A 57,671-nucleotide genomic window follows, 5' to 3' on the forward strand; every position below is an offset into this window, starting at 1 on the left:
TGCCGCGGCGTATGCCACCGACGCTGCACGGATGCCGACCGTTGATGCCGAGGGGGGTATCAGTCGTTCACGTCTGGCTCGCGATCAGAGCCCGACAGGCGAGGGTGGTACCTACTCTACCGTGCGTAATCTGGGTGTGAATTTCAATTACACCTTCGACCTGTGGGGCGGCCAACGCGCCACGTGGGAAGCTGCACTTGGCCAGGCACGTGCCGCCGAAGTCGATCAGCAAGCCGCGCAACTGACCCTCGCGGCCGACGTTGCCCGCGCCTACAGCGACCTTGGTCAGGCCCATGTGGTTCATGATCTGGCGGCTGACGACTTGAAACGCACCCAGCAAATGCTTGAACTGGGTGACCGTCGTCTGAAGTCCGGGATCGACAGTCGCTATCAGTTCCAGCAGACCCAAAGTCTCGAAGCCAGTTCTGAAGAACAACTGATCAATGCCGCAAAACGTCTGCGTAGCGCGAAAATAGCCTTGGCGGTGTTGCTGGGCAAAGGGCCGGACCGGGGTGAAGAGATCGCCCGTCCTAAGGTTCTCCAGCCCAGTGCAGTTGCCTTGCCGTCGGCGCTGCCGGCTGAGCTGCTCGGGCGTCGTCCCGATCTGGTGGCCGCGCGTTGGCGGGTGGAAGCCGCGAGCAAAAGTATTGTCGCTGGCAAAACCCGCTTTTACCCAAACCTGAACCTGAGTGCTGCCGCAGGCACCGAGTCTTTGCTGGGTGACGCGCTGTTCGGTTCGGCCAGCCGTTTCTTCAATATCGCGCCTGCCGTGTCCTTGCCGTTGTTCGATGGCGGACGCCTGCGCGCCGATCTCGATGCTCGCGATGCCGATTACGACCTGGCCGTCGCGCAGTACAACAAAAGCCTGGTTCGGGCGTTGGGTGATGTCAGCGACACGCTCTCTCAACTGCGTGCCATCGGTGGTCAGATCGACGCCAAACAGCGCGCCACCGACATCGCTCAAGACTCCTACAACACGGTGGTCCAGCGATTTGGCTCGGGGATAGGCAACTACCTCGATGTGCTGAGCATTGAACAGCAATTGCTCCAGTCACAACGCCAACTGGCGGATCTCAACGCCGAACGAATCGATTTGTCGATCCAGTTGATGCAGGCACTGGGCGGAGGCTTTCAAGGTGAAAGCCAAGGCCTGAACACCCCATCAACCGCTTCGCTGACTGAATAACTCAAGGTAATCGTCATGGCTACTGCCGCTACCGAAAAGACGTCTGTACACGACCAAAAAGCTCAGAACGCAGCTCAGAACCAGAACCCGCGCAAGCGCAAGATCTGGCTGCTGGTGGTCCTGATGCTGGTGATCCTCGGCGGTCTCGGTATCTGGGGCTGGTATGAAATCTACGGGCGCTGGAACGAAAGCACTGATGACGCCTACGTAAACGGCAACGTGGTGGTCATTACCCCGCTGGTCACCGGGACGGTGGTGAGCATCGGCGCCGACGATGGCGATCTGGTTCGAGAGGGCCAGGTGCTTATCCAGTTCGACCCGAGCGATGCCGAAGTCAGCCTGCAAAGCGCCGAAGCCAATCTGGGCAAGACGGTGCGCCAGGTGCGCGGTCTTTACAGTAATGTCGACGGGATGAGGGCCCAGCTGGCCGCGCAACGGGCCGAGGTGCAGAAAGCCCAGGACAACTACAACCGCCGCAAGAATCTTGCCGCAGGCGGGGCGATCTCTCTGGAAGAGTTGTCCCATGCTCGCGACGACCTGACGACCGCGCAAAATGCGTTGAACAACGTCCAGCAGCAATTGGCTACCAGCTCCGCGCTGGTGGACGACACGGTGGTGTCCTCGCACCCGGATGTGAAAGCAGCTGCCGCGCAGTTGCGTCAGGCTTACTTGGGTAACGCCCGCAGCACCTTGATTGCCCCGGTCACCGGCTACGTAGCCAAGCGTACCGTGCAGTTGGGCCAGCGGGTTCAACCCGGCACCGCGTTGATGGCGGTGATTCCTCTGGATCAGCTGTGGATCGATGCCAACTTCAAAGAAACCCAGCTGGGCAAAATGCGCATCGGTCAGTCGGTGGACATTGAATCTGACCTGTACGGCAGTGACGTGAAGTTCAGCGGCACGGTTGACAGCCTGGGTGCCGGCACGGGTGGCGCGTTTGCCTTGCTGCCGGCGCAGAACGCCACCGGTAACTGGATCAAGATCGTGCAGCGCGTGCCGGTGCGGATTCACATCAACGCCGAGCAGTTGAAAGAGCATCCGTTGCGTATTGGCCTGTCGACCGTGGCCAACGTCAACCTGCACGATCAGAGCGGCCCGGTACTGGCACAGCAACCGCCGCAGAAGGCCTCGTTCAGTACCCATATCTACGAAGAACAACTGGCCGACGCCGACGCCCTGATCACGCGTTTGATCCACGATAACAGCGCCAACAACAGCAGAACGGTTCAGCGCTGATTCGCCAATCCGTCCGCTCCGGCCCCGTGGCTGGAGTGACGTTCAAGTGTTAAAGGATTCGCGATGAGCTCGACCGCCCCGGCCTCTTTTACGCCGCCCAGTTTGTTGATGTGCACCATCGGCCTGTCGCTGGCGACCTTTATGCAGGTGCTCGACACCACCATTGCCAACGTCGCTTTGCCGACCATCTCCGGCAATCTGGGGGTGAGTTCGGAGCAGGGTACGTGGGTCATCACCTCGTTTGCGGTCAGTAACGCGATTGCCTTGCCGCTGACCGGTTGGCTCAGCCGCCGGGTGGGCGAGGTAAAACTGTTTATCTGGGCCACCGTGCTGTTCGTGATCGCGTCGTTTTTGTGCGGGATTTCCCAGTCAATGCCAGAACTGGTGGGTTTTCGCGTGCTGCAAGGGGTGGTCGCCGGTCCGCTGTACCCCATGACCCAAACGCTGCTGATTGCGGTCTATCCCCCGGCAAAAAGGGGGATGGCACTGGCATTGCTGGCGATGGTCACGGTGGTGGCGCCCATTGCCGGGCCGATCCTTGGCGGATGGATCACCGACAGCTACAGCTGGCCATGGATTTTCTTCATCAACATTCCAATCGGTCTGTTCGCTGCGTTCGTTGTGCGCACACAAATGCGTACGCGGCCGGTGGTTACTAGCCGACAGCCCATGGATTACGTCGGCCTGTTGACGTTGATCGTGGGTGTAGGTGCGTTGCAAATCGTGCTCGACAAGGGCAATGACCTGGACTGGTTCGCGTCCAGCTTCATCGTGACAGGCACCGTCATTTCAGTGGTCTTCCTGGCAATATTCATCATTTGGGAAATGACCGACCGGCACCCCATCGTCAATTTACGGCTGTTCGCCTTTCGTAACTTCCGCATCGGGACCATCACTCTGGTGGGGGGCTATGCCGGATTCTTCGGCATCAACCTGCTGCTGCCGCAATGGCTGCAGACACAGATGGGGTATACCCCGACCTATGCCGGGCTGGCGGTGGCGCCCATTGGCATTCTGCCGGTGCTGATGTCGCCCTTTGTCGGAAAATACGCGCACAAATTCGACCTGCGACTGCTGGCCGGGCTGGCGTTTTTTGCGATAGGGCTGAGCTGCTTCATGCGCGCCGATTTCACCAGTCAGGTCGATTTTGAGCATATCGCGCTGGTGCAACTCTTCATGGGGGCTGGCGTGGCGTTGTTCTTCATGCCGACGTTGACCATCTTGCTGTCTGACTTGCCGCCTGACCAGATCGCCGATGGCTCGGGGCTGGCGACGTTTCTACGGAACCTGGGGGGCAGTTTTGCCGCATCGCTCACCACCTGGATCTGGATTCGGCGGGCGAATCAGCACCATGCCTATTTAAGCGAAAATATCAGCACCTATGACGCTACGACCCGCGATGCGCTGAGCAACCTAGGCGGGGCCGGTAGTCAGGCGTACGCGCAACTCGAAGGGATGCTCAACAGCCAGGCGTACATGATGTCGACCGTCGACTACTTCCACATGTTGGGCTGGGCTTTTATGGGCTTGATCGTACTGGTGTGGATGGCCAAGCCTCCGTTTACGGCGAAGGCGGGACCGCCGGCGGGGCATTGAGGGTCACCAGAAGCAGGTCTGTGGTTCTCCGAAAATTCATGGTGGCGGGCTGGCAACTACGCGTCCCGCCGCGATGGTGTCAGTGAGTCAGCGCCGGTACCGGCACAAAATCAAACGCCGCCAACTGAAACCCCTGTTCATCCACCTGCAACGCCCAGCCCTGACGATCCCAATCCCCCAGGACAATCCGCTTCGCCGCATCGTTGCCGATCAGCAGTTTATGGATCGCCGGACGATGGGTGTGACCGTGGATCAGCGTGCGCACACCGTATTGCGCCATGATCCGTGGGATTTCCTCGGGCGTAACGTCGACGATGTCGTTGGCTTTCATGCGGGTCTGTGCGCGACTTTCGCTGCGCAGTTTGCGCGCCAGTTTGTGCCGCGTGCCCAAGGGCAAATGACGTAAAACCCATAAGGTCAGCGGGTTGCGCAGGTAACGGCGCATGCGCATGTAGGCTTCGTCGCGGGTACACAGGCTGTCACCATGCATCAGCAGCACAGGCTCGCCATTGAGCTGGACCACGCTTGGGTCCTTCAACAAGGTGCAACCCGCCGCCTTGCAGAACGCCTTACCGATCATGAAGTCGCGATTGCCGTGCATCAGGAACACCAGCGTGCCGCTGTCGCTCAGTGCGCGCAGGGCTTGGCAGATAGACAGTTGGAACGGCGACATGGCGTCATCGCCGATCCATGCCTCGAAAAAGTCCCCGAGGATGTACAGCGACTCGGCCGTGCGGGCCCGGCCGTCGAGTAATTCCAGAAACGCCCGGGTGATGTCCGGCCGCTGCTCTTCCAGGTGCAGATCAGAGATCAGCAATATCACTCAATGATCTCGGCTTTCACGATGATCACGTCTTCGGCGGGCACGTCCTGATGACCGGCTTTCATGGTGGTCGCCACGCCTTTGATCTTCTCGACCGAGTCCATACCCTCTACCACTTCACCAAAGACGGTGTAGCCCCAGCCTTGAACGGTCGGTGCAGTGTGGTCAAGGAAATCGTTGTCGCCCACGTTGATGAAGAACTGCGAGGACGCCGAATGCGGCTCCATGGTGCGGGCCATGGCCACGGTGCCTTTTCGGTTGGAAAGGCCGTTGTTGGCTTCGTTTTTGATCGTGGCGCGGGTTTTCTTTTGTGCCATGCCCGGCTCGAAACCGCCGCCCTGGATCATGAAATTGCTGATCACACGATGGAATATAGTGTTGTCGTAATGGCCTTCTTTAACGTACTGCACAAAGTTGGCTACGGTTTCCGGCGCTTTATCGGCGTTCAGTTGCAGGACGATGTCGCCGTGGTTCGTGCTCAGTTTGACTTTGGACATTTTAAAAATCACTCGTTTTGAATTCGTGGAAGGCGCGCGCGCTGGTCGCAACACCTTGACAGCTTCGGCTATGATAAGCGCTTTGATTTAGTCGGCCTACCCTGGCCGCGCACTTGTACGTTCAAGGATCCTATGAGCAAGCCCACTGACTCCACTGCGAATTCCAAGGCAGGTCCTGCTGTCCCGACCAATTTCCTGCGCGCAATCGTGCAGGCAGACCTGGACTCTGGCAAGCACACCCAGATCGTGACCCGTTTCCCGCCTGAGCCCAACGGTTACCTGCACATCGGCCACGCCAAGGCGATCTGCGTGAACTTCGGTCTGGCTCAGGAGTTCGGTGGCGTAACGCACCTGCGTTTCGATGACACCAACCCGGCCAAGGAAGACCAGGAATACATCGACGCCATCGAAAGCGATGTGAAGTGGCTGGGTTTCGAGTGGGCCGGCGAAGTGCGTTATGCCTCGCAATACTTCGATCAATTGCATGAGTGGGCCATCGTACTGATCAAGGCTGGCAAGGCGTTCGTCTGCGACCTGAGCCCCGAGCAGTCCAAGGAATACCGCGGTAACTTGATCGAGCCTGGCAAGAACAGCCCGTTCCGTGAGCGTAGCGTCGAGGAAAACCTGGACCTGTTCGCCCGGATGAAGGCTGGCGAGTTCAAAGACGGTGAGCGTGTACTGCGGGCCAAGATCGACATGGCTTCGCCGAACATGAACCTGCGCGACCCGATCCTGTACCGCATTCGCCATGCGCATCACCATCAGACCGGCGATAAGTGGTGCATCTACCCGAACTATGACTTCACCCACGGTCAGTCGGACGCCATCGAAGGCATTACCCACTCGATCTGCACCCTTGAATTCGAAGGCCATCGCCCGCTGTACGACTGGTTCCTGGACAACCTTCCAGTGCCGAGCCATCCGCGTCAGTACGAGTTCTCGCGTCTCAACCTGAGCTACACCGTCACCAGCAAGCGCAAGCTCAAGCAACTGGTCGACGAGAAGCATGTGCATGGCTGGGATGACCCGCGCATGTCGACTTTGTCGGGGTTCCGTCGTCGCGGCTACACTGCGGGCTCGATCCGTAACTTCTGCGAGATGGTCGGCACCAACCGTTCCGATGGCGTTGTCGATTTCGCCATGCTCGAATTCAGCATCCGTGATGACCTCGACCACAGCGCACCACGTGCCATGTGCGTGCTGCGTCCGCTGAAAGTCGTGATCACCAACTACCCGGAAGGCCAGGTCGAGAAGCTCGAGTTGGCGCGTCACCCGAAAGAAGACATGGGTGTACGTGAACTGCCGTTTGCGCGCGAAATCTACATCGACCGTGATGACTTCATTGAAGAGCCGCCAAAAGGCTACAAGCGTCTTGAGCCCAACGGCGAAGTGCGCCTGCGTGGCAGTTACGTGATTCGCGCCGACGAAGCGATCAAGGACGCCGACGGCAACATCGTCGAACTGCATTGCTCGTACGATCCGGAAACCCTGGGTAAAAACCCTGAAGGGCGCAAGGTCAAAGGCGTGGTGCATTGGGTGCCGGCAGCGGCAAGCCTCGAGTGCGAAGTACGTTTGTACGATCGTCTGTTCCGCTCGCCGAGCCCGGACAAAGCGGAAGACGGCGACAGCTTCCTGGACAACATCAACCCTGATTCCCTGCAAGTGCTCACGGGTTGCCGTGCTGAGCCGTCATTGGCGCAAGCGCAGCCGGAAGACCGTTTCCAGTTCGAGCGCGAAGGTTATTTCTGCGCGGACATCAAGGACTCGAAACCCGGTCAGCCAGTGTTTAACCGTACTGTGACGCTGCGTGACTCATGGGGTCAGAGCTAAGGAATCATCGTGCTCTCAATTTACAACACGCTCACCAAGAGCAAAGAAGTCTTCAAGCCTCTGGACGGCAACAAGGTGCGGATGTACGTGTGCGGCATGACCGTATATGACTTCTGCCACCTTGGGCACGGCCGCAGCATGGTTGCGTTCGATCTGGTCACTCGCTGGTTGCGCTTCAGCGGGTATGACTTGACCTATGTACGCAACATCACCGATATCGACGACAAGATCATCAATCGTGCGCGTGAAAACGGCGAGTCATTCGAGGCGCTCACCGCACGCATGATCGATGCGATGCACGAGGACGAGGCGCGGCTGAACATTCTGCCGCCGGACATGGAGCCGCGCGCGACCGATCATATCGCGGGCATGCACGCCATGATCCAGACCTTGATCGACAAAGGTTATGCGTACGCCCCGGGCAACGGCGACGTGTATTACCGCGTCGGCAAGTTTGTGGGTTACGGCAAGCTGTCGCGCAAGAAAATCGAAGACCTGCGCATCGGTGCGCGGATCGAAGTGGATGAGTCCAAGGATGATCCGCTGGACTTCGTGCTATGGAAGGGCGTCAAGCCGGGCGAGCCAAGCTGGGATTCACCGTGGGGCGCTGGGCGTCCGGGCTGGCACATTGAATGTTCGGTGATGTCGACTTGCTGCCTGGGCGAGACCTTCGATATTCATGGCGGCGGCAACGATCTCGAGTTCCCGCACCATGAAAACGAAATCGCCCAGAGCGAGGCGGCCACGGGCAAGCCGTACGCCAACGCCTGGATGCACTGCGGCATGATCCGCATCAATGGCGAGAAGATGTCCAAGTCCTTGAACAACTTCTTCACCATTCGCGACGTGCTGGAGAAATACCAGCCGGAAGTGGTGCGCTATCTGTTGGTGTCCAGCCATTACCGCAGCTCGATCAACTACTCCGAAGACAGCCTGAAAGAGTCCAAGGGCGCGTTGGAACGTTTCTATCACGCCCTTAAAGGCTTGCCTGCCGTAGCGCCTGCCGGTGGCGAAGCGTTCGTCGAACGTTTCTCCGCGGCGATGAACGACGACTTTGGCACGCCGGAAGCCTGCGCGGTGCTGTTCGAGATGGTGCGCGAAATCAACCGTCTGCGTGACACCGATCTGGCGGCAGCTGCGGGCTTGGCGGCACGTCTGAAAGAATTGGCCAGTGTGTTGGGTGTTTTGCAGCTTGAGGCGGATGACTTTTTGCGTGCAGGCGCAGAGGGTCGGGTCGATGCGGTTGAAGTCGAAGCGCTGATCCAGGCCCGATTAAGCGCTCGTGCCAACAAGGACTGGGCCGAATCGGATCGCATTCGCGACCAACTCACCGCGATGGGGGTGGTGTTGGAAGACGGCAAGGGTGGAACGACCTGGCGTCTGGCGGACTGACTGTTGAACCATAAAAAACGGCACCCGAGGGTGCCGTTTTTTATGCCTGATCCCGCGCACTCAGACGTGCAGGGTTTCCGCGGCGTACAAGGTGTTTTCCAGTAGGCAGGCACGGGTCATCGGGCCAACGCCGCCCGGTACCGGGGTGATCCAGCCGGCGCGGGGCAGGGCGGTTTCATACACCACGTCACCGACCAGCTTGCCGTCTGCCTGACGATTAATGCCGACGTCGATCACGATCGCGCCTTCCTTGATCCACTCGCCTTTGACCAGGCCGGGCTTGCCGGCAGCGACAACCACGAGATCAGCACGGCCGATATGGCCTGGCAGGTCGCGGGTGAATCGGTGCGTGACAGTGACCGTACAGCCGGCCAGCAACAACTCCATCGCCATCGGACGTCCGACGATGTTACTGGCGCCAACGATGACGGCATCCATCCCGTAAAGATCGACACCGGTGCTTTCCAGCAAGGCCATGATGCCCTTGGGGGTGCAGGGGCGCAGCAGGGGGATGCGTTGCGCCAGCCGACCGACGTTATAAGGATGGAAGCCGTCCACGTCCTTATCCGGGCGAATGCGCTCCAGCAATTTTGAGGCATCCAGATGCGCGGGCAGTGGCAGTTGCACCAGAATGCCGTCGATATTTGGATCGTCGTTGAGGCGATCGATCAGGTCGGTCAGCTCATCCTGCGAGGTGTCGGTAGGCAAGTCATAGGCTTTGGAATTGAAGCCGACTTCTTCACAGTCTTTACGCTTGTGCGAGACATAAACCTGGGACGCGGGGTCGTTGCCAACCAGAATCACCGCGAGGCCCGGTGTACGCAGGCCCTGTTCGCGACGCTCGGTGACACGTTTAGCGATCTGCTGGCGCAGGCCGGCTGCGATCGCTTTACCGTCGATTAGTTTTGCTGTCATGACGCGTGATTAACCATCGAAAGGGATTGAAAAAGAGCGCGCATTCTCGCATGCCATGGCGCGAGGGCAAAGGCGCTTGGTCTGTATATTCCTCTAACTCCTTTATCTAACTGAATTTTTTTCGAAAAAGAGTTGACGACCTCGGGGCTCGTCTATAAGATTCGTCGCACTTGTCGGGCACAGCCTAGCACTGGTTAAGAACGTCGGGCAGAGTTGTAGATTGGCTCAGCGTGACTGAAGCTCTTAATTTGTAATCGGTTAATGAATACAGATTAAATAAGCGCCCGTAGCTCAGTTGGATAGAGCATCCGCCTTCTAAGCGGATGGTCGCAGGTTCGAGTCCTGCCGGGTGCGCCATTTAGGCAACTTTGGCACAAGTAATGTTTCATCGGTCACACGCTATATGGTGGGCGTAGCTCAGTTGGTAGAGCACGGGATTGTGACTCCCGTTGTCGAGGGTTCGATCCCCTTCGTCCACCCCATATTCGAAAGGCGCCTGACTTAAAAATCCGGCGCCTTTGCTTTAAAGGCTTGAAGCGCGGACGTGGTGGAATTGGTAGACACACTGGATTTAGGTTCCAGCGCCGAAAGGTGTGAGAGTTCGAGTCTCTCCGTCCGCACCAAGATACAAGCTTTGTGAAATGCCCGCGGCATTCATAAAGCAACAGAAAGCCGCCTAGTGCGGCTTTTTTTTGTTTCGGAATATTGAAAGTTTCGCCCGGCGCGACCACTCGCTTCGCCTGTTTTCTCTGGCGTTCAGCGATTTTTGGTTGATGCAGAGAGCTGGCGACGCATCAGGGGTTCCTTATATAGGGTGTGCCAGACGCGTCGCTTGCTGCCTTGCGTCAATCGTTCGCAATGGGCGTCGTCGCCCCCCTGCCGGCTGCTTGATTTCATGCTGCTTACTTACCCTTTTCAGTGGGGTGACTTCTTGAGTTTGACCCACTAGAATGCATGCCCTTGATTCTGGGGTCGGAAACGGCCGGCTAACGTCTGTGCAACGAGGAATATCCATGCAAGTTTCTGTTGAAAATACTTCCGCTCTTGAGCGCCGCATGACCATTGGCGTGCCTGCCGAACGCATCGAGACTGAAGTCAACAAGCGTCTGCAGCAGACTGCCCGTAAAGCTAAGATCCCAGGCTTCCGTCCTGGCAAAGTGCCTATGAGCGTGATCCGTCAGCGTTATGAAGATGGCGCTCGTCAGGAAGCGCTGGGCGATCTGATTCAGGCAACGTTTTACGAAGCAGTGGTTGAGCAGAAGCTCAATCCAGCTGGCGCACCTTCTGTAGAGCCAAAAACCTTTGAAAAAGGTAAAGACCTGGAATACGTGGCTACTTTCGAAGTATTCCCGGAATTCACGGTTGCAGGCTTCGAGTCCATCGCTGTCGAGCGTCTGAGTGCAGACGTGGCTGACGCCGATCTGGACAAAATGCTGGAAATCCTGCGCAAGCAAAATGTTCGTTTCGAAGTCACTGAGCGTGCCGCTCAGAACGAAGATCAACTGAACATCGATTTCGTTGGCAAGGTTGATGGCGAAGTGTTTGCTGGTGGCTCTGCCAAAGGTACTCAGCTGGTTCTGGGTTCCGGTCGTATGATCCCTGGCTTCGAAGACGGTCTGGTTGGCGCTAAAGCCGGCGAAGAGCGTGTTCTGAACCTGACCTTCCCGGAAAACTACCAGAACCTGGAGCTGGCCAATAAGGCCGCCGAGTTCACCGTGACGGTCAACACTGTTTCCGAGCCTAAATTGCCTGAGCTGAACGAAGAGTTCTTCACTCAGTTCGGCATCAAGGAAACGGGTATCGACGGTTTCCGCACCGAAGTTCGCAAGAACATGGACCGTGAGCTGCGTCAGGCGATCAAGTCCAAGGTCAAGAATCAGGTGATGGACGGCTTGCTGGCCTCCAACCCGATCGAGGTGCCTAAAGCACTGCTCGAAAACGAAGTGAACCGTCTGCGCGTGCAGGCTGTTCAGCAGTTTGGCGGCAACATCAAGCCGGATCAACTGCCAGCCGAGCTGTTCGAAGAACAAGCCAAGCGCCGTGTAGAGCTGGGCCTGATCGTTGCTGAAGTGGTCAAGCAGTTCGACCTCAAGCCTGATGATGCCCGTGTTCGCGAGATGATCCAAGAGATGGCATCGGCTTACCAAGAGCCTGAGCAGGTCGTGTCCTGGTACTACAAGAACGACCAGCAACTGAACGAAGTGCGTTCGGTTGTGCTGGAAGAGCAAGTTGTGGATACTGTTTTGCAGAAAGCTAGCGTGACCGACAAATCGGTCTCTTACGAAGAAGCAGTCAAGCCGGTAGAAGCTCCACACGCCGACTGATTTTTTCTCTCGTTCGAAAACACCCATAAGCCAGCCTTCGCGCTGGCTTATGTGTATTCAAGAAATGACTATTTGGGAGTGAATGCGAGACATGTCCCGCAATTCTTATATTCAGCAGAACTCTGACATCCAGGCCGCTGGCGGCCTGGTCCCGATGGTTATCGAGCAGTCCGCCCGTGGCGAACGCGCCTATGACATCTACTCGCGCCTCCTCAAGGAGCGGGTGATCTTTCTGGTAGGTCCAGTAGAAGACTACATGGCCAACCTGATTGCGGCGCAGCTGTTGTTCCTTGAAGCCGAAAACCCGGACAAGGACATCCATCTCTACATCAACTCACCAGGCGGTTCGGTGACTGCGGGCATGTCGATCTACGACACCATGCAGTTCATCAAGCCAGACGTGTCGACCATTTGCATCGGTCAGGCCTGCAGCATGGGTGCTTTCCTGCTGGCTGGCGGCGCCGCTAAAAAGCGTTACTGCCTGCCAAACTCGCGAATGATGATTCACCAGCCACTGGGCGGCTTCCAGGGGCAGGCATCGGATATTGATATCCATGCCAAGGAAATCCTGTCCATTCGTGCTCGCTTGAATGAAATTCTCGCATACCACACCGGGCAAACGATTGAGACCATCGAGCAAGACACCAATCGGGATAACTTCATGGGCGCCGGGCGCGCTGCTGAATACGGTTTGATCGATCAGGTTCTTACTCAGCGTCAAATGGCTCGCTAAGCAGCTCAATCGTAGGTGGTTGGAACAACTGACCACCTGCGGACTTGAAAAAGCCCGCAATAGCCTTCATCTTGTGTTGCAAGCCTACCGGATTGGATCGATCGAATGACTGACACCCGCAACGGCGAGGACAACGGCAAATTGCTCTATTGCTCCTTCTGTGGCAAAAGCCAGCATGAAGTGCGCAAATTGATTGCCGGCCCCTCGGTTTTTATCTGCGACGAATGCGTCGACCTGTGCAACGACATCATCCGAGAGGAGGTGCAAGAAGCCCAGGCCGAAAGCAGCGCGCATAAATTACCATCGCCTAAAGAAATCAGCGGCATCCTTGATCAGTATGTGATTGGTCAAGAACGTGCAAAAAAGGTTCTGGCAGTAGCGGTGTACAACCACTACAAGCGTCTGAACCAGCGCGACAAGAAGAATGATGATGTTGAACTCGGTAAAAGCAACATCCTGCTGATTGGCCCAACCGGCTCCGGCAAGACGCTGCTCGCTGAAACATTGGCTCGTTTGCTCAATGTGCCGTTCACCATCGCGGACGCCACCACCCTGACCGAAGCTGGTTATGTGGGGGAGGACGTGGAAAACATCATTCAGAAACTGTTGCAGAAATGTGACTACGACGTAGAAAAAGCCCAGATGGGCATTGTCTACATCGATGAAATCGACAAGATTTCGCGCAAATCCGACAACCCTTCGATTACCCGCGATGTTTCCGGCGAGGGTGTGCAGCAAGCCTTGCTGAAGCTGATTGAAGGCACCGTGGCTTCCGTTCCTCCTCAAGGGGGTCGCAAGCATCCACAGCAGGAATTCCTGCAGGTGGACACGCGTAACATCCTGTTTATCTGCGGTGGCGCTTTCTCGGGCCTCGAAAAGGTTATTCAGAGCCGCTCCACTCGCGGCGGCATCGGCTTCAATGCCGAAGTACGCAGCAAGGACGAAGGCAAGAAGGTTGGCGAATCGCTGCGTGAGGTTGAGCCTGACGATCTGGTCAAGTTCGGTCTGATTCCAGAGTTTGTTGGCCGTCTACCGGTTCTGGCGACGTTGGACGAATTGGATGAGGCTGCTTTGATGCAGATTCTCACCGAGCCGAAAAACGCGCTGACCAAGCAGTATGCAAAACTGTTCGAAATGGAAGGTGTGGAACTCGAGTTCCGTGCTGATGCACTGAAATCGATCGCCAAACGCGCACTTGAGCGCAAAACAGGCGCTCGCGGTCTGCGTTCCATTCTCGAAGGTGTTCTGCTCGACACCATGTACGAGATCCCCTCGCAGTCCGAGGTGAGCAAGGTGGTGATCGATGAGAGCGTCATCGAGGGCACGTCCAAGCCGTTGTTGATTTACGAAAACAGCGAGCCGGTTGCCAAGGCTGCCCCAGACGCGTAAGTGAAGCTGCTGCGTTGACAGGTAATAAAGAAGGGGCCTTCGGGCCCCTTCTGCTTTTCCTGCGCCAGAGCTTGTTTTTTTAAGACGCTACCCCCATCTTGACCTCAAGCTAACTTCCATATGTTCCGGCCTTATGGCCGCCGTAGAGGCGAAATCATGAAGACAACCATAGAATTGCCTCTCCTGCCATTGCGCGATGTCGTGGTTTATCCGCACATGGTTATCCCGCTGTTTGTGGGGCGCGAGAAATCTATCGAAGCCCTCGAGGCCGCGATGTCTGGGGATAAGCAGATTCTGTTGCTCGCGCAAAGAAACCCTGCAGACGACGATCCAGGTGAAGAGGCTCTTTATAGCGTCGGCACCGTTGCAACCGTGTTGCAGCTGCTCAAGTTGCCTGATGGCACCGTTAAGGTGTTGGTCGAAGGCGAGCAGCGTGGCGCTGTCGAACGTTTCATTGAGGTCGATGGCCATTGCCGCGCTGAAGTGACCTTGATTGACGAGGTCGATGCCCCTGATCGCGAATCTGAAGTGTTCGTGCGCAGCTTGCTGGCCCAGTTCGAGCAGTATGTGCAGTTGGGCAAAAAAGTCCCGGCTGAAGTCTTGTCATCTCTCAATAGCATTGATGAGCCGGGCCGCCTGGTCGATACCATGGCCGCGCACATGGCGCTGAAAATCGAGCAGAAGCAGGCCATTCTCGAAATCGTCGACCTGCCTGCACGGGTAGAACACGTATTGGCTTTGCTGGATGCCGAAATTGATCTGTTGCAGGTCGAGAAGCGCATTCGCGGCCGCGTCAAAAAGCAGATGGAGCGCAGCCAGCGCGAGTACTACCTGAATGAGCAGATGAAGGCCATTCAGAAAGAGCTGGGTGACAGTGACGAAGGTCACAACGAAATCGAAGAGCTGAAAAAGCGCATTGACGCTGCCGGCTTGCCTAAGGACGCCTTGACCAAAGCGCTGGCTGAGCTGAACAAGCTCAAGCAGATGTCGCCGATGTCGGCTGAAGCGACCGTGGTGCGTACCTACATCGACTGGTTGGTGCAAGTGCCGTGGAAGGCTCAGAGCAAGGTGCGTCTGGACTTGGTTCGTGCTGAAGACATTCTTGATGCCGACCACTATGGTCTTGATGAGGTCAAGGAACGCATCCTTGAATACCTCGCTGTGCAAAAACGCGTGAAGAAAATTCGCGGTCCGGTTTTGTGCCTGGTAGGTCCGCCGGGTGTGGGTAAAACGTCTCTCGCAGAGTCGATTGCCAATGCGACTAACCGCAAGTTCGTGCGTATGGCCCTCGGTGGTGTGCGTGATGAAGCGGAAATTCGTGGTCATCGCCGGACATATATCGGTTCCATGCCGGGAAGATTGATACAAAAGATGACGAAAGTGGGCGTGCGCAACCCGCTGTTTTTGCTCGACGAAATCGACAAGATGGGCAGTGATATGCGCGGCGATCCGGCCTCTGCATTGCTGGAAGTGCTCGACCCTGAGCAGAACCACAACTTTAACGACCATTACCTGGAAGTCGATTACGACCTTTCCGACGTGATGTTCCTGTGCACCGCGAACTCGATGAACATTCCTGCGGCATTGCTGGACCGGATGGAAGTCATCCGGCTGCCTGGCTATACCGAAGACGAAAAAATCAACATCGCGATCAAATACCTGTCGCCAAAACAGATTCAGGCCAACGGCTTGAAAAAAGGCGAGGTTGAGATAGACGAGGAAGCAATTCGCGACATCGTCCGCTACTACACCCGTGAAGCGGGTGTGCGGAGTCTGGAGCGGCAAATCGCCAAGATCTGTCGCAAGGCGGTGAAGGAACACTCGCTGGAAAAACGCTTCCAGGTCCGCGTTACTGCGGAAATGCTTGAGCATTTCCTGGGTGTGCGCAAATTCAGCTACGGTTTGGCCGAGCAACAGGATCAAATCGGACAGGTGACAGGCTTGGCGTGGACGTCGGTGGGCGGCGAATTGTTGACCATCGAAGCGGCCGTGGTGCCTGGCAAAGGCCAGTTGATCAAGACCGGTTCGCTGGGTGATGTGATGGTCGAATCCATCACCGCTGCCCTGACCGTTGTGCGCAGTCGTGCGAAAAGCCTGGGAATCCCCGTGGACTTCCATGAGAAGCGTGACGTTCATATCCATATGCCAGAAGGAGCCACCCCGAAAGACGGCCCTAGCGCTGGCGTAGGTATGTGCACGGCCCTTGTTTCAGCGCTAACACAGATCCCGGTCCGTGCTGACGTGGCAATGACCGGTGAAATCACCCTGCGGGGGCAGGTTCTGGCCATCGGTGGTTTGAAGGAAAAACTGCTTGCGGCGCACCGTGGCGGAATCAAAACGGTGATCATTCCTGAAGAAAACGTACGGGACTTGAAAGAGATTCCGGACAATATCAAACGGGACCTGCAGATTAAACCGGTTAAATGGATTGACGAGGTCCTGCAAATTGCGCTGCAATACGCGCCGGAGCCCTTGCCGGATGTGGCCCCGGAGATGGTTGCGAAGGACGAAAAGCGCGAGACTGACTCTAAGGAGAGAATCAGCACGCATTAGCCTGAATGACCTTCCTTGACAGCTTTTTAGAGCCCTTGTTATAAAGCGGCTCTTAAAGTGTCTGTTCGTCATTCAGCACTCGTTTTTGTCTACACCAAAAAACTTAGAAACATACTCAATAGATATAAGGGGACTTAGAGTGAACAAGTCGGAACTGATTGATGCTATCGCTGCATCTGCTGATATCCCGAAAGCTGCTGCTGGCCGTGCGCTGGACGCAGTAATCGAATCCGTCACTGGCGCTCTGAAGGCTGGCGACTCTGTGGTATTGGTAGGGTTTGGTACTTTCTCCGTAACAGATCGTCCTGCTCGTATCGGTCGTAACCCGCAGACCGGCAAGACGCTGGAAATCGCAGCAGCTAAAAAACCAGGTTTCAAAGCCGGTAAAGCCCTGAAAGAAGCTGTTAACTAAGTTTCTTTCAAGCCTTTGCCCATCCAGGACCTGGTCATTCTTGTCCTGGCAGCGGAGCGGTAGTTCAGTCGGTTAGAATACCGGCCTGTCACGCCGGGGGTCGCGGGTTCGAGTCCCGTCCGCTCCGCCAGTTACGAGAAGGCGCATCCTCGGATGCGCCTTTCTTCTATCCGGATTCCACCCACGCTCCGCGGTTGGTTAATCTTTACAACCGTTCTGGGGGACGCATGCTGCAAAATATCAGGGACAATTCCCAAGGCTGGATTGCCAAGACGATCATTGGGGTCATCGTGGCATTGATGGCCTTGACCGGTTTTGACGCCATTTTCAGGGCCACCAGCACGAGTCAGGATGCTGCCAAGGTCAATGGTGAAGAAATCACGACAAACGAGCTGAGTCAGGCGGTCGATATGCAACGCCGTCAGCTTATTCAGCAGTTGGGCAAGGATTTCGATCCTGCGCTGCTGGATGACAAAATGTTGCACGACGCAGCCTTGAAAGGGCTGGTTGATCGCAAGTTGTTGCTGCAAGGTGCAGCCGATTCGAAATTTGCTTTCTCCGAAGCGGCTCTGGATCAGCAGATTTTGCAGACACCTGAATTTCAGGTAGACGGCAAATTCAGCGCTGACCGTTTCGATCAGGTGATTCGTCAACTGGGCTTCAGCCGTTTGCAATTCCGCCAAATGCTGACTCAGGAAATGCTCATTGGTCAGTTGCGTGCCGGTTTGGCAGGTAGCGCTTTCGTGACCGATGCTCAGGTTGATGCGTTCGCTCGTCTGGAAAAACAGACTCGCGATTTCGCCACGCTGACATTCAAAGCGGACACTGTGGCCGCGAAAGTGACCGACGATGAAGTCAAAGCGCATTACGACGAACACGCCAAAGAGTTCATGAGCCCGGAGCAGGTCGTACTCGACTACATCGAATTGAAGAAGTCTTCTTTCTTTGATCAGGTTGAAGTCAAAGACGCCGATTTGCAGGCGGCTTATCAGAAAGAAATCGGCAACCTTGCCGAGCAGCGTCGTGCTGCGCACATTCTGATCGAAGTGAATGACAAACTGAACGAAGCTCAGGCCAAAGCGAAGGTTGAAGAGATTCAACAGCGCTTGGCCAAAGGTGAGGATTTCGCGGCCCTGGCCAAGGAGTTTTCCCAGGACCCGGGTTCGTCCAGCAAAGGCGGTGACTTGGGTTACGCGGGCAAGGGTGTCTATGATCCGGCTTTCGAAAAGGCGCTGTATGACCTGAAGAAAGGTCAGGTCTCGGGTCCGGTACGCAGTGACTACGGTTGGCACTTGATCAAGTTGTTGGGCGTTGAAGCACCGTCGGTGCCGAGCTTCGCCAGCTTGAAAGACAAGCTCACCCACGAATTGAAAAGCCAGCAGGTCGAGCAGCGTTTCGTTGACGTGACCAAGCAGCTTGAAGATTCGGCGTTCGAAGCGTCCGATCTGGTGCAGCCAGCTCAAGAACTGAAACTGAAAGTGCAAACCACTGCGCCATTTGGTCGTGAGGGCGGTGAAGGCCTGACCTCCAACCGTGCAGTGATCCAGGCCGCGTTCAGCCCGGAAGTGCTTGAAGAAGGCTCTAACAGTGCTCCGCTGGAACTTGATCCGGAAACGGTTGTGGTCGTACGGATGAAGGAACACCGTCAGCCAGAGCAGCTGCCACTTGAAAGCGTTGCCAGCAGCATTCGTGCGCAGCTGCTCAAGAATCACGCCACCGAAGCGGTCAAGACCAAAGGTGCCGAGCTGGTTGCAGGTCTGCGCGATGGCAAGATCGCTCTCGCTGCGAAGCAGAACGGTCAAAGCTGGAAAGTCCTGGAAGCGGTCACCCGCAGTCAGGAAGGCATCGATCCGGTGGTTCTGCAGGCGTTGTTCCGCATGCCCAAGCCTCAAGGCAAGGACAAGCCGTCCTACACCAGCCTGACGTTGGCTGATGGCAGCTTCGTGGTGGTGCGCCTTAATGGTGTCAACGAAGCCGCAGCGCCGACAGCCGATGAGAAGGCCCAGTACCGTCGCTTCCTCGCCTCGCGTGCCGGTCAGCAGGATTTCGCTGCTTACCGCGCACAGCTGCAAAGCAAAGCGAAGATCACCCGTTACTGACGTCTGATCCCGCGACAAAAAAGAAGGCCGCTCAATGAGCGGCCTTTTTTTGTCTGAAGTTTTTTGTGCCTGAACAGACGCTTTCGCAACTCCCGTAGGGCCGAACACAAAAAGCCCGCCGTTCGTGAGAACGGCGGGCTTTTTGGGTGCCGCGCGTTGAGTTTTTACTCTTCGAGGTTGCCCATCGCGGTGGTGTTGAAGCCGCCGTCGACGTACATGATCTCGCCGCTGATGCCGGACGCGAGGTCCGAGCACAGGAACGCGCCGGCGTTGCCGACTTCATCGATGGTCACGTTGCGACGCAGCGGTGTTTGCGCTTCGTTGGCAGCGAGCATTTTGCGGAAGTTCTTGATGCCGGAGGCGGCGAGGGTGCGGATCGGGCCAGCCGATACTGCGTTCACTCGTGTGCCTTCCGGGCCAAGGCTACCGGCCAGGTAACGTACACCGGCTTCCAGGCTGGCCTTGGCCATGCCCATCACGTTGTAGTTAGGCATGGTGCGCTCTGCACCCAGGTAGGACAGGGTCAGCAGGCTGCCGTTGCGGCCTTTCATCATTTCGCGACCGGCCTTGGCCAATGCGACGAAGCTGTAGGCGCTGATGTCGTGAGCGATGCGGAAACCTTCGCGTGTTGTCGCTTGGGTGAAGTCACCGTCAAGCTGGTCGCCAGGGGCGAAGCCGACCGAGTGAACGATCACGTCCAGGCCATCCCACTTCTTGCCCAGTTCTTCGAAGACCTTGGCGATCTCTTCGTCGCTGGCCACGTCGCAAGGGAAGCACAGTTCCGGGCCTGAGCCCCAACCTGCTGCGAACTCTTCGACACGACCTTTCAGTTTGTCGTTCTGATACGTGAAGGCCAGCTCTGCGCCCTCGCGATGCATGGCGGCAGCGATGCCGGATGCGATGGACAGTTTGCTAGCGACACCGACGATCAGGACGCGCTTACCGGCGAGAAAACCCATGTGTTGTTCCTCTTCAGGTTAATCGACAGCTACCGGTGCCAAAAAGGCGGCTTCCAGCAGCTGCTGTGTATAGGTATGTTGCGGTGCGGCAAAAATGCTGCGCGCCGCACCCTGTTCAACGACTTTCCCCTGCTTGACCACCATAAGCTGGTGGCTAAGCGCTTTGACTACCGCCAGGTCATGGCTGATAAACAAATAGGTCAGGTTGTACTTTTTTTGCAGTGAGCGCAGTAGCTCCACCACTTGGCGCTGAACGGTCCGGTCGAGCGCCGAGGTGGGCTCGTCCAGCACAATCAGCGCCGGTTTTAACACTAATGCCCGGGCAATGGCGATTCTCTGCCGTTGCCCGCCGGAAAATTCGTGAGGGTAGCGGTACCGGGTTTCCGGGTCCAGGCCTACCTCCTTGAGCGCTTCGATGATGGCGAGCTCCTGTTCAGCCTCTGTGCCCATGCCATGGATACGCAGGCCCTCACCCACAATTTCGCCTACGCACATGCGCGGGCTCAGGCTGCCGAAAGGGTCCTGAAACACCACCTGCATTTGCCGACGCAGCGGACGAATCTCCTTTTGCGTCAGGCAGTCTAGCGTTTTGCCTTGAAACCGTATGGCGCCCTTGCTACCTATTAGCCGAAGAATCGCCAGACCCAGCGTCGATTTGCCCGAGCCGCTTTCACCGACAATCCCCAAGGTATGCCCTTGGGGCAGGCTGAAGGTGATGCCATCGACTGCTTTGACATGATCGACGGTTTTTTTGAACAGGCCTTTCTTGATCGGAAACCACACCCGCAAGTCATCGACTTCGAGCAGCGGCGCGCCAGCAACGTTGTCCACCGGGCCGCCACTGGGCTCGGCACCCAGCAATTCTTGTGTGTACGGATGCTGAGGTGAACGGAACAGCTCCTCACATGACGCTTGTTCGACGATGCGACCGTGCTGCATGACACATACCCGATGCGCAATTCTCCGGACCAGGTTCAGATCGTGGCTGATCAGGAGCAGCGCCATGCCCAGTCGGGCCTGCAATTCGGTGAGCAATTTGAGAATTTTCAGCTGTACCGTCACGTCGAGTGCGGTGGTCGGTTCGTCGGCGATCAGCAGCTCAGGCTCGTTGGCCAGGGCCATGGCGATCATCACGCGCTGTCGCTGGCCGCCTGAGAGCTCGTGTGGCAGAGCTTTGAGTCGTTTCTCGGGCTCGGTTATACCCACCAGCTCAAGCAGCTCCAGTGTGCGCAGGGTGGCCTCCTTGCCCTGCAAGCCTTTATGCAGACCGAGGACTTCATTGATTTGCTTCTCAATGGACTGCAGCGGGTTAAGTGAGGTCATCGGCTCCTGGAAAACCATGGCGATCCGGTTGCCACGGATCGCGCGCAACCTTTTTTCGCTCAGCGTCAGCAGGTCGTGCCCGGCGTAGTAGATGGTCCCGCTGGGATGGCGCGCCAGCGGGTAGGGCAGCAGGCGCAGAAACGAGTGCGCGATGACTGATTTGCCAGAACCGCTTTCGCCGACCAGCGCCAGGGTTTCGCCCCGGCGGATATCGAAGCTGATGCCTTCGACCACGCGATGGACCTGCTCGCCGGTAACGAACTCGACGGCGAGATCGCGGACTTCGATCAAATTGTCCTTGTTCATCTCATTTCCTTGGGTCGAAAGCGTCGCGGGCGGATTCGCCAATGAACACGAGAAGGCTGAGCATCAGGGCCAGCACGGCAAAGGCGCTGATCCCAAGCCAAGGGGCCTGGAGGTTGGATTTGCCTTGGGCCACCAATTCACCCAGCGACGGGGAGCCTGCTGGCAAGCCGAAACCGAGGAAGTCCAGGGCGGTCAGGGTGCCGATAGCGCCCGTGAGAATGAACGGCATGAAGGTCATGGTCGAGACCATGGCGTTGGGCAGGATGTGGCGGTACATGATCGCCCCGTTTTGCATGCCCAGGGCCCGTGCGGCGCGCACATATTCCAGGTTGCGCCCCCGCAAGAACTCGGCGCGTACCACGTCCACCAGGCTCATCCATGAAAACAGCAGCATGATGCCCAGCAGCCACCAGAAATTAGGCTGGACGAAGCTGGCCAGAATGATCAGCAGGTACAACACCGGCAGCCCGGACCAGACTTCCAGGAAACGTTGCCCCAGCAGATCCACCCAACCACCATAAAAACCCTGCAGGGCGCCCGCGATGACGCCAATGATCGAACTGAGTACGGTCAAGGTCAGTGCAAACAGCACGGAAATGCGGAAGCCATAGATGACCCGTGCCAACACATCGCGGCCCTGATCGTCGGTGCCGAAGTAGTTCTCCCGCGACGGCGGGCCAGGGGCCGGGACTTTCAGGTCGTAATTGATGCTCTGGTAGCTGTAGGGGATCGGTGCCCACAGGGTCCAGCCGTCCTTCGCTGCCAGCAGTTCCTTGATGTAGGGGCTTTTGTAATTGGCTTCCAGCGGAAATTCGCCGCCGAAGACCGTTTCGGGATAGCGCTTGAATACCGGGAAATACCACTCGCCGTCATAGTGCACGGCCAGCGGCTTGTCGTTGGCGATCAGTTCGGCGCCCAGGCTCAGGCCGAACAGAACCAGGAACAACCACAGTGACCACCATCCGCGCTTGTTGGCCTTGAAGCGCTCGAAGCGTCGGCGATTGAGAGGGGAGAGGGTCATGTCAATTCTCCCTGCTTTCGAAGTCGATACGTGGATCGACCAGCGTATACGTGATGTCACCGATCAATTTCACCACCAGCCCGAGCAGGGTAAAAAGAAACAAAGTACCGAAGACCACCGGATAGTCGCGGTTGATGGCCGCCTCGAAACTCATCAAGCCCAAGCCGTCGAGGGAGAAGATCACTTCCACCAGCAGCGAGCCGGTGAAGAAGATGCTGATAAAGGCCGAAGGGAACCCCGCGATCACCAACAGCATGGCGTTACGAAACACATGGCCGTACAGCACACGATGCTGGCTCAGGCCCTTGGCTTTGGCGGTGATGACGTACTGCTTGCCGATCTCGTCGAGAAAGCTGTTTTTGGTCAGCAGGGTCATGGTCGCGAAGTTGCCGATCACCAGTGCGGTGACGGGCAACGTCAGGTGCCAGAAGTAATCGAACACTTTACCGCCCCAGCTCAGCTCGGAGAAGTTGTTCGAGGTCAGGCCGCGCAAGGGGAACCAGTCGAAATAGCTACCGCCAGCGAACACCACGATCAGCAGGATGGCAAACAGAAAGGCCGGAATGGCGTACCCGACGATGATCGCCGAGCTGGTCCAGACATCGAAGTGGCTACCGTGACGTGTCGCCTTGGCAATCCCCAGCGGGATCGATACCAGGTACATGATTAAGGTGCTCCACAGTCCAAGGGAAATGGACACCGGCATCTTCTCGATAATCAGATCGATCACTTTGGCATCGCGGAAAAAACTGTCGCCAAAATCCAGCGTGGCGTAGTTCTTGATCATGATCCACAGGCGTTCGGGTGCTGACTTGTCGAAGCCATACAGGTGCTCGATTTCCTTCACCAGTGCTGGATCAAGCCCTTGCGCACCGCGATAACTGGAGCCTGCCACCGACACCTCTGCGCCACCGCCCGCAATGCGACTGGTTGCGCCATCGAAGCCCTCGATCTTGGCGATCATCTGCTCCACCGGACCGCCGGGCGCTGCCTGGATGATCACGAAATTGATCAGCAAAATGCCGAACAACGTCGGAATGATCAGCAGCAAACGCCGAAAAATATAAGCCAGCATCTTATTGCTCCACGCTCGCCGGCTCGGCTTGCTCAGGGGGTTGTGCAGGGTTGGCCGGTTTGGCGTCGGGTTTTATCCACCAGGTCGAGGTAGCGACGTCGAACAGCGGTGTCACCTTGGGATGACCGATATGGTCCCAGTACGCCACACGCCAGGTTTTGATGTGCCAGTTGGGGATCACGTAGTAGCCCCAAAGCAGCACACGGTCCAGCGCACGGGCGTGGGTGATCAGGCTTTGCCGCGAGTCGGCATCGATCAGTCCGTCGACCAGGCTATCGATGGCCGGGTCTTTGAGGCCGATGAAATTGCGGCTGCCCGGCTTCTCCGCGCTGGAGGAGTGCCAATACTCGCGTTGTTCGTTGCCCGGTGAACTGGATTGCGGAAAGCCGCTGACAATCAGGTCGAAGTCACGCGAACGCAGGCGGTTTACGTATTGCGAGACATCGACCCGACGCAGCACCAGATCGATGCCGAGGTCGCTGAGGTTGCGCTTGAAGGGCAGCAGGATGCGTTCGAATTCGGTCTGCGCCAACAAGAACTCGAGGGTCACTGGCTTGCCTTGGGTGTCGACCATCTTGTCGCCTACGATCCTCCAACCGGCCTCTTGCAGCAGTTGAAAGGCTTTACGCTGTTGTGGGCGAATCATGCCGCTGGCATCGGTGACCGGCAGCTTGAACTCGTCAGTGAACACCCGGTCAGGAATGGTGCCGCGCAACGGCTCGAGTACGGCCAGTTCGTCTTTACTCGGCAAGCCGCTGGAGGCCATGTCCGAATTATCGAAGTAGCTTTTGGTCCGGGTGTAGGCGCCATTGAACAGTTGCTTGTTGGTCCACTGGAAATCCAGCAACAGGTTCAATGCTTCACGCACCCGCACGTCTTGAAATATCGGACGCCGCAGGTTGAAGACAAAGCCCTGCATGCCGGTAGGGTTGCCGTTGGGGATTTCTTCCTTGATCAACCGACCGGCGTTGACGGCAGGCGTGTTGTAAGCCGTGGCCCAGTTCTTGGCGCTGGTTTCGAGCCAATAATCGAATTGCCCGGCTTTGAGTGCTTCAAGGGCAACGGTATTGTCTCGATAGTAATCGATGGACAGGGTGTCGAAGTTGTAAAAACCACGGTTAACCGGCAGGTCTTTGCCCCAGTAGTCCTTGACCCGTTCGTAACGGATCGAGCGCCCGGCTTTGACTTCGGCCACCTTGTACGGGCCGCTACCTAACGGGATTTCCAGATTGCCTTTGGCGAAGTCGCGATTTTCCCACCAGTGCTTGGGCAGGACCGGCAGTTGGCCGAGGATCAGTGGCAACTCGCGGTTGTTGCTGCTTTTGAACTTGAACAGCACGCGCAGAGGGTCTTCGGCGATGACCTGATCAACGTCTGCATAGTAGCCGCGATACATCGGGGCACCGTTCTTGATCAGGGTCTGGAAGCTGAATACCACGTCTTCGGCACGGATGGGGTGACCATCGTGGAAGTGGGCTTCGGGGCGCAAATAGAAGCGCACCCAGCTATTGTCCGGCGCTTTTTCGATTTTGCCGGCAATCAGGCCGTATTCGGTAAAGGGCTCATCCAGACTATGGCGGGTCAGGGTGTCGTAAATCATGCCGATGTCGTCAGCTGGCACGCCTTTATTGATAAAGGGGTTGAGGCTGTCGAAACTGCCAAAGCCGGCCTGACGAAAGCTGCCGCCCTTGGGGGCGTCCTGATTGACGTAATCGAAATGTTTGAAATTGGCGGGGTATTTCGGCGCCTCGTTGTACAGGGTCACTGCGTGTTCGGGGGCGGCCAGGGCTATGCAGGCCACGCCCATCAGCAACATGCCGCTGGCCCGCATCAGCAGGGAGCGCATAGCAATCATTGGGTTTTCTCCGAAGGCTTGAGCCACCACGCACGCAAACCCAGAGTGTAGGTTGGGGTGGTGACCTGGGCGAACCGGTTGCGGTACGCCAGGCGATGATAATCGAGGTACCAGTTTGGGATGCAGTACTGCTGCCAAAGCAACACCCGGTCCAAGGCACGGGCTGCGGCGATTTGTTCGTCGCGTGATTGTGCCGCCAGCAATTGATCGAGCAGGCTGTCGACCACCGGGCTGGATACGCCTGCGTAATTCTTGCTGCCTTTGATTCCAGCCTGACTGGAGTGAAAGTACTGCCATTGCTCAAGACCGGGGCTGAGGCTCTGGTTCAAGGTCATCAAGATCATATCGAAATCGAACTGGTCCAGGCGCTGCTTGTATTGGGCGCGATCTACCGTCCGTAAGCGAGCGTCGATCCCGAGGCGAGAGAGGTCCTCAATGTAAGGCTGCAGAATCCGCTCAAGGTTGGGATTGACCAGCAATATTTCGAAGCGCAAGGGCTGCCCGTTGCGATTGAGTAACCGCTGATCCGACAACTTCCAGCCCGCTTCGGCAAACAGCCCGAGCGCTTTGCGCAGGGTTTCCCGGGGAATATCACCCCCCTCGGTTTTAGACACACTAAACGGCTGGGTGAACAGGTTCGGCGGCAACTGATCACGCCAGGGCGACAGCATCAGCCACTCGTGACCTGACGGCAGGCCGGTGGCTGAGAACTCGCTGTTAGGGTAGTAGCTCGCCGAGCGGGTGTAGGCGTCACTGAATAGCGCGCGATTGGTCCACTCGAAATTAAACATCAGCCCCAGCGCTTCGCGCACCTTGACGTCCGAGAAGGTGCCGCGCCGGGAGTTCATGAACAGCCCTTGGGTCTGGGTTGGAATCTTGTGCGGGATCTGCGCTTTGATCACGTCGCCACGGGCGATCGCCGGAAAGTTGTATCCGTTGGACCAGTTTTTGGCCTGATGCTCGATGTAGATGTCGAACTCACCAGCCTTGAATGCTTCGAATGCCACATCGCTGTCGCGGTAGAACTCCACGTTGACCCGATCGAAGTTGTACTTGCCACGGTTCACCGCCAGATCTTTGCCCCACCAGTCCTTGACCCGCTCAAACACCAGTTGCCGTCCGGGTTGCACCTTGGTAATCCGGTAAGGACCACTGCCCACGGGTGGTTCGAAGGTGGTGGCTTTGAAATCGCGATCTTTCCAGTAGTGCTGCGGCAATACCGGCAGTTCGCCGAGACGCAGGATGAGCAAGGGGTTGCCGGCACGCTTGAAGACGAAGCGGATGCGATGGCGACCAAGAATGTCGACCCGCTGCACTTCCTGCAGGGCAGTGCGGTATTGCGGATGACCTTCCTTGAGCAGTAACCGATAGGAGAACGCCACGTCATACGCGGTGATTGGTTTGCCATCATGGAAACGCGCCTGCGGGCGCAGGTTGAAGACCACCCAACTGCGGTCTTCGCTGTATTCGACGGTTTGCGCGATCAGGCCGTAGCTGGAGGTCGGCTCATCACCGGACGGGTCGTACTGACCGGTGCCGATCATCAACGGTTCGTTGAGCTCGTTGACCCCGTATTGCAGAAAATTTGGCGTCGAAATCGGACTGCTGCCCTTGAACGTGTAAGGGTTGAGCGTATCGAAAGTGCCAAATGCCATCATCCGCAAGGTACCGCCTTTCGGCGCCTCGGGATTGACCCAGTCGAAATGGGTAAAGCTGGCTGGGTACTTGAGCACACCGAACTGCGCGTAACCATGGCTTTCGCTGATGGTTGCGCCTGCGGAAAAGCTCAAGACCAAGGTGAATAACAGGAGGAGGCGTATCAAGTCAGAGATTCGATCCAGGAGGCTTGGGCTTCTTGGTCGGTACAGTAACAGCTTGTATCCGTTGGAAAAAGGCCACCTCCAGGGTGGCCCTTTGCTGTGTATCCCGTCTGGTTATTCAGGGGTGCAAGCCAGTGGATCTCAAGGGGCCTGATACACGGTCAGGGTCTGGCCTGGTTTGAGGGCATGGCCGCTACGTGGGTTCAAGCGTTGGAGATGCTCCATCTCGACGTTGAAACGTTTGGCCACCATGTACATCGAATCGCCTTTGCGTATCGTGTACTGGGTCGACTTCTTGTCGCTGCTTTTGCTTTTGCCTTTGCTTTTGCCTTTACCCTTGGGGCTGATCATGTCCTGCATGACCAGGGTCTGCCCGACTTTCAGGTTTCGCCCGGACAGTTGGTTCCAGTGCTGCAGGTCTTTGACCTCAACTTTGTTGGCTTTGGCGATGGCTACCAGGTTATCGCCCTTTTTCACCCTGTAGTTGCGGCTTCGCGTGGGTTTGTCGCGGCTGGCCAGCGTGTCGCCAGTGCGCACGCGGTATTGTTGCCAGCCCGCCAGTTTCTGAGGTTTCATGTTCGACAGGCTGGCGGTCAGCAACTGTGCCTTGGCGGTTGGCACCAGCAAATGCTGTGGACCGTCGACGGTCATGCGTTTCTTGAACGCCGGGTTAAGCTGGAAAAGCTCGTCTTCGTCGATATCCGCCATGGCGGCGACCTTTGACAGGTCCATGCGCTGGTTGAGTTCAACGACTTGGAAGTAGGGCTGGTTGGCAATCGGATTGAGGTTGACGCCGTAGGCTTCCGGTGCGAGCACCACTTGGGACAGTGCGAGGAACTTGGGCACGTAATCCTGAGTTTCCTGCGGCAGTGGCAGGTTCCAGTAATCAGTGGGCAGGCCAAGTTTCTGGTTGCGTTCGATGGCCCGGCTGACGGTACCTTCGCCAGCGTTATAGGCAGCAAGCGCCAAAAGCCAGTCACCGTTGAACATATCGTGCAGGCGTGTCAGGTAGTCCAGGGCGGCGATGGTCGAGGCGGTAATGTCGCGGCGGCCGTCGTAAAAGCTGGTCTGACGAAGGTTGAAGTAACGCCCGGTCGATGGAATGAACTGCCACAGGCCTACCGCGTCGCTGCGTGAATAGGCCAGGGGGTTGTAGGCGCTTTCGATTACCGGAAGCAAGGCCAGTTCCAGCGGCATGTTGCGTTCTTCGAGGCGCTCTACGATGTAATGCATGTAGAGGCTGCCGCGTTCGCCAGCGTTTTCCAGAAAGGATGGATTGTTGGCGAACCATAGACGTTGTTGATCGATACGTGGGTTCTGACCGTTGCCTTCTTGCAACTGGAAGCCCTGACGCATCCGCTCCCAGACATCCTGAGGTACTAGTGGGGTCGGTTTGTCACTGAGAAAAATCGGTTTTTGCTTGATGCCGGCGGCGAGATTCGGCGCGTGATGGGTACTGACAGAGTCGATTTGGCTGGTGGTCTGACAGCCGGCCAGCGTAGCGCTCAGGGCCACGGCGATAGCCTGGACCAGTCGGGTCAATGCGTCTGAATTGATGACTTTGCGTATGGATGACGACATTGGCTGGGGGGTAGTTCCAGGCGAAAATGTCGGGCGATTCTAGGAACCAGCCAGCCAACGGTCAACCTTTCAGAATTTCTATGCTGATCAAGACGGTGCTTAGAACTTATCTTTCCAAGCACGCAAGCTAGCAAAAATAGCACTTGGCGACTGATTGTCCGTGCCAGTCCGTTCGTCTGCTTTTTCTTTAACGGATCTTTCATGGGTCCGAATGAATGGGTTAGTGCGTCGTTCCAGCGCTAAATTTGAAGGTAGGCTGATCCGGTTTTCGCTGCGCCATTGGCTCACTTGGGCGAAGCGTTCGGCGATGTCGCAATTACCCGGTTCTACCGCTTGGGCGAAGCGCAGATTGCTCAGGGTGTACTCATGTGTGCAATACACCAGTGTGCTGTCCGGCAGCGCCGCCAGACGGCTCAATGACTGATGCATTTGCTCGGGTGTGCCTTCAAACAGTCGGCCACAACCTGCCGCGAACAGCGTGTCGCCGCAAAACAGTAACGGCGTGGTCGGGTCGTCGTGGTAGAACGCGATATGGCCCAGGGTATGACCGGGCACAGCGTACACAGCAAAGGTCAGGCCGAGTACGCTGATCGGGTCGTTGTCGTTAAGCGCGACATCTCGCGCCGGGATGTTTTCGGCCGCAGGACCCAGTACCCGGGCACCAGTGGCTTTTTTCAGTTGCTCGACGCCGCCCACATGATCGAAATGGTGGTGGGTGACCAGAATGTCGCTGAGCTGCCAACCCGGATGCTGTTCCAGCCAGGCCAGAACCGGTGCAGCATCGCCAGGATCGACCACCGCGCAGCACCGGCTGGCAGTGTTTTGTAACAACCAAATGTAGTTGTCAGTGAAAGCGGGCAGGGCATCAATCTGTATCATGGCGCAGTTCGCTAAGCGGGAAACAATGGTGCATCTTAGGGTCTATAGAGGTTCTACGCGAGTGCCCTCATGGAGAACAGAAATGACTGATAAAGCTTTCGCCCAGGCTGATTCTGAATGGCTTGCGCTGATCAGCTCAGCCCGTGAGTGGTTGTCCGGACCGGTAGGGCAACTGCTGCTGGAGGAGGAGCGGCGGGTGCTCGAAGATGAGCTGGGCCGTTTTTTTGGCGGCTACCTGGTGCATTACGGCCCTTCTGCCGAAGCGCCGCCAGCGGCTAAACAGGTCCAGCGTAACGTACGTCTGGGTGCACCTTTGCCCGGCGTGGAAATCGTCTGTGAAGAACAGGCCTGGCCCCTGAGCGAGCACGCCGCCGACGTTGTGGTCATGCAGCATGGTCTGGATTTCTGTCTGTCGCCTCACGGTTTGCTGCGTGAAGCGGCCAGCAGTGTGCGTCCCGGTGGACATCTTTTGATTATCGGGATCAACCCGTGGAGCGCCTGGGGGCTGCGGCATGTTTTCGCTCATGATGCCCTGCGCAAGGCCCGCTGCATTTCGCCGTCGCGGGTGGTGGACTGGTTGAACCTGCTGGGCTTTGCGCTGGAGAAACGACGCTTCGGGTGCTATCGTCCGCCGCTTGCTTCAGCGGCCTGGCAAGCACGACTGGCCGGGCTGGAACGCCTCGGCGACGGTTGGCAAAGTCCCGGCGGCGGCTTCTACTTACTGGTTGCACGCAAGATCGTGGTCGGTCTGCGTCCTGTGCGTCAGGTGCGGCGTGAGACCATGGGCAAACTGCTGCCATTGCCGATGGCCAAGGTCAATCGGCGCAATCCGCAGCCGTAAAGCGTTACGCAAGACAAGCCGGTTGATGGTTTGTCGATGAAAGTTCGGTGGAAAGCTCGATGGAAGGTTTGATGGAAACGGTTGTAGTGAGCGAAAGCGTTGAAATATTCACCGACGGCGCCTGTAAAGGTAATCCTGGCCCTGGCGGTTGGGGCGCCTTGTTGGTATGCAAGGGAATCGAAAAAGAGCTGTGGGGTGGCGAGGCCAATACCACCAACAATCGGATGGAGCTGACCGCGGCCATTCGTGGTCTTGAAGAACTCAAACGGCACTGCAACGTACTGGTTGTTACCGACTCCGAATATGTCATGAAGGGCATGAAGGAGTGGCTGGTCAACTGGAAGAAACGCGGCTGGAAAACCGCGGCCAAACAACCGGTGAAAAATGCCGACTTGTGGCAGTTGCTCGATGAGCAAGTCAATCGCCATACCGTGACCTGGAAGTGGGTACGTGGGCACACCGGCCATGACGGCAACGAGCGCGCCGATCAGTTGGCCAACCGCGGTGTAGACGAAGTGAGAGGCATCAAACATGCGTAGTGTCGTACTCGATACCGAAACCACCGGTATGCCCGTTACCGATGGCCACCGGGTCATCGAGATCGGTTGCGTGGAGTTGATCGGCCGCCGCCTGACCGGGCGGCATTTCCACGTGTACCTGCAACCGGATCGCGAGAGTGATGAGGGCGCCATTGGGGTCCACGGCATCACCAACGAGTTTCTGGTGGGCAAGCCGCGCTTCAATGAGGTCTCGGAAGAGTTTTTCGAGTTCATCAAGGGCGCGCAGCTGATCATCCACAACGCAGCGTTCGACGTCGGCTTCATTAACAACGAATTCGCCCTGATGGGGCAGCGTGACAAGGCTGATATTACTCAGCATTGCACCATCCTCGACACCTTGGCGATGGCCCGGGAGCGTCATCCTGGCCAGCGCAACAGCCTTGATGCACTGTGTAAGCGTTACGGTGTCGACAACTCCGGCCGTGAATTGCACGGTGCTTTACTCGATGCCGAGATTCTTGCCGACGTTTATCTGACCATGACCGGCGGGCAGACCAGTCTGTCTCTGGCAGGCAATGCGACCGATGGCAACGGCTCGGGAGAAGGATCGGGCAACACGGCCAGTGAAATTCGCCGCTTGCCAGCGGATCGGCAACCGGCGCGGGTGATCCGGGCCAGCGACAGCGAAATGGCTGAGCACGACGTGCGCATGGCGGCAATCGCGAAATCTGCCGGTGCGCCAGCGTTGTGGGTGCAGTTGCAAGAGGCTCAAGCGCAAACTCCCCAGTAAACTCATTTTCAGATAGCGCAGTGGTGTCATGACTCAGGAAAACCCGGCACTGTCCATTCGAGTCGCGGATGAGTGCTTCGAGGATTACATCCTCAACAGCGAGTTCACCTTCACCGTCAGCGGCTATGCGTTGGCGCAGGTTGGTCAGCGTGTCGACTCCTGGGAAATCGACCCCGTCGAGCCTTATCGCAAGAATTACGGGATCGATTCCCAAGAGTTTTGCCATTATCGGGACGCTGCTGGCAGCACGGTACTGGTGGCCTGGCTAGGCGAGCGGGCAGTGGGCCATGTGGTGCTCAGCACTCACTGGAATGGCTTTGCCCATGTGGACGAGCTGGCTGTGGACGCTTCGGCGCGTCGCCAGGGGGTGGCGAGGTCACTGCTGGATGTTGCGCAGTTCTGGAGCCGCAAGCACCACCTGCCGGGCCTGATGCTTGAAACTCAAAACAATAATCTGGCAGCCTGCAAGCTCTACGAGCGTTGCGGTTTTGTGATGGGTGGCATCGATCACATGCTGTATCGGGCTATCGACCCTGAAACACGGGAAGCCGCGATTTTCTGGTACTTGGTGTTTGAAGACTAACGCCAGAAGTTACTGAACGTTATTCTTGGGGCGTGCGGGGAGGGGGTAGCGATTTGGATTTACAGAAAGCGCAAGCGCGGCAATTTAATTATGTCCAAAAACGGACCTGAATCGCCGCTTGCGGCCACGTCAGTGCGGGGCGTTAAAACGGCGCACAGGTAACCTGACGATTCAGCACAGTTAACGATGCACGCTCCCGGATCAGGGAGTGCGGGTCATTTTTACGCCGGACTGAAGCAACTCGAAGTCATCTCCGCCCAAATGATTGACTCGATCGCCAATGGCCAGACGGTAGGTCGAAACAGGCTCCGTGCCGCTGGCCGCATCGGGCTGTGATTCCTGGAATTCATGCACCGAGTAGACGCGGCCTTCCGCATCTCTTGCATGAAAATGTCGGACGAGAACTGAAGCCATTTGCTTTGTAACCTCTGGAGATAACCGCTCATTTGCGCCGACATGCTAACACCACGCGCTGACAATCGATGCCCGCTTGTAAGGTAAGTCTGAACGAATTGATTCAGCTGCTACACCTATATTTGTCAGACCGCTGTTTTGCAGGCTAGTTTTCCAGTGCTGAAAAAATAGTCTGAGCCGTTGGTACTGCGGGTAGCAAGTGGCTGTGCGTGGCGTTTTCAACAGTTCAATCGTAATGGTCGGACCCGAAAACCAGACTAAATAGGTGACTTCATCTATAACTTACACCTCCATTAATCAGTGAGCGGAAATCTTCATGAGCCAGGTCTATACGATCGCTGTTGTTGTTGGCAGTCTGAGAAAGGACTCAATCAACCGTAAGGTCGCGCGCGCGTTGGTGGCGTTGGCACCCAGCAGCCTGAAGCTGAATATCGTCGAAATTGGCGATTTGCCCCTCTATAACGAAGATATCGATAGTGACTCTCCTCCGGCCGCTTACACGGCCTTTCGCCAGCAAATCAGCGCAGCCGATGGCGTGCTGTTCGTCACCCCGGAATATAACCGTTCGGTACCGGGTGTCCTGAAAAACGCCGTCGACGTGGGTTCGCGTCCGTATGGCAAAAGTGCCTGGGACGGCAAGCCAGGCGCAGTAGTCAGTGCCTCGCCGGGTGCCATTGGCGGTTTTGGCGCCAACCATCATTTGCGTCAATCGCTGGTTTTTCTTAACGTACCGTGCATGCAGCAGCCGGAAGCCTACCTGGGCAACGCGGGGACTTTTTTCGATGCCGCCGGTACGGTGTCCGAGCAAACCAAGCCCTTCCTGCAAACGTTCATGAACGCGTTTGCGGCCTGGGTTGAGCAGCATAAGAAGGTTTAACGCCTAAAGGCGGTGCGTCAGCGCCTGCCTTGCATTATGTAACGCAGGGCAGGCGAGGTAATTCGGTAAGTTTCTCTTTCACGTTCAACCACCGTCGCGGAATTCGTTCGGCGGGGTGGTTTTCAGCGCAAAAGGAAACTTGCCATGACATCCCCCTCCCGCCCGTACTTCCATACCGAATCGCTCAAAGAAAGATTTTCCCGCGACGTGACGGACGCCGTCCTCGCCGAACGTATAGACGAGGACGAAGCGCGCTGGTTGCGAACGCTGGTGGGTCCCTCTGCTCTGGACGGGACGGTGATACCACCGCGGCTGGACCGCGTGATCAAAACCGGTGGTCTGCCCACTGACGTTGAACTGGCTGCGGCCGTGTTAATCAGCTACCCATCGAGCGACACCACCGTTTACCTGAGTACCCTGCTGTATGGCCTGGAGCGATTCGATGATAGGGAACAACTGCTGGTCAAATTGCTAAAGCGTTTCGGATCGCAAACAAGTGACGTGCCGGCGTTCGAAAATCAATTGATCGATGAGCCGTTGTTTGAGTTTCGGATGCTCAAGATCATCGATCACCAAGTACAAGAACTCGTTGAGCTGGCCCAGCATTTTGAGCAAACACCCTCATTGCAATCGGTACTGAAATACGGCTTGGAAGGGCAGATCAAGACCGCAATACCCGAGACGTCAATCGATCCTTCGACGCACATTCTGCAGATCATCCAGTCAACAACGCGGTCGTCGATGAAAGACGTCACGGCCGTCCAGTCGCTCGTGGATGCGGCACTGGACGAGTACATCGACCGGGAATTGCCGCAAGGCGCTGAGCACCGCTTTCTGGGGCCGTCGGGTACGACCCTTGACTCACTGGAGGCGCAACCTCAACGACAAGCACTGTCTGATACGGTCAAGGAACTGAAAACGTCTTTTGATAATCGACTGGGTCATTTTTGGTGGTCTCCGGTAGGTCATAGCCAGACGCGTCGTGAATACGTTGCCGCTGCGTTGTCCGAATGCTTCCGACAGGCGCTGCTGGCACGCAGGCACGATGCTAAGCTCGACGCTCATGAGTTTCGACGAGTCAGCTCACTGTTAGATCCGTCTCTTGAGCAATGGGGCGATGGTGGTCAGGTTCGCCTCAGGAAGCTCACACTGTCTCTTGATCATCGAGATCCGTCGGAGCTGGCGGGCGTATTTCTGGTGGAGTGGATTGTGCCGTCGCTGTCGGAACTGCTGCTTTACTCAGTGGGAAAGGGACTGCGTTCGTTTCGAAATCGAAGGGAATTGAGCGATCACTTCTCCACAGGCGAAGGACGCACAGAACTCCTTCACTACCTGTCGCTGGATGATCACGCTCGGGTGCGCACGGCGGCCAGGTTGCAGTTGGCGTTTGAAAACATCGACCGGCCCTTGTTTCTGGATCGAGTCGACTCGGTCATCGCCTTGCAGAACCGCAATCTGGCTTTCGTTATCGATCAGCCTCGCAGAGACCGCGATCTGGCAGCCGTCATGATTGACGATGCGTTGGATATTCGTCATCTGATTGACCATCGCCTGTCGCGGCTGGGTGGCGGTGGTCGATGGCGTGATGTACCGGGCACGTTCGGTGAAGCATGGCGCCTGACACCTTCGATCCCACTGGCACTCCCACCTGCCAAGGCCGTGGCGGCCACGCTCAGTCCATCCTGGCTAGAGCGGATGCAGACGCTTGATGATGCATCCCGGCTTATCTGGAAAGCGCACCCGGGTATCGAATCCTGCGCCCGCGATGTGCTGAACAGGCAGTTGGCCATCCTGTGTGATGGCCGTCTGGATGCGAAGGATGTTCACGTGCAGCTCATTGAGGCATTGCCTGTCGAGGTGCTGAGAAACACGGCAGAAGCCCGAGCTGGCGCAGTCAGTCCGACAATGCCCCCAGTCGATCTGATCACCCTGCTGCTCGACCGGGTGAGCGGTCATCGAGTAGTCGATGTGCACGTCGACAATCAGATTATCCTTGCTCCGGCAACGATTGCGCAGACAGACCCCAGCACACTGCTGACGCCTGCGTTGGTCAATCATCTGCTGAAATACGCGCATGCCCAGTTTTCCGCAGCGCTGGCACGTCAGACCAGGCGGTTCCACACGCATGCTCTGCGTCAGGTCAACTCCCGATTGGACCCTCGGGCGTTGTCGTGCGAGATAACGGCAGCACTGCTTCGCCTGGAGCTGAACCTGAAGGGACGTCTGGACGACCTCGATCAGCCAGCGCAGGTCATGCTTGAGCAAGTACTGGATTACCCTGTGCGTAGTCTGCGCCGGGTATTTGGCGACGCTATCGTCGAAGTCTGCGCCCTGTCGTGCACCTATGACGAGAAGCGCCCATCGGTGCAGATGACCAACCTTTTCATGCTGCATCAACCCTCACTCGCCCCCACGGGTGTAGTGCTCTGGTCTTCATTGTTGGGTGTACGACGATTCGACTCACTTGTTGGTCTCAAGCGGTTATTGATTGCGAAGCTGGCGAACACTCATCACCGCGAGCAATGGTTGGATCTTTTTCCCGAGCCTGAAAAGTGCATGATCCGCAAACACCTGGAGCAACCCGATGGCAATCTATTGTCTATCGATACTATTCCGCTGAATGAGCATTTCATTGAGCAGTTGCAACGGGTCGAGCAGGACCGGCAATGCAAGGCTGTCGAGCACGCGGTTCAACTCGCAACGGACTGCCGTCTAGAGACGAAACTGTTCAGCAACCTCGTGACCGCTGCCCAGGCCAATGACCAGATGGATGCAGCACTGGATGCGATGTCAGGGGCCATTCAGAGTGCCCTGTTCGAAGCGCAAATGCCGGCCTGGTTAAAAAAAGCCTCGATTGACGACTTGCAGAGCTATGCCGACGTACTCAAGCGTTACTTTCGGGTCGGTGATCCGATCAATGATTTTCTATTCGGCATTCCGTATCTAAAGGCGTACGCCCGCGAAAAAATACTCGACCAGCTGGGTATCGACTTCCCCGGCCAGTCATTTGACCCGGACACCTTGCGAATAACCCTTACGCGATACGTTGGAGCCCCGGTGGGCACGGGACAGACGCCTTCTTTTTTGCCCGCAGTGACCGATGTCAACACCGAAACATTGACCGAATACTCGCTTAATCATTTTTCGACGATCCAGGGGGCGAGCCTGGCGGTGAGTTCTGCTGAAGAGAGCCTGGCTACCGTTCTGTTGACGCCCGCCTACCTGAGTGAGTTGATCCACACGTTGGATGTGGGAGCACATTATCAAAAACTGCTGACGCAAAAGCTGGACAGCAGTCATTCAGACTACAGCCTTCGCAGACGTTTATTTTTCAAGCAGTTGCCAGCGCTGATGATCGAAACTGCTGTTCAGAAAAAGCTTGAAGGGCAGCTCAGTGCCAGCGCCTACGATTACATCGAGGGCCTCATGGAGATGCCCGATAGTCTTGCCCGGCAAACTGTACATGAAGAGGACATTATCCTGTGTCCGCTTCGACTGATCGCGCAGGCGGGCGCCATGGCGGACAGTGTGCCCGGCTTTTACGTCATAGGCCCAAAGGACCCATCTCAGGGGCCGGTGATCCTTTATTCGATTTTTAACCAGAATTTTTGCTTCAAGGAGTACGCCGACAACGCCAGCCTGCTGCAGGACATACGTACATCAAGCAGCCTGCAAACTCAGCTCATGCAGCGTGTCACGCCCGACGTGCAAACGCGTTATGGCCATCACAGCTTCCTTCTGCCTCCGGTGTGGAGTACCGAGTTCTATACGGATTTCCCAATGTTTTCATTGGGGCCTATCACCCTGGACAGCGAACCTGTTGAGGGCAATGTTTTGCAGTATCTGTTCCGTGATGCCGTTAGCGTATTCAAGGAAATAGCGAAAACGCAGACAGTCACTACTGCCCAGGCTGATTGGGAGTCGCTCACGTACCTGATGACGCTTCAGGCCGAGCAAGTCCTTATTTTTCTGCCCGGCGATCTCGGCCTGATGGCTGCTGGCTGGCAAGGGCTATCGTTGTTTCACTCATCAGCCACCTCGGCCGCCAGTCGACACTGGGGCGAGGCAGTGTCGGAGTTTACCGCTGCTTTGGCCATTTTTGTGTCGGCCAAACATTCAGCCTTGAAGGCGCTGGAGGTCGACGATTCAGCCTCTGAGGTGCTGAGTGACCTTGACGCGCCGCTGGGATTCTCTTGGCGAAATGCCCAATTGCCCCCAGACGTAAAAGTCCGTTTGCAGGCGTTCGAAGTGTCCGATATCGCATTGAGCGATTTGATGAAAGATGAGCTGTACAACCTTTACCAGGCGCCCTTGACGCTGAAAAAGTATGCGGCTGTCGCTGGCAAGGTCTATCAGGTACAGATGCAGGATGAGGGGGCCTGGCACATTGTCAGTGGTGACAATGTCGGGCCGAACCTGAAACTCAATGACCATCAGCAATGGGAACTCAATGTGCGTTGGGGGTTGAGGGGGGGAGGCGGGCTTCTTACTCGGCCTAAATCTCCTGATGCTTTAACCCTGAGTGAGATCGACGCAGCGGTCAATCATGAGTTCGACGTTCTGGCCAGTGGAATGCCTGCGATACGTCTGGGGTATCGAGACCACGCGCGCAGGATTGGTCGCGCCCATCTGCAAACCAAACGCTATATCGAGACCTGCCTGGAAAATCTGAACGTGCGAACGCCCGCTGCACCGCTCAATGCACAGGTCAACACAATCATTGGTGAGTTCTTCGGTGTACAGACGCCGAGTGCCGGACTTGTCGATGCAATCAAAAAGTCGACAACGGGCTTGTTCAACGCCGTGATGGATGCCTCGTTGGCACCTTATTCTTCACCCCGTTTTGTCTTGGGGGTGAATCGGGCAGGGTACGAAACCACTGTCGCGTTCACGCTAAAAGCTGATCCACTCCAGCGTATCTACCTGAGCGAGCAGTTTTTTGAAGCGTCGAAATATCACCTCAAGCCTTCAGCCGTTGGCAGCGCGGGTTTCAATCTGAGGTCCCACTATCGAGCGGCTGCACTCATCCACGAACTGTCTCACCTGAGCAATGACACGCACGACATCGCTTACCTGGAGGCCACGGCCCCTTTCCTCGATTTGTTGGCCATCGATACGCCGGACCAGATTCGGATCAAATCCGATCTGGAGGAGTTGCATCACCGCTATCTTTCGCATCGGACCCCCATCAGTCAGCTGTTCAAGCACTTTAAAAATGGCCAGTGGCAAGACATCAATGATGAAGGGGAGGGTAAGCAATTCGTTCTGAACATCACCGGACAGACAACCCTGGCAGACGCTCGCCCGGTTTTTCTGGCCGATGCTGAAAAACGCAGCGAAATCATCCTGGGAAATGCTGACTCTTTGGGCCTTCTCGTCACGTTGTTGGGGCGCCAACGCTTCGCCGCTTGACTCGCTTGTCGGGTGCATCAAGGCTGCATTGAAAATGAGCCGCTTTAAAAAGCGGCTCGTCTTAGCTCTTATACCGGCGAATCAAATCGTGTAGTGCCGCAACTCACGGGCGATGACCAGGCGCTGGATTTCACTGGAACCTTCGTAGATCTGGGTGATCCGTGCATCCCGGTAATAACGCTCCACCGGGTAGTCTTCCAGGTAGCCATAGCCGCCATGGATCTGCATCGCCTTGGAGCAGACTTTCTCAGCCATTTCCGACGCGAACAGCTTGGCTTGTGACGCTTCCGACAAGCAGGGTTTACCCGCGCTGCGCAGGCGCGCCGCGTGGAGGATCAGCAGGCGTGCAGCGTTGAGTTGGGTGTGCATGTCGGCGAGCATGTTCGAGACGCTTTGGTGCTCGATGATCGGCTTGTCGAACTGCACCCGCTCACGTGCATACGCCAATGCGGCTTCGAACGCGGCGCGGGCGATGCCCAGTGCCTGTGCGGCAATGCCGATGCGTCCGCCTTCAAGGTTGGACAGGGCAATGGCCAGGCCCTTGCCACGCTCGCCCAGCAGGTTGGCGACGGGGACGCGGCAATTGCTCAAGGTCACAGCGCAGGTGTCTGATGCGCGAATGCCCATCTTGTGTTCGGTACGGTCCACGACGAAGCCCGACGTATCGGTCGGTACCAGAAACGCCGACAGGCCTTTCTTGCCCAATTCGGGATCGGTCACGGCGAAAACAATGGCCAGTTTGGCGCGTTTGCCGTTACTGACGAACTGCTTGGCGCCATTGATGACCCATTCGTCGCCCTGCAACTCAGCACGGGTCCGCAGGTTGTGTGCTTCGGAGCCCGCCTGTGGCTCGGTCAGGGCAAAGCAGCCGATGGCCTGACCGCTTGCCAGCTCGGCCAGCCACGTCTGCTTTTGCGCCTCGGTGCCGTAGTTGAGCACCGGGCCACAGCCCACCGAGTTGTGAATACTCATGAGCGCACCTGTCGCGCCATCGCCTGCGGAAATCTCTTCCACGGCCAGGGCGTAGGCGACGTAATCGACATAAGTGCCGCCCCATTCTTCCGGGACCACCATGCCCAACAGGCCCAGTTCGCCCATTTTGGCGACCAGGGCGTCATCGATCCAGCCGGCTTTTTCCCATGCCTGGGCATAGGGTGCGATTTCATTACGGGCGAAGTCGCGCGCCATGTCGCGAATCATTACCTGTTCTTCTGTCAGTTCGAGGTCGTGCATGGCTTAGCCCTCATGGCCGTTAAAGAAGCTTTGGACATGCTCGGCACTGAGCGCCTGCACGGTGGGTGGGTTCCACTGTGGATTTTTATCTTTGTCGACAATCAGTGCGCGGACCCCTTCGATCAGGTCGCCGCGCTTGAACCACTGGCGATCGAGGTGCAGCTCCAGAGCGAAGCAGGCTTCAAGTGGTAAATGGCGACCTCGACGCAGCATTTCCAGGGTGACCGACATCGCCAGCGGCGAGCGACTTTCCATCAAGGCAGCCGTACTCATCGCCCAGTCGTGGCTGTTAGCCACGGTGACTTCACGCAGTTGTTCGATGATGCTCTGCACGTTCGGCTGGCTGAAGAAATGGTCGATGACCGGACGCAGTTTTTCCAGCGGGGCATCGGGCAATTGCTGCACGGCGTTTTTTGCCAGCAGGTTTTGTAAATCCTTCAGTGCGTTGTCATTCCACAGCAGGCTGTCCAGTTGCTGGTCCAACTGCGGTAAAACTTCGCTGTTCAGGTACCAGTCGGCCAACCCGCAATACAGTGCGTCCGCCGCACGAATCTGTACGCCGGTGACGCCAAGGTAAACCCCCAGCTCGCCCTGTACCCGCGACAGGAAATAACTGCCGCCCACGTCCGGGAAGTAGCCGATGGCGACTTCCGGCATCGCCAGTCGGCTGCGTTCGGTGACCACCCGCAAGTCGGCGCCTTGAGCCAGGCCCATTCCGCCGCCAAGCACATAGCCATCCATCAGCGCCAACACGGGTTTACGGTAGCGGTGGATGGCCAGGTCGAGGGCGTACTCCTCGACGAAAAAGTCCAGATGCACAGTCAGGCCATTTTTGTGGCTGTCGTACAACGAACGGATATCGCCACCGGCGCAGAAGGCCTTGTCGCCGCTGCCGCGCAAGACCACGGCGTACACCTCATCGTCCTGAGCCCAGGCATCGAGCTGTTTTTGCAGGATGCGGACCATGTCCAGGGAGAGGGCATTCAAGCCAGCGGGGCGGTTGAGGGTCAAATGGCCGATATGGTTACGCACCGTGGCGAGTACAGCGTTGCCAGTTTCAACGGGTAATTCCTGGGCAGTCATGGCTATCTCCCTGCTGCTTTATTGTTCTGCTTCTCATCTGGTGCGAGAAATGACCCACGGATGCTACCAGTGCAAATTTGCAAATGACAATCGAGAATACTGCAGTGCGGTTGGGCATTTTTGCATGGGCCAAAGAGAGGACATGCCAAATAGGCCTCAAGCCTTCAAACTGAACAGCGCCACTTGGGGGGCTTCGCTCACCCAGAAAGCACTCACCGACCAGTTGGCGTCCGCCGCAAGCGCGGTGAATGATTCGATGCTGAACTTGTGTGAATTCTCGGTGTGCAGGCGTTCGCCAGCGTTGAAGTGGAACGTGTGTCCAGCGACCTTGACTACATGTTCGCGGCGGCTCACCAAATGCATTTCCATGCGCTCCTCGGTTTCGTTCCACAGCGCCAGATGGTCGAAGGCCTCGACGTTGAAGTCGCCGTCGAATTCGCGGTTGATACGGGTCAACAGATTCTTGTTGAAACGCGCGGTGACACCGTCGGCATCGTCGTAAGCGGCCACCAGAATGTCGGCCTCTTTGAGCAGATCCACTCCAACGATGAAATGTGCCTGATCGCCCAACAAGGTCCGGGCTGAACGCAGAAACTTCACGGCTTGATCGTGAGTGAAGTTACCAATGGTCGAGCCGGGGAAAAATCCCACACAGGTGTGCCCGGCTACCTCGGTCGGCAATTGCAGGGCGCGGCTGAAATCGTCAATCTGAGGCACGATGTTCAAGTGCGGGTAGCGTTTCCTCAGTCGTACGGCGGCCTTCTTTAATGCGTTGGCGCTGATGTCGATCGGTACATACAGCGCAAGCTGCGGCGCTGCATCGAGCAACAGACGGGTTTTTTCGCAGGCGCCACTGCCGAACTCCACCAGCGCTGCACCGTCTGGAATGGTACTGGCAAGCTGTTGGGCCACGTGAGTCAACAGGGCGGTTTCAGCGCGGGTCGGGTAGTACTCGGCGGTCTCGCAAATGGCCTCGAACAGCTCGGAGCCAGCAGCGTCATAGAAATACTTGGGCGACAGACTTTTCACCGACGCCGACAACCCGGCAATCACGTCGCGGGCGAACTCGCTGTCGTGGCTGTTCACTGCGCCAGGCTGGCGGGCATCACGGGCCAGGCGCAGGCCGGAAAACATCCAGCGCTTTTCCGGGTGGAAAAAGTTGCGGTAGGTCGTGCGGGTGTGGCCAGGGGCGGTGACACTGGCCCCGCCGCGAAGGACCATCAGGTTGATCATGAATTTGCCGTTGTACTCGCCCACCGCGCCAGCAGCCGGACGAAACCCCGGGTAGGCGCTGTAGGCACTTTGCGTCCATTGCCAGGCGACGTCATCCACCTGCTCCAGCAGTCCGGCCTCTGCGGCAGCTTCCCATTCGGCCTCTGTTGGCAGGCGCGCATCAGCCCAGTGGGCAAAGGCGGCCGCTTCGTAATAGCTGATGTTGATCACTGGCGCTGTCGGGTCAATGGCTTCCAGCCCGCGCAAGGTCAGCTGGCGCCAGCCGGGCGCGTCGTATTGCCAATAAAGTGGGGCATTCCAGCCATGTTCCTGGGCCGCGGCCCAGCCGTCCGATAGCCATAGCCCGGCTTGGGTATAGCCACCGTCCGCCATGAACGCCAGCCATTCGCCGTTGGTCACCAGGCGGTCGCTGATTTCGAACGGTTGCAGGTAGGTGGTGTGTCGGGGGCCTTCATTGTCAAAGGCAAAGCCTTGGCCCTTGTGGCCGATTTCCGTCAGCCCCCCCTTGAGCGGCTTGAACCGGCCGCGCCGCCCGGGAAGGTCTTTGGGCCAACGTGGGTCATAGGCCGGCTTGAGCGAGGAGGTGCTGAACAGGTGCAAGATGTCCATCAGCAACAACTCTTGATGTTGTTCCTCATGGGCCAGACCCAGCTCAAGCAAATCGGCAGTGGCGGTGGTTATGTCTGCCTCAAGCAGCGTGCGCATGTGTTCGTCCACATGCTTGCGGTAGTCCAGTACTCTGTCCACGCTCGGACGTGTCATCAGCCCGCGCTGCGGTCGGGGATGACGCGGGCCGACGGCTTCGTAATACGAGTTGAACAGGTAACCGAATGCCGGATCGAAAGGGCGGTAGTCGACAACGTTCTCGGCCAGCAGAAACGTTTCAAAGAACCACGTGGTATGCGCCATGTGCCATTTTGTCGGGCTTGCGTCAGGCATTGACTGAACGACCATGTCCTCGGCACTCAGTGGTGCGATCAGGTTCTCGGTCCTGCGTCGAATAGACAGATAGCGCTTGAGACGTGCGTTACCGGTGGGGATATTACGTCGCTCGCTTGAGGTGCTGATCATCAGGTCCTCTCTTTGGCAGTTCAATGGCTGGCACGTTGTTCAGCCCTGTACACCTTCGGCTTTGAAGGTCACCCTGACAGGGGTAATAACTGTGATGTGCAGTGCGCGCGTAATGTTCAAACCGAATGTCGGATCGCGGAATATAAAAGGCTGCCGGGTATTCCTGTCCGCTTGAAATCAGCGAGTCCAAGGCTCGTTTCAATCGGTTTCACCCAACGCTGGCAAGAACTCCTGTCCTACGGTTTACTACGCCTTGACCGCGCGCTTTACTGATCTGGACTCGCTCGGTTCATGAACATTTGAGGAGATACTCCATCAGGTCCACTCGATGAACGAGTACACCCCTCGCCATTGGGCGCCCCACGAGCGCCCGGCACTGCCTGGCTCCCCGTCCACGCCGTTGCACTCGACGGGCAAACGTTGGGCGTTTGCAATCGTCGGTGTGATCGTTGCGTTGACCGGCGGTCTGGGTAATGCACTGGTGGTTGCCAATCTGCCGTACTTGCAAGGCGCTTTGGGTGCGACGACTGCGGAAATTGCCTGGCTGCCCGCCGCATATGTCATGACCAACGTGTCGATGAACCTGCTGTTGGTGAAGTTTCGCCAGCAGTTTGGCTTGCGTGCATTCACTGAAGTATTTTTGGTGTTGTATGCGCTGGTGACGTTCGCGCACCTGTTCGTCAACGACCTGGGGTCGGCGGTGGCCGTGCGTGCGGCCCACGGTATGGTCGGCGCGGCACTCAGTTCGTTGGGGCTGTACTACATGATCCAGGCCTTCCCGCAGAAATGGCGAATGAAGGCGCTGGTCCTTGGCCTGGGCACTTCGCAGCTGGCGATTCCTCTGGCGCGACTGGTGTCCGAAGACCTGTTGCAAATCGCCGAATGGCGCGGCCTTTATCTCTTTGAACTGGGCATGGCGTTGCTCTCGCTGGGCTGCGTGCTCCTGCTCAAACTGCCCCCGGGCGACCGGTTCAAGGCGTTTGAAACACTCGACTTTCTCACCTTCGGCCTGCTCGCCAGCGGCTTTGCCTTATTGTGCGCCGTGCTGTCGTTGGGACGGATTGACTGGTGGCTTGAGGCGCCATGGATCGGTATCGCCTCGGCTGCATCGATCGCCCTGGTCTTTGCTGGCTTGGCGATCGAACATAACCGCACCAACCCCTTGCTGATCACTCGCTGGCTGGGCAGCGGCCGAATCCTTCGTCTGGGTTTGGCCGTGATGTTGATTCGTATCGTGTTGTCGGAACAGTCCATCGGCGCGGTGGGCTTTTTGCAAGTGTTGAACATGAGCAGCCAGCAGATGCACAGCCTGTATCTGGTGATGTTGCTGGGCAGCGTGGTGGGGCTGGCGGCCAGTGCGCTGACCATCGATCCGCAGCACCTGTTCAAACCGGTGATCATTTCGCTGGCGACAATGGCCGTGGGTGCCTGGATGGACAGCAGCTCGACCAATCTGACCCGGCCCGAGAACATGTACCTGAGCCAGTTTCTGCTGGCCTTCGGGGGTACCTTTTTCCTCGGTCCGACCCTGGTACAGGGGATGAGCGGGGTGATTGGCAACCCGCGTAATCTGGTGAGCTTTTCGGTGTTGTTCGGTATCACCCAAAGCCTTGGCGGGCTGATCGGGTCGGCGGCGTTGGGCACGCTGCAGGTTGTGCGCGAGAAATTTCACTCCAGTCACATCGTCGAACACCTGACGTTGATCAATGCCCAGGTGCAATCGAGCCTGCAAATCGCCAGTGGCAGTTATGCCTCCGCCATTGCCGACCCGTCGCTGCGTACCAACCAGGGGATTCGCACCCTTGCAGCGGCGGCGACCCGAGAGGCAAATGTTCTCGCCTACAACGATGTATTCATGATGATCGCGCTGATCGCGGTGCTGACCCTTATCTGGATTTTCCTGCGCAGTCTCTGGCTGAAGATGACCACCGAAAAAATTGCTCCTGCCCCGACAACGACGTCCTCCGACCCCTCCAGTGGCGCTGAACTTTCATGACTGAGCCCAATACTCCGGCAAACGCCACACCAGCGGCCTCTTCAGGCCCGCCGCCGGCGCCCGTCACGGAACCGCCGAGTACTCAGCCGCGTCCGTTGCGGGTACGGATTTTCTCTTCATTGATATTTGGCTCGATTGCGCTCATCGGCATATTGATCGTGCTTTACGCCTGGCAACTACCGCCGTTCAGCAGTGCCATCGAGAGTACGGAAAACGCGTTGGTCAGGGGGCAGGTGACGATCATCGGGCCTCAGCTCAGCGGGTATGTGTATGAGGTGCCCGTGCAGGACTTCCAGTTCGTCAAGGCCGGCGATGTGTTGGTGCGTCTCGATGATCGGATCTACAAGCAGCACCTGGATCAGGCGCTGGCCCAACTGGCGGTGCAGAAAGCGGCGCGGGCCAACAACCTGCAGCAGCGTCGCAGTGCCGAAGCGACCATCCTCCTGCGACAGGCCGCTCTGGCCAACACTATTGCCCAAGGCCGCAAGACCGCCGCTGATTTGCGCCGTAACGAGGATTTGGTCGCCGATGGCTCAGTGTCCAGGCGCGACCTGGACCTGAGCCGCGCAGACAATGCCCAAGCTGTCGCCGCCGTCGCCGAGGCGCAAGCTTCGCTGGAGATTTCTCGCCAGGATCTGCAAACCGTGATCGTCAATCGTGGCTCGCTGGAAGCGTCGGTGGCCAATGCCGAGGCCGCCATCGAACTGGCGCGTATCGACCTGTCCAACACGCGGGTTACAGCCCCGCGTGATGGTCAGTTGGGGCAGATCGGCGTGCGGTTGGGCGCTTACGTCAATTCGGGGGCGCAACTGATGGCGCTGGTGCCGGATCGGCTGTGGATCATCGCCAATATGAAAGAAACCCAGATGGCCAACGTACGTCTCGGTCAGCCGGTAACCTTCAGCGTCGACGCCATCGACCATCAGAAGATGCAGGGCAGGGTACAGCGAATCTCGCCCGCCGCTGGCTCGGAGTTCAGCCTGCTACCCGCGGACAATGCCACGGGGAACTTCGTCAAGATTGCCCAGCGGATACCGGTGCGGATCGTCGTTGACCCCGATCAACCCCAGGCCAAACGCTTGCGACCGGGGATGTCAGTGGTGGTGAGCATCGACACCCGCCAGAGCGGCGAAGTACCGCCTGATCAGGTTGATGACGATTCAGCCCCGGAACGAGCCGATCAACGCCGCTGAGTGAACGGCTCTTGGCGCGAGCCGTGCGCTGAATGCTTGCGCGCTTCAGTAGTCGTCGCGTTTGCGAAAGGCCCAGCGACCCGCGAGCAGGGTGAACGTCGCGACCAACGCCACCAGTACCCAAAAGCCTTCGGGGTCAGTGGCCAGTGGAATGCCGCCGACGTTCATCCCGAAGAAGCCGGCGATGATATTGATCGGCAGCGCCAGCACGGTGACCACGGTCAAGGTGAACAGGGTGCGGCTGCTCTGCTCGTTGAGCTTGGCGGCGATTTCTTCCTGCAGCAGCTTGATCCTCTCGCCCAGTGCGGTGAGGTCGCTGATCACCAGTGCGGATTCATCGGTGGATTTACGCAGCTCTTGCACGTCTTCTTTCTGGAACCAGGCCGGTGGGCGGTTGAGCAGGCGCAACAGGGACCGGGGTTCCAGGGCCAATAGCCGATGCAGGCGCACCAGCACCCGGCGCATGGCACCCAGGTCTGCGCGGTTATCGCTCAGGCGTGAAGACAACAGTTGGTCTTCGATTTGATCGACGCTGACCGTGGTTTTCCTCACAATCTGTTCGAGGACTTCGCCTTGATCGCGCAGCAAATGCACGAGAAGCTCCAGCGGCGAGCGGAAAAACTCCCCGCGTTTTACCGAGTGACGCAGCCTGTCTACCGAATGCAGGGGCTGCAAGCGGACGCTGATCATCATGTGGCTGCGGGTGCAGACCCACAAGGTAGAGATGTCTGAAGACACCATGCCGAAGTTGAACACCACATCGTTGACCACTGCCAGTAGCGACGAGTCGATGTGTTCGATGCGTGTCGAGCGTGACCCTTCATGCAGGGCTTCGAAAAACTCTTCCGGTAGTTCCAGATGCGATTTCATCCAGCGTTGGCAGCCTGCATGGGCCAGGTTCAGGTGCAGCCAGATGAATTCTTCGGGGTCGCCCGGAGTGTGCAGGCACTCCAGGGCGGCGGCCGAATCGATTTCCCGACCCCGCTCACCGGGGAGGAAACGAAACCCATAGATCAAGCCGAACAAGTCTGAATCCTGATGATCGTGCACGATGCTGTTGTTCATGGATGCTCGCTGACCTGAATACGCCTGTCAGGGACGCAGGATTGCTAAAACCGCATCATGGCAATCTGTTTTGACAGTTTTGTTACAGTTCAATCGGTGTCTCAGGCACTCAGCCGTGCTGTCACCTCATTCAACTGACCCGACACGCTGTGCAGGTTACGGCTGGCCGTTTCGGTGCGTTTTACATTGTCCTGATTGGCGCTGGCGATTTGGGTAATCTCTACCAGATTGCGCGAGATATCTTCGGCGACCGAGGTTTGCTCTTCGGCCGCCGTGGCGATCTGTCGGTTCATGTCGCGGATCGCCTCGACCGCTTCGGTGATGCGATGCAGCATATGGCCTGCTTCGGTGACCTGCTCGACGCTTTCTTCGCTGCGAGACTGGCCACCCTCAATCGCTTTCACTGCGTCGAGGGCGCCAGTCTGTACGGTGTGGATGATTTGATTGATTTCGGCAGTTGAGGCCGCGGTGCGCTGTGCCAGGCTGCGGACTTCATCGGCGACAACGGCAAACCCGCGTCCTGCATCGCCGGCGCGCGCCGCTTCAATGGCCGCGTTCAGGGCTAACAGGTTGGTCTGCTCGGCGATACCGCGAATGACTTCGAGTACTTTACCAATTCTTCCGCTGTCGGTTTCCAACTGACGGATGACCGAGGCTGTATTGGATATCTCGCCACGCATGTGAGTAATCGCGGCAATGGTTGTCTGCATGACCTGTTCGCCTTGCTGGGCGCTGTGGTCGGCGGCGTCTGCCGCAGTGGCGGCCTGCTCTGCGTGTCGAGCCACTTCTTGCGCGGTGGCGGACATTTCGTTCATGGCCGTGGCGACCTGATCGGTGCGCTCGAACTGCTCGTTGGTGCCCTGAGCGATCAGTTGTGCAATCGCATTCAACTCACTGCTGGCGCTATCCAGGTCCGTAGCGCTGACCTTCAAACGGTTGAAGGTCTCTGCCAGAAAGTCTCGAAGCGTGTTGGCGGCCACGGCCAGACGGCCTAGCTCATCCTGACGCTCGGTGCTGACGCGGTCACCGAATTTACCTTGGCTGAGCTGGGCGACGTATTCGATCAATCGTCGAACTGGATCGATCAGATTGCGATTGACCAGCCACAGGCTCAGCAGTCCGATCAACAGCCCGGACACCAGCATCACCGCAATACCCAGGAGAATTGTTTGGTTTGCGTCTGCGCTGATGTGCTCGGATTGTTGGCTGCCCTGCTCGCGTAATTGGGCGACCAGCTCACTCATTTGTTCACTGGCGGACCGATCCATGCCTTTGACTGCCGTATCACCTACAACAGGGTCGCCGTTAGAGGCTATAAATGCATCGCGGCCTTTCTGGTACGCGGTGCCCAGCACTTGATGGGCTTCGCGCAGTTTCTCGATCCGGGTTTTCAACTCGGGGGGCGTCTGGTTGGCGAGGCGCCCAAGGATGTCTTGCACCTCACGTTGGCGCTCCTCGAATTGTCCCCAGTATTTATTCAGCTCTGCCGGTTCCTTGCCACGCAGCAGGACGTTCTTCCATTCCTGTACCTGAATTTTGAATTGGAGGTTGGCCTCATCGATCAGTTGGGATGTGTGCAACGGCCCGTCGATCAGGCCTTTGTAGTTCTGCACGCTATTGGAGAGGAAATGAAAACAGGCCAGCGCGATCAGCAGGATCGCCAACAGGCTGCCACCGAGCAACGCCAGAATCTGGGCTCTCAGCGATTTTTGCAAGAACATGGGGGGGCTCTCATGGCCAAGAAGAAGGCATTCCACGTGGGAACGGGTGCGGCAAAGACATCCCTGTTCTTCAAGGCCGGGATTGCCCCGAACTTGAAGGTCGTACCTAGAGGTCGGCGGACGCCGGGGTTTCTTGAGTAATGCGGTTTTTCGTTCGGATGAACAGTACGCTGCGGCCAATCTCTTTCCGCCCCCGGTACGACTTTTCAAGAAAATTCGCAGCGGCAATAACTATCCTGAACCTCGCACGCCCTCCAGACCGCCAACGGAAGGCCATATTTTTCCTTCTTGTGGCGAATAAAATCTTCGTTTAAGCGATTGATCAGCGCGGCGTGTTTACCCTGCTAGGGAAGGTCTGAAGTAGGCCCTTCTTTTTGCCGGAAAATCGGGCGTCAAGCGCTCAGAAATAAAGTAATTCACTGAAATATCGGAAATACCGGCTTTTTTAGATGAACCATATTTGGAAACCTTTTTCAGAGTTTCCCTAACTCAAGCTTCCACCGGACGGGTCGCTGGCCGCGGCAGATCAGATCACGGAATTCGGAATGCTCGAAAGCATTCATAAATATGACTATAAAAAGATAAGAAAGTATTCGAAAAGAGAATAGATCACTGTCATATATGACAGTAGACGGAAAAAACCTTATTGGAGAAACTGTACGTGAGCAACGGGCAGCATGATGACGACCATGCGCTCAATCACTGGGGCTAATGCAAATATCATTGCGACTGCCCGCTGTTATTCAATAATAGGAGCAATACATCATGAGTGAAGAAGTCTGCGCGATAGTTATTGATATTGGCAGTAGCACGATGAAGGTAGGTTTTGCAGGTGACGCCAGTCCGGCAGCGATATTTCCCACCGTAGTAGGCAGGCCAGAATCGGCTGATGCAAACCAAAAGGCAGTGTACGTGGGTGAGGAAGCGCTAGCTAAAAAAGATACATTAAAACTTAGCTGGCCGGTAAAGTATGGCTTCATCACTGACTGGGACGATTTCGAGCTCATTCTACACCATGTATTTGACAACGTATTAAAAGTGAAACCTGCCGAGCATGACATACTCTTGACGGAGCCGCCGCTTAACCCACGTAGTAGCCGGGAGAAAATGGTTAAAATATTATTTGAGGTATTTAATTGCCGCGCTTGTTATGTCTCGATTCAAGCGGTTTTGGCTCTGTATGCCTCAGGACGTACAACGGGGATAGTTTTGGAGGTGGGCGATAGCGTTACTCATGCTGTTCCGATTTACGAAGGCTATGCTTTACCTCACGCAGTCTTGCGGACGGACATTGGAGGGCGAAACCTGACGGCCTACCTGGTTAAAATACTGTCAGAACGCAGCTACTCTTTTGCCACAACGGCAGAGTCTTCAATTGTTCAGGAGATCAAAGAAAAGCTGTGTTACGTCGCAATGGATTTTGAGGCTGAAATGGAAGGCGCAGCGACCTCCAGCAGTCTTCAGGAATCGTATGAACTGGCAGATGGCCAAGAAATCACTGTGGGTGACGAACGTTTCCGGTGCCCGGAGGTGTTGTTTAAACCTTCACTGACTGGATTCAAATTCGCAGGAATTCATGAGGTGGTTTATAACAGTATCATGAAGTGCGATGTTGATATTCGAAAAGATCTTTATAGCAACATCGTTCTAACTGGTGGCTCTACAATGTTTTCGGGCATGGCTGAAAGGCTGCAAAAGGAAATCACCAAGCAAGCACCTTCCACCATGAAAATTAAGGTTGTTGCACCACCTGAACGTAAATACAGCGTTTGGATTGGTGGTTCTATACTCGCTTCGCTCAGCACCTTTCAAGCAATGTGGATTACCCGTAAAGACTATGATGAAGTGGATCCTTCAATTGTGCATGGAGAGTTCGAGCCCCCCTTTTAATTAGGAACCTCCGGCCAGGCTGCACTTCTACACCGAGCCGGAATTGATCGGGGGTACCGAAACCCAGGCGTTTGTTAGCCATCATGACGAAATCATTCTGATTGCCGTCCGAGGAAGTTTCCCTACGGCTGGCTGCTGTTCGGTTTTGGGCTTGGACGTATGGGTGGCGAGCCTTATCGGCATCATGGGAAACAGCAGCATTTCATGCCGGTGACGTTCAGTGATGGCGAAAAGTCTTCCATTCTCTGGGACCTCGGTTGTGAATCCATTGAGGACACTGCGATATGCAAATACGCCCGTGAGCAGTAATGCACGTAGTTTCGATGAGGGCTCAAGTCATACAACAACCCGCCTTGGAGCAGAAAGAAGTCGCCTCAATACGACCATTGGCCGCTTGGGGAAATTGACCGCCACCAAACTAAAACCGGCCGATGTTTATGGCAATGCTGCGCAGTCGCCAGCGTTTGAGGCGAGCCTCAAGCGCTGGAGGGCTCATAAAGAGAATAACGTCAAAGTGCAACTGGCGATGATCCCTTCGCGGCCAGACAATACTGATATCGCGGGGGTCTACCAAGAAGCTGATCGCGACCCAATGGCGTAGTGCTTCCTCCCGTGGTAATCCGCCGCACGCTGATGAGGCTGTTCGGCGGATAGTCGGGTGTGTCCGTGACCGCTTAAGCAGTGGCTCACACCATCGCCAGCACCCGCTTGCGAGTGGGCGCAGGCCAGGCGCTGTCGATGGCGTGCAGGTCTTCTGCGGTCAGGGTCAATTGTGCGGCAGCAGCGTTGAGGCGTATGTGCTCGGGCTTGACGGCTTTGGGAATCGCGATGACGCCTTTATTGCGCAGCACCCAGGCCAGGCAGATCTGCGCGGGGGTGGCGTCATGTCGGGCAGCGATGTCTTGCAGCACCGGGTTTTTCAGCAGGTGCCCGGCCTGAGCGATGGGGCAGTAGGCCATCAGCGGCATGAGGTGGATCTGCGCCCAAGGCAGTAGATCGAATTCGATGCCGCGTTGTTCGAGGTTGTAGAGCACCTGATTGGTCGCGCAGGCCGGGTTGGCCAAGTGCGCCATGTCGGTGACGTCGAAATTGGAGACGCCCCAGCCACCGATTTTGCCGGCTTCGCGCAGGCGTTCGAAGGCTTCGACGGTTTCTTCCAGTGGGTGTTGGCCGGGCCAGTGCAGCAGGTACAGGTTGATGTGTTCTGTGCCGAGGCGTCGCAAGCTTCGTTCACACGCCTCTACTATGCCGGTGCGGCTTGCGTTGTGTGGGTAAACCTTGCTCACCAGAAACACGCGGTCGCGCTGCCCGGCGATGGCCTCACCGACCACTTCCTCGGCACCGCCTTCTGCGTACATTTCAGCGGTATCGATCAGGGTCATGCCGTGTTCGATGCCCAAACGCAACGCGGCCACTTCATGTTTTCGTTGATGCGGATCTTCGCCCATGTGCCAGGTGCCCTGGCCGATGACGGGGACGGATGCGCCAGCCAATTCGAGGGTTTGCATGTAATCTCCTACAATCAGTGGGTGATATCTATTCTGGCAGCAGGATGACGAGCAGGTTCAAACCGGACCGGGAAAAGCGGTGATATCGGTCATTTATTCACCACCGCCGTACGGCCATTCTCCCAACCCCCACCTAAAGCCAAAAACAGATCGATCTGGCCCATGGCGACTTGGGTGTTAGCCGAAGCCAATTGGGCACGAACATCAGTATAGGTGCGTGTAGCCTGGAGGTCGGCAAGGAACGAGGCGCGGCCAGCCTGGAAGAAACGGTGAGTCTGATCGGCCGCTTGCCGGGCCGACTGTTCGGCGTCGGCCAGCGCCTCACGCCGCTCCAGCAAGGCGGTGTATTGCGCCAGACCGGTCTGGGCTTCGCGGATCGCGTTGAGTACCACGCCATCGAAATGCGCCAGTGCGGCTTGGGTCGAGGCTTCGGCTTCATGGATCCGCGCACGGGAGCCGTTCGATGGCACCGTCCAGCTCAGCAAGGGCCCAAAGCCCCAGCGATTAGTGGCCGGTTGGCCGAGGTTACTCAGAATACCAACGGTGCCAATGCTCGCGCCGATGCTGATGTCCGGGTACAGCGCGCCGGTGGCGACACCAATCTCTGCGGTGGCGGCTGCCAGTCGACGCTCGGCCTGACGAATATCAGGCCGGCGTTTGAGCAATGCGGCACCGTCGCCGACGGGCATGAGCTGCGCGATGTGGGGCAGTTCAGCGCATGTCGTCACGCCAGCAGGCAGTTGTGCCAGCGGTTTGGCCAGCAGCATCGACAAGCGGAACAGTCCGGCTTGACGGGCGGCGTTGTAGCGGGGCAATTCGGCGCGCAGGGATTTGAATTGGGTTTGTGAGCGGGTGACTTGGGTTTCATCCCCGCGCCCCGCGTCGCGCAGGCGCTGGGTCATGGTCAGGCTTTGCTGTTGCAGGTCCAGCGAATGCAGGGCGATGTTCTGCTCTTCATTGGCGGCGCAGACCTGGGTGTAGGCGCGTACTACGTCGGCCACCAGGGTGATGCGCGCGGTGTCCGCTGCGGCTTGGGTCGCATCGGCACTGGCTTGTGCGCCTTCGATGCCGCGCTGCAGGGTGCCGAACAGATCGAACTGGTAAGAGGTGCTGATGCCGATGTCGCCGACATTGGCCACGGGCACTTTATCGGCTAACAGAAAGGCTTCACCCGATTCCTGCAAGCGTTGTGCGCCCATTTTTACCCCGCTGTGGAATCCCCCCAAAGACTGGGCTTCCTCCACTTGCATTCGGGCCCGGGCCAGATTGGCGGCCGCTACCCGCAGGTCGGTGTTGGAGGCCATGGCCTGACGTACCAGCTCATCGAGCCGAGGGTCCTGATACAGTCGCCACCAATCTGCCGGTACCGGCGCTGACATCGCATTGGCACCCTGACCCGCGATTTTGCCCTGCAAATCCGGGCGGTTCAGTGCGGCATCCTTGGGCAGATGATAGTCCGGCCCCACCATCTGGCAGGCGGACAACAGCAAACCCAGGGCTACGGTCGCCAGACGTGCGCCTTGTTTCATTGCGCGGTCTCCCGAGGGTGAGCGTCCTCGATGATCGACACCGTCGCGGTACGCCCGGCGATCATGCGAAAGTCATCCGGCACGCTGTCGAAGGCGATTCGCACGGGAATCCGTTGTGCCAGCCGCACCCAGCTGAACGCCGGGTTGACGTTGGGTAGCAGGTTGGTGCCGCTGCTGCGATCACGGTCTTCGATAGCGGCGACGATGCTCTGCACATGACCGCGCAAGCGTGCGCTATCACCGATCACGCGGATATCCACAGCCTGGCCGATGTGGATACCAGACAGCTTGGTTTCTTCAAAGTAGCCGTCGATATGGAACGAGGTGCCGTCGACCACCGACAGAACGGCGCGGCCAGCGGTGACAAACTCCTGCGAACGCGGTGCGCGGTCGTTGAGGTAACCGTCCACCGGGCTGCGGATCACCGAGCGGTCCAGGTTCAGTTGTGCGGCATCGACCGCAACCTGTGACTCGCTCAAGGCCGACAATGCACGCGCTTCGCGAGACTGACTTTCTTCGAGTTGTTCCTGGGCGACCAGATTGCCCAGGCCCCGGTTGCGTTTGTTTTCACGGCGGGCCTGTTCATAGGTTTCCTGGCGTTCGGCCGCCGTCGCCTTGGCCTGACGCAGGGCCAGACGAAAGCGGTCCTGGTCGATGGTGAACAGGACTTGGCCCTTGGTCACCACCTGGTTGTCGGTCACCTCGACCTTCTGAATCAGGCCGGAAACGTCTGGGGCAATCTGCACCACGTCGGCGCGAATACGACCGTCGCGGGTCCAGGGCGCAAACATGTAATACATCACCATGCGCCAGACCACGACAGTGGCGAAGGTCACGATAAGCAGGGTCAGGACCACTCGGCCCAATGTCAGTAAGGGTTTTTTCATTTCATCAGGTATCGACTGAGAGTATCCACAGCGCCGAGCAACACAGCGTATAGACCTACGTTGAACAATGCCCGGTGCCAGACCAGGCGATAGAAGTGGGCGCGTGTCAGCAGTGCGTGCACCACTAGATAAAGCAAATACGTGATGCCCATCAGTACCATCAGCGTGGGCACGATCACCCCGCTGATATCCAGATCACCGATCATAAAGGCGCTCCGTCGATGCCATAGGGCGGTTGTTCTTTGGCCTCACCGGTGGCCATTATTTCGACGCCAGGCAGCAGCGCCAGGCGCAGGCCACTCAACGCATGCAGCAGGTGAGTGCGGGTTGGATCGTCGTCCATCCATTGCGCGGTCAATGAGCGCCGTGCGCGGTCCATGGTCATCAACAGACCTTTGGGCGCGGGCAAGCGTTGGCGGGCGTTGAGGCAGGCCTGAAAATAAACGCCGACCTCATCGATCACCTGCTGTAGCAGCGCTTGGGGGACTGCGTGTACCCGATGGATATACGCCTGCAAATCCAGCAAGTTGAGGGCGACCTGCAGTTCGCGCAGGGCAACCCCGGTGTCCTGAGCGGTGATGGTCAGGCGCGGTAAATGCTGCATCAGGCGGTCGAGCATCTGCACGCCCATGCGCCGATGCTCGGCCAGTGTCGCCGGCTGGCTCAGGGTGACAATATCGTGCCAACTGAAGCGGGTCAGGCGCTTGGCGGCTAATTCAACGCCGAAGGGGCGTACCACCAGGGTCCAGACAAACGCGAATAACAGCCCCACTGGCCCCGCCAGGTTGGTGTTGACGAAGGCCAGGAAGTCGGCGTCGTAGGCGCCCTGAATGCTGATGAATGAGGACGTATTGACGATGGTCAGCAAGGTCCCCAAGTAGAAGCGGGGCTGCACGGTCAAGGTGCCGATGACGATGAAGGGGATGGCGAAGGCCAGCACCAGCATCGGGAAGTCATGCAGGTTGGGCAGCACCAGGAACAGATAGAGACTGGCGAACAGCACCGACATTGCGGTCCAGAAAAAGAAGCGATAGATCTGCGGTGCGGGGTCGTCCATGGCGGCGAAGAAGCTGCACGCCACCGCAGCCAGAATCACCGCGCTGCCGCCATCGGTCCAGCCCAACAGAATCCACAACACTGACGCGACGATGATTGCGGTGACGCTGGAAAACACCGAATACAGCATCAAGCCGCGATCAAAAAACGGCGTCAGCCGGCCCAGCCGCCAGTGCCGATAGACCGCGCGCCACGAGGACTGGTCGTCAGTGCGCAACGCATGTTGCAGGCTGCGACAGTCCTGCCACAGATCGATCCATTCGCCGAGTCGGTAGAGGGCGTTGGACAGTAGCAACTGATGCCGATCATCCAGCTGCGTCGAGCTGGGTTGCAAGCGCTCCAGATGATCGCGTAGCGCTTGCCAATGTTCGACCGGCGCGCCCTCACGGGTGCTATGCAACCAGGCGCAGGTCTCTGCCAGCAGCGGCGCGAGGCGTTCGGCCTGTTCGGGTGTGCGTTTTTCCAGTGCCAAAAGGGCGTCGTTCAATGCATCGACAACCGGCAACAGGTGAATCATCCGTCCACGCAATTCTTTACTGTTGCGCATTGTCTGAGGGCGCGCACCTTCGTGAGGTAACTGACCGATCATCAGTTCCAGCGTATTGAAAGTAGCAACCATCGAGGTGCGAAGGCGGCCGATGTCTTCCGGGGCCAGGGTGCGCGCCAAAAATAGCTCACTGTAAGCGCTGGCGTCGGCAAACCAGTTGTCAGCCGCCCCCAGCATCACGGGCGCCAGCCGGCGCGGCCAGAACATGCCGCCCACCACGGCGGCACAGACGATCCCGAGGACAATCTCCTCAGTGCGTGACACCGCAATGTCGAACACTGTCAGCGGGTTATCCACAACCGGAAAGGCAATCAGCGGCAGGGTGTAGCCCGCGAGCATCAGCGCGTAACTGTTGGCCGTGCGCAGGTGCAGCGAGAGGAACAGCAAGGTCCCGGTCCAGAGAGCGATCACGATGGCCAGCAAGAACGGGGTCTGCAC

Annotated in this window: 43 protein-coding genes and 4 tRNA genes (2 of these 47 cut by a window edge); 25 read left to right on the top strand and 22 right to left on the bottom strand. The window is 57.4% G+C overall.

Annotated elements, in window-relative coordinates; all coding sequences use genetic code 11:
* From QN399_RS08345 to QN399_RS08355, 3 genes are all read left to right on the top strand, one after another.
* Positions 1–1,186: the 3' portion of an efflux transporter outer membrane subunit gene (locus QN399_RS08345; protein WP_322178263.1), read on the top strand. The gene continues 284 nt to the left of window position 1, outside the view; 1,186 of the gene's 1,470 nt are visible here — the last part of the coding sequence; its start codon lies beyond the left edge, outside the window; its stop codon occupies positions 1,184–1,186.
* Between the two features lie 15 nt (positions 1,187–1,201).
* Positions 1,202–2,422, top strand: coding sequence for an HlyD family efflux transporter periplasmic adaptor subunit (locus tag QN399_RS08350; RefSeq protein WP_322178264.1), 1,221 nt, complete (start codon positions 1,202–1,204; stop codon positions 2,420–2,422).
* Between the two features lie 63 nt (positions 2,423–2,485).
* Positions 2,486–4,018, top strand: coding sequence for a DHA2 family efflux MFS transporter permease subunit (locus QN399_RS08355; protein WP_330200808.1), 1,533 nt, complete (start codon positions 2,486–2,488; stop codon positions 4,016–4,018).
* Between the two features lie 79 nt (positions 4,019–4,097).
* Here QN399_RS08355 and lpxH read toward each other — a convergent pair whose 3' ends face one another.
* Both lpxH and QN399_RS08365 read right to left on the bottom strand, forming a co-directional pair.
* Positions 4,098–4,841 carry a UDP-2,3-diacylglucosamine diphosphatase gene (lpxH, locus tag QN399_RS08360; protein WP_322178266.1) on the bottom strand — a complete coding sequence of 248 codons (744 nt, stop codon included), beginning with the start codon at positions 4,839–4,841 and terminating at the stop codon, positions 4,098–4,100.
* Entirely contained in the window at positions 4,838–5,338 is a 501-nt protein-coding gene (locus QN399_RS08365) for a peptidylprolyl isomerase (RefSeq protein WP_330200809.1), read from the bottom strand. The genes lpxH and QN399_RS08365 overlap by 4 nt, the downstream gene beginning before the upstream one ends.
* Before the next feature lie 132 nt (positions 5,339–5,470).
* On the opposite strand from QN399_RS08365, the gene QN399_RS08370 reads away from it, so the two are divergent.
* Positions 5,471–7,168 (top strand): glutamine--tRNA ligase/YqeY domain fusion protein, encoded by a 1,698-nt coding sequence (locus QN399_RS08370; protein ID WP_330200810.1) that lies wholly within the window; start codon positions 5,471–5,473, stop codon positions 7,166–7,168.
* A 9-nt stretch (positions 7,169–7,177) separates the two neighbouring features.
* Entirely contained in the window at positions 7,178–8,560 is a 1,383-nt protein-coding gene (gene cysS / locus QN399_RS08375) for a cysteine--tRNA ligase (RefSeq protein WP_330200811.1), read from the top strand.
* Positions 8,561–8,620: 60 nt separating this feature from the next.
* Here the strand turns inward: cysS and folD are convergent, their stop codons facing one another.
* A complete protein-coding gene (gene folD / locus QN399_RS08380) occupies positions 8,621–9,475 on the bottom strand; it encodes a bifunctional methylenetetrahydrofolate dehydrogenase/methenyltetrahydrofolate cyclohydrolase FolD (RefSeq protein ID WP_322178270.1) in 855 nt (284 codons plus the stop codon).
* A 280-nt stretch (positions 9,476–9,755) separates the two neighbouring features.
* Here folD and QN399_RS08385 point away from each other — a divergent pair.
* The 10 genes from QN399_RS08385 (at position 9,756) to QN399_RS08430 (ending at position 18,985) form a co-directional block, all read left to right on the top strand.
* Positions 9,756–9,832: transfer RNA gene (locus tag QN399_RS08385), tRNA-Arg, on the top strand.
* A 49-nt stretch (positions 9,833–9,881) separates the two neighbouring features.
* A tRNA-His gene (locus QN399_RS08390) sits at positions 9,882–9,957 on the top strand.
* Positions 9,958–10,013: 56 nt separating this feature from the next.
* Positions 10,014–10,098: transfer RNA gene (locus QN399_RS08395), tRNA-Leu, on the top strand.
* Positions 10,099–10,488: 390 nt separating this feature from the next.
* A complete protein-coding gene (gene tig / locus QN399_RS08400; RefSeq protein WP_322178271.1) occupies positions 10,489–11,799 on the top strand; it encodes a trigger factor in 1,311 nt (436 codons plus the stop codon).
* 91 nt (positions 11,800–11,890) lie between these two features.
* Positions 11,891–12,532 carry an ATP-dependent Clp endopeptidase proteolytic subunit ClpP gene (gene clpP, locus QN399_RS08405; RefSeq protein WP_322178272.1) on the top strand — a complete coding sequence of 214 codons (642 nt, stop codon included), beginning with the start codon at positions 11,891–11,893 and terminating at the stop codon, positions 12,530–12,532.
* A gap of 105 nt (positions 12,533–12,637) precedes the next feature.
* Positions 12,638–13,921 (top strand): ATP-dependent Clp protease ATP-binding subunit ClpX, encoded by a 1,284-nt coding sequence (gene clpX / locus QN399_RS08410; RefSeq protein ID WP_322178273.1) that lies wholly within the window; start codon positions 12,638–12,640, stop codon positions 13,919–13,921.
* A gap of 156 nt (positions 13,922–14,077) precedes the next feature.
* A complete protein-coding gene (lon, locus tag QN399_RS08415) occupies positions 14,078–16,474 on the top strand; it encodes an endopeptidase La (protein ID WP_322217203.1) in 2,397 nt (798 codons plus the stop codon).
* Between the two features lie 139 nt (positions 16,475–16,613).
* Positions 16,614–16,886: an HU family DNA-binding protein gene (locus tag QN399_RS08420; RefSeq protein WP_002552737.1), complete on the top strand. Its 273-nt coding sequence runs from the start codon at positions 16,614–16,616 to the stop codon at positions 16,884–16,886.
* 53 nt (positions 16,887–16,939) lie between these two features.
* Positions 16,940–17,016 (top strand) — tRNA-Asp (locus QN399_RS08425).
* A 97-nt stretch (positions 17,017–17,113) separates the two neighbouring features.
* Positions 17,114–18,985: a SurA N-terminal domain-containing protein gene (locus tag QN399_RS08430; RefSeq protein ID WP_330200812.1), complete on the top strand. Its 1,872-nt coding sequence runs from the start codon at positions 17,114–17,116 to the stop codon at positions 18,983–18,985.
* A 164-nt stretch (positions 18,986–19,149) separates the two neighbouring features.
* Here the strand turns inward: QN399_RS08430 and fabI are convergent, their stop codons facing one another.
* The 8 genes from fabI to gloB all read right to left on the bottom strand — a co-directional run bounded on the left by fabI (position 19,150) and on the right by gloB (position 29,804).
* A complete protein-coding gene (gene fabI / locus QN399_RS08435) occupies positions 19,150–19,944 on the bottom strand; it encodes an enoyl-ACP reductase FabI (RefSeq protein ID WP_219061472.1) in 795 nt (264 codons plus the stop codon).
* Between the two features lie 18 nt (positions 19,945–19,962).
* Positions 19,963–21,573: an ABC transporter ATP-binding protein gene (locus QN399_RS08440; RefSeq protein ID WP_322178277.1), complete on the bottom strand. Its 1,611-nt coding sequence runs from the start codon at positions 21,571–21,573 to the stop codon at positions 19,963–19,965.
* A gap of 1 nt (position 21,574) precedes the next feature.
* Positions 21,575–22,594: an ABC transporter permease gene (locus QN399_RS08445; RefSeq protein WP_322178278.1), complete on the bottom strand. Its 1,020-nt coding sequence runs from the start codon at positions 22,592–22,594 to the stop codon at positions 21,575–21,577.
* 1 nt (position 22,595) lies between these two features.
* Entirely contained in the window at positions 22,596–23,669 is a 1,074-nt protein-coding gene (locus QN399_RS08450) for a microcin C ABC transporter permease YejB (RefSeq protein WP_322178279.1), read from the bottom strand.
* A gap of 1 nt (position 23,670) precedes the next feature.
* A complete protein-coding gene (locus QN399_RS08455) occupies positions 23,671–25,524 on the bottom strand; it encodes an extracellular solute-binding protein (protein ID WP_330200813.1) in 1,854 nt (617 codons plus the stop codon).
* On the bottom strand, positions 25,521–27,347 hold the full coding sequence (locus tag QN399_RS08460; RefSeq protein ID WP_330200814.1) for an extracellular solute-binding protein: 1,827 nt from the start codon (positions 27,345–27,347) through the stop codon (positions 25,521–25,523). Before QN399_RS08460 ends, QN399_RS08455 begins: the two co-directional genes overlap by 4 nt.
* 138 nt (positions 27,348–27,485) lie before the next feature.
* The gene (locus tag QN399_RS08465) at positions 27,486–28,925 is read right to left on the bottom strand and encodes a LysM peptidoglycan-binding domain-containing protein (RefSeq protein ID WP_330200815.1); all 1,440 of its coding nucleotides are present in this window, start codon (positions 28,923–28,925) and stop codon (positions 27,486–27,488) included.
* A 99-nt stretch (positions 28,926–29,024) separates the two neighbouring features.
* Positions 29,025–29,804, bottom strand: a complete 780-nt coding sequence (gloB, locus tag QN399_RS08470) for a hydroxyacylglutathione hydrolase (protein WP_323565848.1) — start codon at positions 29,802–29,804, stop codon at positions 29,025–29,027.
* A gap of 82 nt (positions 29,805–29,886) precedes the next feature.
* Here gloB and QN399_RS08475 point away from each other — a divergent pair, with 82 nt between their 5' ends.
* The 4 genes from QN399_RS08475 (at position 29,887) to QN399_RS08490 (ending at position 32,518) form a co-directional block, all read left to right on the top strand.
* A complete protein-coding gene (locus QN399_RS08475; protein ID WP_322178284.1) occupies positions 29,887–30,645 on the top strand; it encodes a methyltransferase domain-containing protein in 759 nt (252 codons plus the stop codon).
* Between the two features lie 86 nt (positions 30,646–30,731).
* The gene (gene rnhA / locus QN399_RS08480) at positions 30,732–31,184 is read left to right on the top strand and encodes a ribonuclease HI (protein ID WP_330200855.1); all 453 of its coding nucleotides are present in this window, start codon (positions 30,732–30,734) and stop codon (positions 31,182–31,184) included.
* A complete protein-coding gene (dnaQ, locus tag QN399_RS08485; RefSeq protein WP_219061463.1) occupies positions 31,177–31,935 on the top strand; it encodes a DNA polymerase III subunit epsilon in 759 nt (252 codons plus the stop codon). Before rnhA ends, dnaQ begins: the two co-directional genes overlap by 8 nt.
* Positions 31,936–31,963: 28 nt before the next feature.
* The gene (locus QN399_RS08490) at positions 31,964–32,518 is read left to right on the top strand and encodes a GNAT family N-acetyltransferase (protein ID WP_330200816.1); all 555 of its coding nucleotides are present in this window, start codon (positions 31,964–31,966) and stop codon (positions 32,516–32,518) included.
* Between the two features lie 201 nt (positions 32,519–32,719).
* Here QN399_RS08490 and QN399_RS08495 read toward each other — a convergent pair whose 3' ends face one another.
* Positions 32,720–32,932 carry a hypothetical protein gene (locus tag QN399_RS08495; protein WP_219061461.1) on the bottom strand — a complete coding sequence of 71 codons (213 nt, stop codon included), beginning with the start codon at positions 32,930–32,932 and terminating at the stop codon, positions 32,720–32,722.
* 316 nt (positions 32,933–33,248) lie between these two features.
* On the opposite strand from QN399_RS08495, the gene QN399_RS08500 reads away from it, so the two are divergent.
* Positions 33,249–33,809, top strand: a complete 561-nt coding sequence (locus tag QN399_RS08500; RefSeq protein WP_330200817.1) for an NAD(P)H-dependent oxidoreductase — start codon at positions 33,249–33,251, stop codon at positions 33,807–33,809.
* Between the two features lie 144 nt (positions 33,810–33,953).
* Positions 33,954–39,221, top strand: a complete 5,268-nt coding sequence (locus QN399_RS08505; RefSeq protein WP_330200818.1) for a DUF6543 domain-containing protein — start codon at positions 33,954–33,956, stop codon at positions 39,219–39,221.
* 81 nt (positions 39,222–39,302) lie between these two features.
* On the opposite strand, the gene QN399_RS08510 is transcribed toward QN399_RS08505, so the two are convergent.
* The 3 genes from QN399_RS08510 to egtB all read right to left on the bottom strand — a co-directional run bounded on the left by QN399_RS08510 (position 39,303) and on the right by egtB (position 43,841).
* On the bottom strand, positions 39,303–40,454 hold the full coding sequence (locus tag QN399_RS08510) for an acyl-CoA dehydrogenase family protein (RefSeq protein ID WP_330200819.1): 1,152 nt from the start codon (positions 40,452–40,454) through the stop codon (positions 39,303–39,305).
* Positions 40,455–40,457: 3 nt separating this feature from the next.
* Entirely contained in the window at positions 40,458–41,537 is a 1,080-nt protein-coding gene (locus QN399_RS08515; RefSeq protein ID WP_330200820.1) for an enoyl-CoA hydratase/isomerase family protein, read from the bottom strand.
* Positions 41,538–41,693: 156 nt separating this feature from the next.
* Entirely contained in the window at positions 41,694–43,841 is a 2,148-nt protein-coding gene (gene egtB / locus QN399_RS08520) for an ergothioneine biosynthesis protein EgtB (RefSeq protein ID WP_330200821.1), read from the bottom strand.
* A gap of 328 nt (positions 43,842–44,169) precedes the next feature.
* Here egtB and QN399_RS08525 point away from each other — a divergent pair, with 328 nt between their 5' ends.
* Together QN399_RS08525 and QN399_RS08530 are read left to right on the top strand one after the other, a co-directional pair.
* Positions 44,170–45,837 carry an MFS transporter gene (locus tag QN399_RS08525; protein ID WP_330200822.1) on the top strand — a complete coding sequence of 556 codons (1,668 nt, stop codon included), beginning with the start codon at positions 44,170–44,172 and terminating at the stop codon, positions 45,835–45,837.
* On the top strand, positions 45,834–47,030 hold the full coding sequence (locus QN399_RS08530; RefSeq protein ID WP_330200823.1) for an HlyD family secretion protein: 1,197 nt from the start codon (positions 45,834–45,836) through the stop codon (positions 47,028–47,030). The genes QN399_RS08525 and QN399_RS08530 overlap by 4 nt, the downstream gene beginning before the upstream one ends.
* Positions 47,031–47,075: 45 nt before the next feature.
* Here QN399_RS08530 and QN399_RS08535 read toward each other — a convergent pair whose 3' ends face one another.
* Positions 47,076–48,095: a transporter gene (locus tag QN399_RS08535; protein WP_322178293.1), complete on the bottom strand. Its 1,020-nt coding sequence runs from the start codon at positions 48,093–48,095 to the stop codon at positions 47,076–47,078.
* Positions 48,096–48,196: 101 nt separating this feature from the next.
* Positions 48,197–49,816 carry a methyl-accepting chemotaxis protein gene (locus QN399_RS08540; RefSeq protein WP_330200824.1) on the bottom strand — a complete coding sequence of 540 codons (1,620 nt, stop codon included), beginning with the start codon at positions 49,814–49,816 and terminating at the stop codon, positions 48,197–48,199.
* Positions 49,817–50,581: 765 nt separating this feature from the next.
* Between QN399_RS08540 and QN399_RS08545 the strand changes: the two genes are divergently transcribed.
* The gene (locus QN399_RS08545) at positions 50,582–51,706 is read left to right on the top strand and encodes an actin, cytoplasmic 2 (protein WP_330200825.1); all 1,125 of its coding nucleotides are present in this window, start codon (positions 50,582–50,584) and stop codon (positions 51,704–51,706) included.
* Between the two features lie 298 nt (positions 51,707–52,004).
* A complete protein-coding gene (locus QN399_RS08550; protein WP_330200826.1) occupies positions 52,005–52,307 on the top strand; it encodes a hypothetical protein in 303 nt (100 codons plus the stop codon).
* A gap of 85 nt (positions 52,308–52,392) precedes the next feature.
* On the opposite strand, the gene QN399_RS08555 is transcribed toward QN399_RS08550, so the two are convergent.
* The 5 genes from QN399_RS08555 to QN399_RS08575 all read right to left on the bottom strand — a co-directional run.
* Positions 52,393–53,214, bottom strand: coding sequence for an aldo/keto reductase (locus tag QN399_RS08555; protein ID WP_322217171.1), 822 nt, complete (start codon positions 53,212–53,214; stop codon positions 52,393–52,395).
* Positions 53,215–53,303: 89 nt separating this feature from the next.
* Entirely contained in the window at positions 53,304–54,743 is a 1,440-nt protein-coding gene (locus QN399_RS08560) for an efflux transporter outer membrane subunit (protein ID WP_322178298.1), read from the bottom strand.
* Positions 54,740–55,630 (bottom strand): efflux RND transporter periplasmic adaptor subunit, encoded by an 891-nt coding sequence (locus QN399_RS08565; protein ID WP_322178299.1) that lies wholly within the window; start codon positions 55,628–55,630, stop codon positions 54,740–54,742. The genes QN399_RS08560 and QN399_RS08565 overlap by 4 nt, the downstream gene beginning before the upstream one ends.
* Complete coding sequence (locus tag QN399_RS08570) at positions 55,627–55,836, bottom strand: DUF1656 domain-containing protein (protein ID WP_219061446.1); 210 nt, start codon at positions 55,834–55,836, stop codon at positions 55,627–55,629. Before QN399_RS08570 ends, QN399_RS08565 begins: the two co-directional genes overlap by 4 nt.
* A protein-coding gene (locus tag QN399_RS08575; RefSeq protein WP_322178300.1) for an FUSC family protein crosses the window boundary here: on the bottom strand, positions 55,833–57,671 show its 3' portion. 246 nt of this gene lie beyond the right edge of the window; the window shows 1,839 of its 2,085 coding nt (coding positions 247–2,085); its start codon lies beyond the right edge, outside the window; it ends in the stop codon at positions 55,833–55,835. The genes QN399_RS08570 and QN399_RS08575 overlap by 4 nt, the downstream gene beginning before the upstream one ends.

It is taken from the genome of Pseudomonas sp. 10C3 (genome assembly GCF_036346185.1).
Lineage (GTDB): Bacteria > Pseudomonadota > Gammaproteobacteria > Pseudomonadales > Pseudomonadaceae > Aquipseudomonas.

Excerpts from the sequence above, each read along its gene's own strand:
- QN399_RS08350 (WP_322178264.1), top strand. The coding sequence starts at position 1,202 with ATGGCTACTGCCGCTACCGAAAAGACGTCTGTACACGACCAAAAAGCT.
- QN399_RS08355 (WP_330200808.1), top strand. The coding sequence starts at position 2,486 with ATGAGCTCGACCGCCCCGGCCTCTTTTACGCCGCCCAGTTTGTTGATG.
- QN399_RS08365 (WP_330200809.1), bottom strand. The coding sequence starts at position 5,338 with ATGTCCAAAGTCAAACTGAGCACGAACCACGGCGACATCGTCCTGCAA.
- QN399_RS08370 (WP_330200810.1), top strand. The coding sequence starts at position 5,471 with ATGAGCAAGCCCACTGACTCCACTGCGAATTCCAAGGCAGGTCCTGCT.
- folD (WP_322178270.1), bottom strand. The coding sequence starts at position 9,475 with ATGACAGCAAAACTAATCGACGGTAAAGCGATCGCAGCCGGCCTGCGC.
- tig (WP_322178271.1), top strand. The coding sequence starts at position 10,489 with ATGCAAGTTTCTGTTGAAAATACTTCCGCTCTTGAGCGCCGCATGACC.
- clpP (WP_322178272.1), top strand. The coding sequence starts at position 11,891 with ATGTCCCGCAATTCTTATATTCAGCAGAACTCTGACATCCAGGCCGCT.
- clpX (WP_322178273.1), top strand. The coding sequence starts at position 12,638 with ATGACTGACACCCGCAACGGCGAGGACAACGGCAAATTGCTCTATTGC.
- lon (WP_322217203.1), top strand. The coding sequence starts at position 14,078 with ATGAAGACAACCATAGAATTGCCTCTCCTGCCATTGCGCGATGTCGTG.
- QN399_RS08430 (WP_330200812.1), top strand. The coding sequence starts at position 17,114 with ATGCTGCAAAATATCAGGGACAATTCCCAAGGCTGGATTGCCAAGACG.
- fabI (WP_219061472.1), bottom strand. The coding sequence starts at position 19,944 with ATGGGTTTTCTCGCCGGTAAGCGCGTCCTGATCGTCGGTGTCGCTAGC.
- QN399_RS08440 (WP_322178277.1), bottom strand. The coding sequence starts at position 21,573 with ATGAACAAGGACAATTTGATCGAAGTCCGCGATCTCGCCGTCGAGTTC.
- QN399_RS08445 (WP_322178278.1), bottom strand. The coding sequence starts at position 22,594 with ATGACCCTCTCCCCTCTCAATCGCCGACGCTTCGAGCGCTTCAAGGCC.
- QN399_RS08450 (WP_322178279.1), bottom strand. The coding sequence starts at position 23,669 with ATGCTGGCTTATATTTTTCGGCGTTTGCTGCTGATCATTCCGACGTTG.
- QN399_RS08455 (WP_330200813.1), bottom strand. The coding sequence starts at position 25,524 with ATGATTGCTATGCGCTCCCTGCTGATGCGGGCCAGCGGCATGTTGCTG.
- QN399_RS08465 (WP_330200815.1), bottom strand. The coding sequence starts at position 28,925 with ATGTCGTCATCCATACGCAAAGTCATCAATTCAGACGCATTGACCCGA.
- gloB (WP_323565848.1), bottom strand. The coding sequence starts at position 29,804 with ATGATACAGATTGATGCCCTGCCCGCTTTCACTGACAACTACATTTGG.
- QN399_RS08475 (WP_322178284.1), top strand. The coding sequence starts at position 29,887 with ATGACTGATAAAGCTTTCGCCCAGGCTGATTCTGAATGGCTTGCGCTG.
- dnaQ (WP_219061463.1), top strand. The coding sequence starts at position 31,177 with ATGCGTAGTGTCGTACTCGATACCGAAACCACCGGTATGCCCGTTACC.
- QN399_RS08490 (WP_330200816.1), top strand. The coding sequence starts at position 31,964 with ATGACTCAGGAAAACCCGGCACTGTCCATTCGAGTCGCGGATGAGTGC.
- QN399_RS08495 (WP_219061461.1), bottom strand. The coding sequence starts at position 32,932 with ATGGCTTCAGTTCTCGTCCGACATTTTCATGCAAGAGATGCGGAAGGC.
- QN399_RS08500 (WP_330200817.1), top strand. The coding sequence starts at position 33,249 with ATGAGCCAGGTCTATACGATCGCTGTTGTTGTTGGCAGTCTGAGAAAG.
- QN399_RS08505 (WP_330200818.1), top strand. The coding sequence starts at position 33,954 with ATGACATCCCCCTCCCGCCCGTACTTCCATACCGAATCGCTCAAAGAA.
- QN399_RS08510 (WP_330200819.1), bottom strand. The coding sequence starts at position 40,454 with ATGCACGACCTCGAACTGACAGAAGAACAGGTAATGATTCGCGACATG.
- QN399_RS08515 (WP_330200820.1), bottom strand. The coding sequence starts at position 41,537 with ATGACTGCCCAGGAATTACCCGTTGAAACTGGCAACGCTGTACTCGCC.
- egtB (WP_330200821.1), bottom strand. The coding sequence starts at position 43,841 with ATGATCAGCACCTCAAGCGAGCGACGTAATATCCCCACCGGTAACGCA.
- QN399_RS08525 (WP_330200822.1), top strand. The coding sequence starts at position 44,170 with ATGAACGAGTACACCCCTCGCCATTGGGCGCCCCACGAGCGCCCGGCA.
- QN399_RS08530 (WP_330200823.1), top strand. The coding sequence starts at position 45,834 with ATGACTGAGCCCAATACTCCGGCAAACGCCACACCAGCGGCCTCTTCA.
- QN399_RS08535 (WP_322178293.1), bottom strand. The coding sequence starts at position 48,095 with ATGAACAACAGCATCGTGCACGATCATCAGGATTCAGACTTGTTCGGC.
- QN399_RS08540 (WP_330200824.1), bottom strand. The coding sequence starts at position 49,816 with ATGTTCTTGCAAAAATCGCTGAGAGCCCAGATTCTGGCGTTGCTCGGT.
- QN399_RS08545 (WP_330200825.1), top strand. The coding sequence starts at position 50,582 with ATGAGTGAAGAAGTCTGCGCGATAGTTATTGATATTGGCAGTAGCACG.
- QN399_RS08555 (WP_322217171.1), bottom strand. The coding sequence starts at position 53,214 with ATGCAAACCCTCGAATTGGCTGGCGCATCCGTCCCCGTCATCGGCCAG.
- QN399_RS08560 (WP_322178298.1), bottom strand. The coding sequence starts at position 54,743 with ATGAAACAAGGCGCACGTCTGGCGACCGTAGCCCTGGGTTTGCTGTTG.
- QN399_RS08565 (WP_322178299.1), bottom strand. The coding sequence starts at position 55,630 with ATGAAAAAACCCTTACTGACATTGGGCCGAGTGGTCCTGACCCTGCTT.
- QN399_RS08570 (WP_219061446.1), bottom strand. The coding sequence starts at position 55,836 with ATGATCGGTGATCTGGATATCAGCGGGGTGATCGTGCCCACGCTGATG.